Below are 56,715 nucleotides of genomic sequence, written 5' to 3' on the forward strand. Positions count from 1 at the left end.
ATACGCCCGATCGACCGCGCGCACGTCCGCGCGCGTTTCCTCGATGATCCAGTCGCGCACGTCCGCCGCGGCCGGCCGCAGCGGGCGGCTCTCCGGCCACACCAGACAGCAGCGCCGGTTGGTGACGATCAGTTCCTGTTCGGCCGGTTGAAGCGCGCCTTCCAGCAGCCAGTGCGACACCACGTTCAACCAGCCGAGCGCGACGCCCTGGCCGAGCAACGCGGCCTGCACGACGATCGCGTAGTCGTTGAAACTCAACATGCTCGCGGCGTGCCGTCCGTGTGCCGCGAACGCTTCAAAGCGCTCATGCCAGCCGCGCTCGCCGTCGTCCATGACGATCACCGTGTCGCCGTGCGCGCGCCCCGCCTCGGTGGCCGCGATCTCGTCATAGCGCCGGTTGCACACCGGCAGCAGCGTCTCCGGCATGACCAGCACGCTGTTCTCGCCGATTTCGTCCTCGCGCCGAAAGCGCATACCCAGATCCACGTCGACGAGCGGCCCGCCGATGCGCCCCGAGATCAACTGGAACCGTAAGTCGACATGGGGGAACGCCTGATTCAGCCGGTTCATGCGCGGCATCAGCCAGTGCGTGGTGAAGGCCGTGGACACCGACAGCGTGACCGACTCCACGCCGGTGGCGCGCGCCTCGATCTCGCGGATCGCGCCTTCAATGCCGTTGAAGCCCTCGGAGATCTTCCGATAAAGAATCTTGCCGTTCTCGGTCAACTCGATGCCGCCGCGCACGCGCTCGAACAGCCGCACGCCGAGATGGTCCTCCATGCGCGCGAGCATGCGGCTCACCGCAGGCTGGCTCACATATAACTCCTGCGCCGCGCGCGTGAAGTTGCCGCAGCGCGCGGCGGCTTCGAACACGAACAGCGCATTGGCGCTCGGCAGTTTTTTGCGGAGATTAGGCATGATCTGATGTTATGCCTTCTCCAACAATTTGGGAATTGCCGCCAAAAAAGGCGAAGCCTATATTTTCCCTAACGCAGGCTTCTACAGCGAGACATGACGCAATGGACGCACGAGCGAAAACAGGTGTTTCGATCCGATCGGCAGCGAAACGTTATGGCCAGGTGGTGGCCCTCGACGACGTTTCACTCGACATCGCCCCCGGCGAATTCGTCTCGCTGCTCGGCCCTTCAGGCTCGGGCAAGACCACCCTGCTCGGCATTCTCGGCGGCTTCGTGCAGCCGAGTTCGGGCGCGGTCTGGGTCGGCGAGCGCGACATTACATTTGCGCCGCCGCATAAACGCGACATCGGCATCGTGTTTCAGAACTACGCGCTGTTTCCGCATATGAGCGTCGGCGAGAACGTCGCGTTTCCATTGCGCGCGCGCCGTCAGCCGAAAGGCACGTGGGCGAAGAAAGTCGCCGACGCGCTGGCGATGGTCGAACTCTCCGGCTACGAAAGCCGCGGCATCGGTCAGCTTTCCGGCGGTCAGCGGCAGCGCGTGGCGCTCGCCCGCGCGATGGTGTTCGAGCCGCAACTGATCCTGATGGACGAGCCGCTCTCCGCGCTCGACAAGCAGCTGCGCGAAACCATGCAGATCGAACTGCGGCGGCTGCATCGCAAGCTCGGCGCAACGATCGTCTATGTGACGCATGACCAGCGCGAAGCGCTCACCATGAGCGACCGCGTCGCCGTGTTGAAAAACGGCCGGCTGGTGCAGATCGACACTCCTGAACGACTCTACGACCGCCCGTGCGATGCCTTCGTGGCGAGCTTCATCGGCGAGGCGACGCTGCTCGACGTGACGCGCGCCGGCGACGACGCCGTGCGTCTCGGCGATACCGTTCTGCGCACCGCGCATCCGCTGCCGCATGGCAACAAACTGCTGCTCGCGGTGCAGACCGAAAAACTCGTGATCGGCGGCGGCGGCGTGCAGAACGGCAACGTGAACCGTCTATCGTGCCGCGTCACCGAGGTGCTGTACCAGGGCGAGAGTCTGCGCGTGTTCGCCGCGCTCGCCGACGGCACCGCCATCAGCCTCAGACAACCCGGCGGCCACGACGCGCGCCGCCGCATTCCCGAGCCGGGCGCGCAGATGAGCGTGACGCTCGACCCGCAGGACACGATCGTCGTGCCCGCCTGATTTTTTCCGCCCACACATGGGGCACTCCCTCTCCGATTCACCGCACATTGCAAAAGGATGATTTCATGAAGCTCACCGATTTCAAGGTCCTGACGTTCGACGTCGTCGGCACACTCATCGACTTCGAGCGCGGCGTGCTCGCTTCAGTTCGGCGCATTGGCGGCCCGAAAGCGAAGGACCTGACCGACGACCAGATCTTCGAGCCGTACATGCGCGGGCGCGCGACTTATCCGGGCCGTTCGAGCCACGAAATGGCGAATGTCTATCTGTCGCTCGCGAAAGAACTCGGTCTGCCCGACGACGCACAATCGGCCGCCGCCTTCCAGCGCGACGTGCTCGAATGGCCGGCGTTCGCGGATTCGGTCGCGGCGCTCAAGCGTCTGCGCAAGCACTTCCGCCTGGTCGCGATGACCAACGCGGACCGCGTGGCACTCTCGGCTTACGCGCACACGCTCGGCGATCCGTTCGACGACACCGTCTGCTGCGATGAAACCGGCGTGGCCAAACCCGACCCGCAATTCTTCGCGTACAACCGCGGCCGTCAAGCGGCGTTCGGCTACAAATTCAGCGAGATCCTGCACACCGCGCAGAGCCAGTATCACGACATCGGCATCGCCACGAAACTCGGCTATGCGACCTGCTGGATCGAGCGCCGTCAGAACGTGAAGGGCTTCGGCGCCACGCCCGTGCCGGAAGCGGTGACCACGCCGACCTTCAAGTTTGCGACGCTGGGCGCGCTCGCGGACGCTGTCGAAGCCGAAGCACGCCTCGCCGCGTGAGCCGATGCTCGCGCCGATGACACCTCCCACGCCCGCGCCTGATTCGCTCTGGCGCGCGCTCCTGACGGCATCGCCCGGCGCCGCTGCGGCGGTCAGCACCGGCGTACCGCTCACGCGCGATCTCGACGTCGAGGTCGCCGTGATCGGTGCGGGCTACTCGGGGCTCGCCGCGGCGTATGCGCTGCAAAAGCGCGGCGTCGACTGCGTGGTGCTCGATGCGAATCCGGTGGGCTGGGGCGCCAGCGGGCGCAATGGCGGCGTGGTGTCGTCGAAGTTCCGCCTGTCGTTTCCCACCATCGACAAGCTGCACGGCCTCGATACCGCGAAGCGCATGCATCGTCTCGCGCATGACGGTGTGCGGGTCGTCGAGACGCTGGTCGATGAATTCCAGCTGGCGGGCGCCCGCTTCGAACACACGGGCAGCCTGCGCTGCGCGCACACGGACACCGCGCTCACCGCGATCCGCGCCGAGGCGGACTGGGTTCGCACGAATCTCGGCGATACCTCCATGACCGCGCAATCGCGTGCCGACATCGAACGCGAGACGGGTTCCAAGGGCTTTGTCGGCGGCGTGCTGAGCGCGGACGCCGGCACCATTCTGCCGCTCGAATACGTGCGCGGACTCGCGAGCGGCCTCACGCTGCGCGGCGTGCCGATCTACGAATCGACGCCGGTGCAGCAGATGCAACGCGCGCCCGGCGAACCGCGCGTGACGCTGCGCACGCCAGGCGGCACGGTGCGCGCGAAGCAGGTCATCGTCGCGACCAATGCGTATTCGGATCTCACCGAGGCCACCGCACCGTATCAGCGCGAACTCGTACCGTTTCGCAGCGCGATGATCGCCACCGAACGCCTTCCCGCCGACCTCGACGCGCGCCTGATGGTCGAGCGCCGCAGCTACACCGAAACGCGGCGCATGATGAAGTGGTTCCGCAAAGTGGACGGCCGCATGCTGTTCGGCGGACGCGACGCGTTCGGCAAGGAAGGGCAAACAACCGGCTTCGACACGCTGCAGCGTGCCATGGTCGCGCTCTTTCCCGATCTCGCAGACCTGCGCGTGGAATATCGCTGGTCGGGTTATGTGGGCATGACGTTCAATTCGCTGCCGCATGTGGGACGCAGCGACGACGCCACGACCTTTTGTCTGGGGTATAACGGAGCAGGCGTCGCGATGGCGAGCCTGCTCGGCCAGCATGCCGCCGCGCTCGCGCTCGGCGAAACGCCGGAGCTTTCGCTGCTCGGCGCGCCCGGTCTGCGGCCGGTGCCCTTCCATTCGCTGCGCGCGCCGGGTGTGAGACTCATCGCGGCGTGGTATCAGTTTCTCGACGCCGTAGGTGCATGATGACAACCGCCAAACGGATGCTCCAGGGAACCACCTTGATGCAGGCCACCGAGTCCGATCCCGCCGCGCGCTATCAGCGCCGCGAGGATCGCACGATGCTTCTCCTGATGACCCCGGCGCTCCTCGTGATCGTGGTGCTGCTGGTCGTGCCGCTCGCGTGGCTGTCGTGGCAGTCCATCTATCACGACGGCTTCACGCTCGAAAACTACCGGCGCATGTTGACCGGCGCTTACCTCGATACGTTTCTGCTGACGTTCAAGCTGAGCATTATCGTGACCGTCATCACGCTGCTGCTCGGCTATCCGGTGGCGTACTTCGCCGCCTCGTTGCCGCCGAAGCTGAGCGCGCTCGTGCTCGGCATGGTGATTCTGCCGTTCTGGACCAGCGTACTCGTGCGCACCTATGCGTGGCTCGTGCTGTTGCAGCGCACGGGGCTGGTGAACAAGGCGCTGATCGCCTCGGGACTCGTCGACCGGCCAGTGCAGCTCGCGTACAACCAGTTCGGCACGGTTATCGCGATGGTGCATATCCTGCTGCCGTTCATGGTGCTGCCGCTTTATTCGGCAATGCAGAAAATCCCGTCGAATCTTTCGCAAGCCGGCGCGAGCCTGGGTGGCTCGCCGCTGCACGTATTCCTGCGCGTGTTCTTGCCGCTCTCGCTGAGCGGCGTGTTCGCCGGCGTCACGCTCGTGTTCGTGCTGTGCCTCGGCTTCTACATCACGCCTGAACTGATGGGCGGCGGCAAGTCGATCATGGTGTCGATGGTGGTGAGCCGCAACGTCGAGATCTACAACAGTTGGGGCGCGGCGAGTGCCGTGAGCGTCGTGCTGCTGATCTGCGTGTTCGCGATTTTCTACGCCGCGAGCCGCGTGGTGCCACTCGAAAAGACCCTAGGCGCGAAATGATCAAACTCCCGTTCCGACGGATCGTCCTCGGCACGAGCGTCGTGCTGATTCTGCTGTTTCTGATGGTGCCGGTGCTGATCGTGGTGCCGCTGTCGTTCTCCGACACGCGCTTCATGACCTTCCCGCCGCCCGCCTACTCGCTGCGCTGGTATCACTCGTTCTTCGACAATCCCGCATGGATCGACGCGGCGCGCACCACGCTGAGTGCTTCGATCTGCGCCGCGCTGATCGCCACGCCGCTCGGCGTGGCCGCCGCCTACGCGATCCAGAACGGCACGCACTGGATCATGCGCTATCTGCGCACGCTGCTGATGCTGCCGTTGATGGTGCCGATCATCATCGTCGCGGTCGGCGTGTTCTTCGTGTACTCTCAGGCCGGCTACGTCAACACGCTCGGCGGCCTGATTCTCGCCGATACGATGCTCGGGCTGCCGTATGTGCTGATTTCGGTCGGCGCCGATCTGCGCACTTTCGACCGCACGCAAGAGATGGTCGCGCGCAGTCTCGGCATGAATCGCTTTCGCAGTTTCATGGCCGTGACGCTGCCGCAGATCAAGGCAAGCGTCATTTCCGGCGCGGTGTTCGTGTTCATTCAGGCGCTCGACGAAACGGTGGTCGCGCTGTTCGTGTCGGGCGGTTCGAACCAGACGCTCACGCGCCGCATGTTCGTGACGCTGCGCGACGAGATCGATCCGACCATCGCCGCGATCAGCACGATGCTGACCGCGCTGACGCTGTGCCTCGTAATGATCGTCGTGGTGAGCCGCCGCTCCAACGCGGCGCGCGCCTAACCTCTCTCTGAAGAAACGTGACTACATGGTCAACGCACTGAAGTTTTATATCGATGGCGCGTGGGTCGAGCCGTCCACCGGCGCACGCCGCGCCGTCGTCGATCCCTGCACCGAGCAAGCCATCGCCGAAGTGGCGATGGGCACGCCCGCTGACGTGGATCGCGCGGTAGCCGCCGCGAAGCGCGCGTTCGTGTCGTTCTCGCAGACCACGCCGGCCGAACGCCTCGCATTGATCCGCCGCATTCTCGAAGTATTTCTCGAACGTCAGGACGAAATGGGCGACACGATCTCGCGCGAACTCGGCGCACCGCGCGCGATGGCGCGTGCGTGGCAAGCGGGCATCGGGCGGCGGCATCTCGAAGAACTGATACGCACATGCGAAACGTTCACGTGGCAGCGCAGGAAGGGCACGACGCTCGTCAATCACGAGCCGGTCGGCGTGGTCGCGCTGATCACGCCATGGAACTGGCCGATCAATCAGATCGTCTGCAAGGCCGCGCCCGCGATCGCGGCCGGATGCACGATGGTGCTCAAGCCCAGCGAAGTCACGCCTCTCAATGCGTTGCTGTTCGCGGAGATACTCGACGCGGCAGGCGTGCCGCCGGGCGTGTTCAATCTCATCAACGGCGACGGGCCGACTGTCGGCGCGGCGCTCGCGGCGCATCCCGACGTCGATATGGTGTCGTTCACCGGTTCGACACGCGCGGGCGTCGAGATCGCGAAGCTCGCGGCGCCGACTGTGAAGCGCGTGCATCAGGAACTGGGCGGCAAGTCCGCGAACATTCTGCTGGACGACGTCGATTTCGAAGCGGCTGTGACGGCCGGCGTCAACTCGTGCTTCAACAACAGCGGCCAGTCGTGCAATGCGCCGACGCGCATGCTCGTGCCCGCGGCGCGCCATGACGAAGCAGTGGAGATCGCGCGGCGAGCGGCGCAGGCGCAACGCGTCGGCCCCGCCGATCACGAGCGCACGACCATGGGACCGGTGGTCAGCAGCGTGCAATTCGAGCGTGTGGAGCGGCTGATTGCGGCCGGCATCGACGAAGGCGCGCAAGTCGTGGCGGGTGGCCTCGGGCGTCCGCCGGGTCTGGAACGCGGCTATTACGTGCAACCGACGGTCTTCGCGGATGTGCGCCCTTCCATGACGATCGCGCGCGAAGAGATTTTCGGCCCGGTGCTTGCGATCATGCCGTATCGCGACGAAGAAGAAGCGATTGCGATCGCGAACGACAGTCCCTTCGGCCTCGCCGCCTATGTTCAATCCGCCGATCTTGAGCGCGCGCGGCGCGTGGCATTCAGGCTTCGTGCGGGCAGCGTGTATCTGAACTATCCGTCGTGGGATGCGGGCTCGCCGTTCGGCGGATACAAGCAGTCGGGCAATGGGCGTGAATACGCGGAATGGGGACTTGAGGCGTTTCTTGAAGTGAAGGGTATTGTTGGATTCGGCGACTGAGCACGCTGGGCGCCGATTGGACCGCTCATCGCTTGATACTTGACGGGCCGCCGCGCTGCAACGCGGCGGCCCGGCATTGCATTCACATACGCCCGCGCAACATGTCCGCAATCCGCTCCGCGATCATGATGGTCGGCACATTCGTGTTCGCGCACGGTATGGACGGCATCAGCGATGCGTCGCACACGTAGAGGCCGCTGACGCCATACACCGCGCCGCGCGCGTCGCAGACAGCGAGCGGATCGTCGGCCGCGCCCATGCGGCAGGTTCCAGATGGATGCCAGGTGCCGCCCACCGAGCGCGTCACGAAACGCGTCAACGCGTGATCGTCGGCGAGCAATTCGTTTAGCGTCGCGCCTTGCGTGACCACGCTGCGCACCAGCCACGCGCGCAACGGTCCGGCAATGTCCAGCAGCAGGCTCAGCATGCCGCGTTGCAATGCATTCCACGCGCCTGGCACGGCCACGCTCGCGACACGCGGCGAATAGCTCGAAGGCAGCAGCGTCGCGCGATGCTGCGCCATCATCGGATCAGCGAGCGTGCGGGCGCCGAAACGCAGCGCGAGCTTCAGCCGCTCGAGATCGCGCGCGTCGGCGAGCATGTTGAAGTCGACGATGGGTTCGTCTTTCGGATCAGCCGACGCGAGACTCACGCGGCCGCGCGAGTACGACTTGTTCACCCAGAAGAAGATCGTGCCGAGCCGGTGGCCGACCGAATGCCAACCCGAGCGCGAGAGGATCGCACCGTGCATGTCGCCGGGCACTGCCCCGCTCATCCCCGACGAGAAGCGCACGATCGCCTGCTCGTGATGCTCGTTCGGATATAACGCGCGGGAAGCGCGCGGCAGAAACGCCGACACGGCAATCGACGGATGCTCCATCAAATTGCCGCCGACACCGCCTCGATCCGCCACCACCTCGATACCGAGCGCGGCGAGTTCGGCCGCCGGGCCGATGCCGCTTCGCATCAGCAGCGCGGGGCTGTGAATCGCGCCCGAACAGATGATCACATGTTTGGCGCGCAACGTGTCGTTGCGGCCGTCCTGGCTGATCACGCGCGCGCCGATCACGAGCTTGCCGTCAAACAGCACGCGTTCGACGAGCGTGTGCGTGCGGATCGTGAGATTCGGTCGAGCGCGCACGGTGTCGTCGAGGTAGCAGACCGAGGTCGGGATGCGTTCGCCCGCAGCGCTCACAGCGATCGATCCAATGAACGTGCCGTCCTGCCACTCGCCGTTCTGGTCATCACGCCGCGGGTGGCCGCGTGCGTCGAGCGTGGCGAGCACCGCGCGCACGAATGGCGAGATACGCGCCCACCGTGCGCGCTGGATGCGAACCGGCCCGCTCTTGCCATGCAACGCGCCGTCGAAGTCGCAATCGGTTTCGAGCTTGCGGAAGTACGGCAGGCAGGCGCTCCAGTTCCAGCCGTGCGCGCCGAGCGCGTGCCATTCGTCGTAGTCGGCCGGCGCGCCGCGATTCGCCATCAGCGCATTGATCGCCGAACCGCCGCCGAGCAGGCGCGCCTGTTCGTAACGGCGCCGCGCGGCCGAGGCGCTCATGCATGCTTTCAGTCGCTTCCAGATGTTCGCCGTGTCGAGATAGGCGCGGCCAGGATAGCGGCTGCGCACTGCCTCGGGCATATCCGTTCGCGAGATATTGCGGCCGGCCTCGACGAGGCAGACGGTCTTGCCGGCATCTTCCGACAGGCGCGCGGCGAGCACGCAGCCGGCCGAGCCGCCGCCGAGAATCAGATAGTCGATCACGTTCGATGAATGCGCAGACGATGAGCCGTGCGGGACGCGCGGCAAGCGCTCAGCGTTGTGCGCGCAACTCGGCGCGTTGGCACTCAACGGCCTCGACTCGCGCGCGCAAGATAATGGCGCTTACTGCATGAACTTGAGCCAGCGCGCCTTCGCCTGGATGCCGGCGTCCGACGCCCACCATTCCTCCGACATCAATGCCTGCCTGGACGCATTCTCCGGCGAGCTCGGCAACTCGCTCGCACGCTTCGCGTCGATCTTGCCGGTCTTGAATGCCGCCGGATTGCCCGGACCGTAGTCGATATAAAGCGGCAAGTTGGCCTGCAATTCCGGCGAGACCGCTGCGTTGACGAACTTGATCGCCTCGGGCAGGTTCGGCGCGTTCTTCAGCACACAGAGTTGGGTGTTCTGCAGAATGCCGTCGTTGAAGGTGAAGTCGACATCGGGATTGTCCTTGCGCACCGCACTTGCACGGCCGTTCCAGATCATCGTCATATCCACTTCGCCGTCGTGCAGCAACTGCGCCGACTGGCCGCCCGAGGTCCACCACACGGTGACGTCCGGCTTGATCTGCTGCAGCTTTTTAAATGCCCGATCGACGTCGAGCGGATAGAGCTTGTCACGCGGCACACCGTCGGCGAGCAGCGCGGCTTCGAGCACGGTCTGCGGATCATTGCGCAATGCGCGCGTGCCGGGGAATGCCTTCACGTTCCAGAAATCGGCCCAGCTCTGCGGCACTTTTTTCAGCGACTTCTTGTTGTAGCCGATCACCGTCGAATAAAACTCGTACGCGACCGAGTACGGCGTACGGTATTTCTCCGGCATGGCCGCCCCATTCGGAATCTTCGAGAAGTCGAGCTTTTCCAGCAGACCTTCCTTGCCGCCGCGCAGGCAGTTGGAGGTCGGCGTGTCGACCACGTCCCAGATCGGCTTGCCGGTCGCGGCCTGGGCTTTGATCTGCGGCCACGCGTCCGGAATGCTGTCCTGGTTCACCGTGATGTTAAGCAGCTTCGCAGCCGGGTCGAGGATCGCCTTGGTCTGCGCTTCCTGATAGGTCCCGCCTTGCGAGACAAAGGTGATCTTGCCGGCGGCGGCAAACGCGGGCGTCAAACACGCGGGCGCGAGATTCGCGACGCCGAGGATCAGAACAGCGGCAAGCGGGCGCAACATGGGCTTCTTGATCACGACGGGGTCCTCGAAACGGTTGAGCGAACATATCGTCGATGTCATGCATCGTTGATGCCCAATATAGTGAGTCTATTTATTCGCGACAACGCCGGAATTGTTTGAGTGCCCATGACGTCACGTTATAACCCGGCAAAACCCCAATATGCCGTGAAAACGCCCGTTTGCGTGCGCGCGAGACACGCGCCGCATGCTGATGCCAGGTTATCGGCGCTCGAGACCAGACTCGAGGACTATGAATCATGGCGCTGATCAACAGACGGGCGTTTACGCTGCTCAAGGCGCGCGGCTCACTCGACAAGGCGCTGGAACTTCTCAACGAAACGCGCAGAGGCGGCGGGCGGCTGATAGTGACGGACCGACCGTCGAGCGGTGTCAGAACGGTGTCAATACGCACGGAGAAAACCGCATATATCGCATTGCAAAACGCCGCGCCAAATGTTTTTTGGCGGTCGATTATCATGATTCGATCACCTCACTCGAATGGTTCGGTGTTGGATATGACGAATACAGGCAAGGCGTTAGTAGTCGCGCTGGTTCTGGTGGACGTGGGCTTCATCGCTTACCAGCTTCTCCCTAAAAGCAATCGCTCCGAAGTGGCGCCGGACGCGGTGACGGCCAGTTCCGTCGCCACGGCGCCGGTTAGTCCGCGCGTGGACGGCACGCATGTGACCGCGGGCAACGTGGTTGCCACTTCGCCGTCCGCGAACAGCACGGGCGAGATCGCGGACGCGCCGTTGTCGCCCAAAACCGGGCCGGTCCTCAACGGCGCGCAGCCACAGGCATCGCGACATAAACCGCCGGGTCGCGCGCCTGCATCGGCAGAAGCGCGCGAGTCTGTCGCTGCGAAGGCGAACAGCGTGCAGCCGATTGCACGCGCGCGAAGCGATCTGACCCGGCATGGGTCGAATGCCGTCGCGGCGGCCATGACGGAACAACTTGTCAGGGAATCGTCCAAACCTGATCCGTCGCTGCCGATGCCACCGCCGACGCAGGCCGCACCGGCCAGCCAGGACCGCCGCGGGTCGAACCCCGTCGCCGCCGCGATGACGCAGGAACTGGTAAGACAATCCGCACGAATCGGTCCAGCTTCTCAGGCACCGGCTCCAGGCGGAACGCAATAATACTGCAGTCCGAACTAATTGAATGACCGCCTGCCTTCGATCGACAGGCAGCTTCCCAACTCACGGCAGCGTGGCTGTCGCGTGCATTTCGAACACCTCAACTCACTGCAATCGGCCCATTCGCCGACGGTTTGGGCGCGATGCCGCGTGCGCTTCGTCGCAGACTCGAAGCATGAAGTCGCCGGGCGAACGGCCTATACTGATTCGGACTCCCGCAGACCGTCCCTCCTCCACCTGCCTGTCTGGACCCAGCCATGCTGACAACCGACGACATCCGGTCAGTACCGCTCTTCGCCACCCTCTCCGGCGACGAACTCGACCATCTCGCGCACACGTCCGCGGACCTCCATCTGTCCGCCGGCGAGTTCGCGGTTCATGAAGGCGGCGAACGCGCACTGTACGTCGTGCTCACCGGCAAAATGGAAGTCATCAAGACGTTCGACGGAATCGAGCGCACGCTAGGCTGGCGTTTACCCGGCACGATCTTCGGCGAAGTGCCGCTTGCGCTAAGTTCGCCGTTTCCCGGCGCGTACCGCGCGGCGGAGCCGTCCCGCGTCATGCGTGTGGACGCTCAACGTTATTACGAACTGGCGGCCACATCGCCCGCTGTGGCGCTCAAGATGGGCGCGCTCGCGCGCGAACGCATCGGCGGCTTGCAGGGGCTTTCCGCTGAACCGCCCAAGGCGCGCGTCACCATGGTCGGCAGCCGCTGGGACGATGCCTGTACGGCGCTGCGGCATTTCCTCGCGCGCAACCAGATCAGCTACGACTGGATGACGCCGGACGCGCCCGAGCTGCCCAGGCGTTGGCCCGGAACCTGTCCGGCGGAAGAAGAGTGTCCGTCGCTGCGACTGGTCGACGGCACGGTGCTAAACCGGCCCGAGACCCGCGAGCTTGCCGGACTGCTCGGTCTGCAAACGCAGCCCCGTCTCGCCGAATACGACACGATGATCATCGGCGGCGGCCCGGCCGGTCTTGCCGCGGCGGTGTACGGCGCATCGGAAGGCTTGTGCACCATCGTGCTGGAACGCGAAGCGCCCGGCGGCCAGGCCGGCACCTCTTCGCGTATCGAGAACTATCTGGGCTTTCCTAACGGCGTCTCCGGGGACGAACTCGCGAGCCGCGCACTGCAGCAGGCAAGACGGCTCGGCGCTGAGATTCTGGTGACTCGGTCAGTCGACCGGATCGATGTGCAGGCGCGTAGCGTTCACCTCGACGGCGGCGACATCATCCGGACGCGCACCATCATTCTTGCGACGGGTGTCACGTGGCGGCGTTTGTCGATCGAAGGCTTCGACCGGTTTATCGGTAAGGGTATTTACTACGGCGCGTCACGCAGCGAAGCGAACGCGACGCACGGCCTCGACGTGTATCTGATCGGCGGCGGCAATTCGGCCGGCCAGGCCGCGCTGTACTTTGCGAATCATGCACGCATGGTGACGCTCGTACTGCGCGGCGATTCGCTCGAAAAGAGCATGTCGCGCTATCTGATCGAGCAGCTGCGCGGCAAGTCGAACGTGGCGGTGCGACTGCGGGCGGAAGTCGTGGGCGCGTACGGCGATACCCATCTGACGGCGATCGACGTGCGCGATGCGTCGCGCGAGGAAGCGCGCCGGCAAGATTGCGGGGCATTGTTCGTGTTCATTGGCGCGGACGCGGAGACCGGCTGGTTACCCGAAGAAATCGCCCGCGATGCGCGCGGCTACGTGCTCACCGGCGACGACGTCGTCAAGGCCGGACGCTGGTCTCATAACCGGGATCCCTATCTGCTCGAATCGAGCGTGCCCGGCGTGTTTGCCTGCGGCGACGTGCGCCTGAGCCCGGTCAAACGCGTTGCTTCCGCGGTCGGCGAGGGCAGCATGGCAATCGCGTTCGCCCACAAATATCTGCAGCAGGACGCCCGCTAGCGGCGGTCGTGCCGCGCGGCTATTCGGCCCGCGCGCGAAAGCGCGCCGGCCGCTGGACGGCGGCGCCGACAAGGCCTATTCTTCAGCGGAATACGTCGGTTTTCCGATCATCGCAGATTGACTAAAAAACAGGCTTCTGTTCGGCCGATTGGAACCTGCCCCGCCGGCGCACACTTGGCGTACCCATTGCGCAAGGAGCCCACGATGTCTACCCGCCACGATAAAGATGACGAGTTCGAAATCGTCTTGCCGGCTGTTTCGACGCCTGAATGGACCAGTCCGGTGCCGGGCGCCGACGCCGCAACAATGCGCGGGTTGCACCTCGCGTCGGAGAGCGTGCTGTGCCTCGCGACGCAGACCTACGACGCCGTTGCGCGCGGCGACGCGGCAGGCGCGGAGGCGACGCGCGCCTCGCTCGAACAGCAACTGCAACTGGCCACGCGCCTGATCGACGAGCTTCTGTTCGACGGCAGCGGCCCGCATACGACGCATTGACCGGCCCGCCGGCCGAACAGCACCCATCGCAGTCTCACCCTCTGAAAATTGACATGAGCGCTCTGACGGTAATTTTTTGCATCTGGGCCATGGTGGCCTTCTGCGCAATCCTCTTTATTCGCGGCGCCACCTCGCGCGTGGAGCGCCCAACCCAGGCACCGCAAAAGCGCCCGGCGCGCTTTTCGATCGCGGAGTGACTTAAAGCACTGATTCCGATTCGCACGTGAGAACACCTGCGAATCCTTCGAACGTTCTCATCGGAATAGTCGTACGGCAAAAGCGGCGCGGCAGCCCGTCATCACCACAGGTCGCAACGACCCGGCAGCCGCCGCAGCATGAATCCGAGCGGTGCAGTGCTGCGCGGCTGTCATCTGCGTTGCCTTTTATTCCATGGAGATCGTCTTCATTTAAGGCCGAGCCGTTTAGCGAGCCGGTTCAGATTCGCGCGGTCAAGACCAAGCTCGCGCGCGACCGCCGCCCAATTCTGATTGTGGCGCGCCAACGCGTCGACAACGGTGTTCCGCTCGAACTCGGTGACCGCGCTGCGAAAATCCTTCGATCCGTTCTCAGTTGTTTCGGCCTGGGTCTTCTGGACCCTGTCTTCTTCCGGCGCGGCGGCCAGCGCAAAGTCGGCGGCCGTCAACGTCAGAATCCGGCGACGCTCGCGATTCGCGGCCAGCGCCTTGAGCGCGCTTCGGCCGATCAGATGCTCCAGCTCACGCACGTTCCCCGGCCACGGATAACGCAGCAGCATGGCTTGCGCATCCGTCGCCAGACGCAGACTCAAAAGACCGAGCCGCGAGCGATTCTCTTCGAGAAAAAACCCCGCCAGCAGCAACACGTCGCGGCCGCGCTCGCGCAACGGCGGCACGCGTAACGGATAGACGCTGAGCCGATGATAGAAGTCCGCGCGGAACCGCCCGGCGCGAACCTCTTCAGCCAGATCGCGATTCGTCGCGGCGATCAACCGCACGTCGACCTTGTGCTCGTGGTCCGAGCCGATGCGCTGCAACTGGCCGTTCTGCAAAACCCGCAACAGCTTGGCTTGCACAAGTAGCGGCAGCTCACCCACTTCGTCGAGAAAAATTGTGCCGCCGTCGGCCAGTTCGAATTTGCCGCGCCGGTCCGACGATGCGCCGGAGAACGCGCCCCGCACGTGCCCGAACAGTTCGCTCTCGACGAGCGTATCCGGCAGCGCGGCGCAGTTCAGGCTGATCAGCGGCTTGTTCGCCCGCGCCGAGAGCGCGTGGATCGCGTTGGCCACGAGTTCCTTGCCGACGCCGGTCTCGCCGGTGATCAGCACAGTCAGATCGCTACCGGCGACCACCTCGATTTCCTTCATCAGATGCGTGTGCGCGTCGCTGCTGCCGACCATCTCGCGCCGGCTCTGGCTGCTCGCCTGCCGGTAGGCTTCAGCACGCGCCCGCTCTTCCTCGCTGCTGCGCGCAAGCGTGTCGATTCGTTCGACGACGCTCACGGTAGCGGCGGCCAAGCCCAGAAACGCCCGCAGCGACGCCATGTCGATGCTGTCGAAGCGCGCCGGGTCGAGCGCGTCGAGCGTGAGCAAACCCCACGGCCTGCCGCGCACGAACAGCGGACAGCCGAGGCAGTCATGCACTTCGAGATGCCCGGCCACGCCTTGCACGAGGCCGTCATAGGGATCCGGCAGATCGGAGTCGGCGGCGAAGCGGGTCGGCTCCGGCCGTGACAACAGTTGCTCGAAGCGCGGGTGGTCGCTTACACGAAAGCGGCGTCCGAGCGTATCGCTGCTCAATCCGTCGATGGCGAGCGGCACCAGCGTGTCGCCCTCCAGACGCAATAGAGCGGCCGCGTCGCCGGGAAACAGCGCGCGCAGGCTGCTCAGCAGACGGCGGTAGCGTTCGCGGTCGGACAGCTCACGCGAAAGATCGAGGATCAGCGGTGTCAAGACGTCCAGCAGTGCTCCCGCAGTCAGATTGACTCCATGAGGAGTCTTTTCGACTAAGGTCGAATTGACCATCATTAAACTCAGATCGTTGATTTGATTATATTTTATACCTGGCACGGAACATGGATACATCAGCACATCAGTCGAAGCACGACTGGATACCCACCAACTACCAGGACTTCCCATGCTTTCCGCCGAACACCGCGCCATCGTCAAAGCCACCGTTCCTCTTCTCGAAAGCGGGGGCGAGGCGCTGACCACATACTTCTACGACATGCTGATCAGCGAACATCCCGAAGTGCGTCCCATGTTCAATCTCGCCAATCAGGCGAGCGGCGCGCAGCAGCGCGCGCTGGCCAGCGGCGTGCTGATGTACGCACGTCACATCGATCAACTCGAACAACTGGGCGGGCTGGTCTCGCAGATCATCAACAAGCACGTCGCGCTGAATATCCTGCCGGAGCATTATCCGATCGTTGGACAGTGCCTGCTCAGATCTATCCGCGAAGTGCTCGGCGCGGAGATCGCCACTGATGCGGTCATCGAAGCATGGGCCGCCGCTTATCAGCAACTCGCCGGTCTGCTGAGCGGCCTCGAAGAGAAAATGTACGCCGAGCGCGAAGCGGCGCCGGGCGGCTGGCGCGGCACGCGGCTCTTTCGCGTCGCCCGTAAAGTGCGGGAAAGCGGCGAGATCACGTCGTTCTATCTGCGCCCCGACGACAACGGCAAGTTGCTCGCGTTCCAGCCAGGGCAATATATCGGCCTGCGGCTCGTGATCGACGGCGAGGAAGTGCGGCGTAATTATTCGCTCTCGGCCATCTCAAACGGCGAGGAATACCGGATCAGCGTGAAGCGCGAACCGAATGGCAAGGTGTCGAACCATCTGCACACGCGCGTCAATGAAAACGATACCGTGGAACTGTTCGCGCCGGCTGGGGATTTCAAGCTCGAAGACAGCGACAAGCCGCTGGTGCTGATCAGCGGCGGCGTGGGCATCACGCCCACGCTCGCAATGCTGCAAGCCGCGCTGAAAACCGATCGCCCTGTGCACTTCATTCACTCGGCGCGTCACGGCGGCGTGCATGCGTTCCGCGACGTGATCGACCAGTTGGCCGCGCGCCATCCGAAGTTGCAGCGTTTTTATTGCTATGAGCAGCGCCGCGCGGAAGATGCCGACGCGCACGGCATCGGCTATCTGGACGAAAAGCATCTGGACGCGTGGCTGCCCAAGACGCGTGACGTCGACGTCTATTTCCTCGGACCGATCGCGTTCATGAAGGCCATCAAGAAGCATTTGAAGGCGATCGGCGTGCCGGAGTCGCAAAGCCGGTATGAGTTCTTTGGTCCGGCTTCCGCTCTCGAATAAAACGCGGGTTGCGGTCGACATGCAAATAGCCGGAGCCGGCTATTCGCATGCAACGGCCGGGCGCGTTGAAGTCACGCCTTTAGCAAAGCGTTGCGCTCGTCACCCAGGACATGCTCTTGAAGCGCGCGATCATGGCGTCCACCAACTCGCGTTGCGCTTGAGCCAGCGCAATCGTGACCTCTTCAAAACCGCTGCCCGGAAGCGTCGTGACAGCGACTGTCTCGACGTTGCGGGAGAATGGAAATAGCACCTGCCAGATTGCGGCAATGCGCATACCATGAAGTGCCGCGCGCACCACGAGTCGATGACGGCCCTGCGTGTGCGATGTCAGTACCTGCAATCCGCTCTCAGAAGATTCACTGGTCATGTCGTGTCCTTTTATATTGACTGATCCGCATTGTTCGCGGCTTTTCGATGTTTGCCGATTCTCCCACCTTATTAAGGCATCTTGATGATTCCGCTCAAGCGCCTGAGCAAGGCGTCGGCATGCTCGCGCTCGACCCTCGATATTTCGCGCTGATTCAGTATTGTCTCGATACGTTGACGCCAATAATTCGGTTCATTGATGACCGACGTGCCGGCCATCGAATCACCTTTTGAAAGCAATCTCTCTAGCGTTGTGACTATCGTTTCAATATGCGAAAGATCGTTCCTATAAGAAGCGTGACTTCCCATTACATTCCCGGCTTACTTTATCAAGCGCCTTCGGACCGCCCTTCGAACGGGTTGGCAAGCAACGCGATACCCGTTTCGTTTCCGAATCGGCCGATCCGTCTGCTTGGAGGAAAGCGAAACAACAGCCCCCGGCGCATTTGCGCCAGGCTGCGTGAGCATTGCTGTTGACTGACTGGCTTTATTTGGCCCGCGCCTGAGCAGGCACCGTCAACTGACTGGCTTGCGCCATGGCAATGGCTTGCGCAGTGGCTTTGCGCATCGCGTCGTAGGCAGCGCCCGCGCTGGAAACCGCCGACTTGAACGCGGTGACCGCGAGTTCGGAACCTGCGGGCGCATTGCGCGCGAAGTCGTCGAACGCCGTCTGCATTTTCGTGTTGGATTGTGCGAACCGGTCTTCGACAATCTTCAGAAACTCGGCTTGTGCGTCATTCGCGATTTCAAACATGTGACTGCTATAAGACAGTACTTTCTCAGCGACGGGCTTGGCGTTGCTGGCCTGATGAACAAACAGCTCGACCGGCGTCTTACCCGACATCGCCATCTGCCATGCCTGCTCGCTCTCCGCAAGCGTGGCCCTGGCTGCCTGCAGGTTCAACTTAGCCAGCTCTTCAAAATACTGGAATGTTTGCTGCGCCAACGAAAAGGCGACGGCAACATTGGCACTTTGCAGGGAGATGAATTGATCTGGCGTCGAAAAATACACTCTGGACTCCTTCGTTAAGACGTTCACATTGCTCAGACAAGAGATATGCGAAACCAGCGGGATGCAAGCAGATTGTTGACCCTCGAATTGCCCCAAGCCGCTCGAATCGTTTTGCGATGCAGCATTAGATGAAACATTCTAACTTTGTTAAATCTGCACCTGGCGTACTCTTTTGTAAGTAATTACCCTTGTCTGACGGCGCGGTTTTGGCTGAGGAATCGCGCGGCTGCGATGGCTGAAAGATCAGTGGAATAAGCGCCACCTCGGCGCATGCGCCGACGGGTGGGAAGCAACGTGGAGAACACTGTCGATAAGCGGCTTGGTCGCGCTATGAAGTGCGTGGGCAGATGTGCGGTAGACGATCAAATACATGCGCATGTGACCGTCTATCGGATTGGAGAAAAGAATAAATGTGATGCGGATTTACAACCATCTATCCGCAGCGCCGCGCAATTCAATGCGGCGGCAATACCAGTGGGCCGCAATTGGTATCAGCAATAAAACGTCGCGAGTATTTTGGCCGTGTGCACTGGATCAGGCGCTCATGAACGCCAATTCCCTCTTCCTGCGAATCAACACGGATCTGGTGCCGGACACTCAGCGCGCTGAGGGCGCTGTCGGATTACCTCGAACAGCATCCTGAATCGATCGTATGAGGTAAATCCGCGGACCGCTGACGTGCTTCGAGGCATGCCCGTCGGCCGGGGTTGGCCCTGTGCGATGATGCCTCACGTCGAACCGCCCCCCCGGAGGTCATGATGAGCGGCAAATGGTTTTCGAAGTTCGCAAGCTTCCTTTCCACGATGACCGGCAGGCCGGTCATCTTTGTCCTGGCCGTCGCCATGGTGATCGTCTGGGCCCTCACCGGCCCGCTCTTTCACTACAGCGATACGTGGCAACTCGTGATCAACACGTCGACCACGATCGTTACGTTCCTGATGGTCTTCCTGATCCAGAACACCCAGAACCGCGACACCGCCGCGATGCAGATCAAGCTCGACGAGTTGATCCGCGCATTGGGAGGGGCTCACAACGCCCTGCTCGATCTTGAAGAGCTTGAGGAAAAGGACTTGACGCGCTTTCGACGACACTACGAAAAGCTGGCTGAAGAAGCGCGCGCTGTGTTGCGCGCCGGCGGCAGCGACACCGATTCGCCGTTCGTCGACAATCGCGATGATCGTGACGAAGACCGGCGAAGCGGTAAAGGTCGCGACGGCAAACCTGGAGCGGCGGAGCAACGCGACTAGCCAATGCATTGGTTGCGTGCGCACGCTTTGCAATAGCCGTCAGCGCGCGCAATGCTAGAAACGTGCGACGTCGATCACGGCATCGGCAAATGCTTTCGGCGCTTCCTGCGGCAGATTATGTCCTACGCCGCCGCCGATGTTCCGATGCGCGTACTTGCCGGTGAACTTCTTCGCATACGCCGCCGGGTCCGGATGCGGCGCGCCGTTCGCGTCGCCTTCCATCGTGATGGTCGGCACGGCGATCGTCGGCGCCGCGGCCAGGCGCTTCTCCAGATCGTCGTATTGCGGCTCGCCCTTCACCAGTCCCAGACGCCAGCGATAGTTGTGAATCACCACCGCGACATGATCAGGGTTGCTGAACGATTGTGCCGAGCGCTCGTACGTTGCATCGTCGAAATTCCATTTCGGCGATGCCGTATGCCAGATCAGCTTGTTGAAGTCGTGGCGATTCGCGTCGTAACCCGCCGCGCCGCGCTCCGTCGCGAAGTAGAACTGATACCACCAGGCCAGTTCCGCTTTCGGCGGCAACGGCGTGCGGTTCGCCTCCTGGCTGCCGATCAGATAACCGCTCACGGAGACCATCGCCTTGCATCGTTCCGGCCACAGCGCGGCGATGATATTCACCGTGCGCGCGCCCCAGTCGAAGCCGCCGAAAATCGCCTTGTCGATCTTCAACGCATCCATCAGCGCGATGATGTCGACCGCCACCACCGCCTGCTGGCCGTTGCGCGGCGTATCCGCGGACAGGAACCGCGTCGTGCCATAGCCGCGCAGATACGGCACGATGACGCGATAGCCGGCCGCTGCCAGTAACGGCGTGACTTCGGCAAAGGCATGGATATCGTAGGGCCAGCCGTGCAGCAGGATCACAACCGGACCGTTCTGCGGGCCCGCCTCGGCGTATCCCATGCTGAGCGTGCCCGCGTCGATCTGCTTGACGGTGTCGAACGAGGCGGCGCTCGCTCCCGCCTTCGTGCTATTGGACTGTGCGTTGGCAAGCCCGCTTAGTCCCAGTTCCATCAGGCTGAGGCCCGCAACCGCCGTCCCAAGCAGACGACGCCGCCGGGTGTTGATCTGGTCAGACATGGCTAATTCTCCTTATGTGCGACAGCGCTGAATTGAACAGTGCGCCCGCGCGACGCACCGAATGGTTGAAGCAAAACATCGCGAGGCGTGGCCGGCAGAAACGCCCGTCCTCGAAGCCGAATTTAAGTTACGGCTTGGCGTAGATCGCACCGAGACCGATCACTTCAGAGTCCGGCGCACGCGAACCCGACGCCGAACTGCCAACCGTCGCCGAGCCGTATGACGATGCCGTCGGCCCGTTTTGCGCACTCACGCGAGCTTCGGCAGCCAGGATATTTCTGGGGTACTGCGTCTCGTCGCTCGCGGGGTTGTAACCGGCCTTCTCCAGCTGCACGAGTTCCGCGCGAACCTGCGCCCGAGTGAGCGGCTGATTCGATTGTGCGAACGACAAAGCCGGCAGAGCAACGGCAGCGGCGACGATAAGCGATTGAATGACTTTCATGACTTTCACCTCGAGAAAATGTCTTCCACGCAAACGCCCGTTTGCGTTCTGGTTAGCAAGGCCAGTTCGGCTGGCTTGGAAGCATTAGACCCCGTGGACGTATCTGGCTTATGTCGGCAATGCCCGTTGATGAAACGTTATGTACCTTGCTACGGTGCGGATACATTGCGATACAAAGAACGGGGCGACGTTAAGGCTTCAGCCCGCCTCTAAGTCCTCGCCCATGATGAGCAGAAAGGGTGTTGCCTGGGCGGAAATGCTCAGTTTCCTGTAGAGATTGCGCCGGTGAACCTTGGCCGGGGCGGGTGATGCACTCAGCTGTTTCGCCATGTTTCTGGTCGAGTGACCGGTGAGAATCATTAGCGCGACTCCGGTCTCGCGATCGGTCAGCCATGCATTGGATCGCCTGCGCAATGCTTTGTGTCTCCGCGATCAACTGAGGTTTTCTGTTGGGCCAAAAGACCACCGCCACCGGGTCGCCGCTGATGAAACGCGACATCCCATACCTCAAGCGCCATGTCAGTGCGGACGCAATTCAAAGCGGGGCGGTAACTTACAATGCTGCGGATGAGCCAATCTTCTACAGCATCGAAGCGAAACCTGCTGACTTCCTATTTCTCGAGTGGCGATGCCATTCGCAGTCGAAGCGTCAGTGACATCGTGCTGTCAGGCACGCTCGACGTGCCACCGCTCCCCGCTCGTGTGCTTGCGGACTGGGACAGGGAGACGTCGTCGCGCATGGTCCTCGAACCCGGTGACGTCGAGGTCATGCCGCTGGCGCGAACGCAAGTGCGCTGGCCGGACTACACGCGCTGCGTGCGAGCAGCGTCCGAATGGACGGCTGCGCTAGGCCTCCCCGGCGTGCTTGCCGTCAGCGACATTGCGCTCATGGCCTGCCGTGGCGCGAGATATCACTATGACGGCGCGCAATATGGCGGTGCGGCCTTCTGCAATCTTTTTCTCAGCGAAGACAAGGGGCTGGATGTGCATTTCCCCGGTACGGGTCATCGCATTCCCCTGACTCGCGGCACGGCCTTGATATTCGATACCGGCCAGCCACATGGGGTAATCCGGCGCGGCAGCAGCGGATTCAATGCTGCCGACTTCGCTGCGGATCAGGATTGCACGCAAATATTCCTGACGTGGGAGCTTCCCATCGAAGACGTGCATGTGGCGCAGACGCTTAAAGTTGCCTTCGACATTGCCTCTCCAACCTCTTTGCACGCGGATAAAGAGCAAGTGTGCGTGAATGGCGAACCCGCCATGGTGTGCCCGGAAACCGGTCGTTGGTGTCGGGTTGAATGATCGTTGAGGTTTAAGCGGGCTGTCGCGGTTGAGCCTTGCCTCCTGGAGGCAACCGCCTCAAGATTGCCCTCCAGGCGTTCGCGGCGTTGGTGGTGACCGCACTGGCGTTACCTGCAAGCCGCGGCCTGAGGCGACTCGGCCGCAACCGCACATGCATGGCCTGACGACGCCTTAAGCCATCGCGTTCGCTATACGGCAATACCTTGCGTGACCGGTGCGGCGCAAACCGCTTCGCAATCTTGCGCTTCGGGCGCGATCGTCGTGATTGGCGTGACTAGCTTCGCCAGCGGCAGGCGCACCACGAATTCCGAGCCGCGGCCCAGTCCTCCGGAAAACGCTTCGACGGTGCCGCCATGGCTCGCGACGATATCGCGCACCACCGCCAATCCGAGCCCATGCCCCCTGGTTCCCAAGGCGCGGCCCGCAAGCCCGCGCGCGTAGGGCTTGAAGATGCTCGCAAGCTCGCCCGGCGCGATGCCGGCCCCTTCGTCGCTCACGCTGATATAGCAGTAACGCCCGGCTCGTGACGCTGTCACCTTGATCGCATCCGCAGCCGCCGAATATTTGAGCGCGTTGATCAGCAGATTGACGAACACCTGAGTCAGCTCGCCGAAGTCGCCTTGCACCCGCAACGGTGCGTCGCCTGCCGTCACCTGAATCGGCGCGTGATCTGGCGCGCCCGCTTCGGCTACCAGCACACAATGCGCGAGCAGATCGCCGACATCGACCGGCGCGCGATTCACCACCGCTCTCTCACGCGACGCACATGCCAACGCGCCCAGCGCCGGATCAACGGAACCGGCGGAACCGGCATCGTCCGCCGCCATCAATTGCTGGGCCAGTTGACCGAGCACGCTGGCCTGCCGTGAGAGTAGAAGCGCGTATCGCGTCAACTGTTCGTCATGGCCGTACTGGGTGTTCAACAAACGCGCGAGCAGGCCGAGCGGGGTGATGGCATTGCGGATTTCGTGGCCTATCGTTGCGCCGATCGCAGCCTGTTCCGATTCATCGCTACGCCCGGCAAGGGTGACGACGTGCTCCGCACGTTGCACGCTCTGCCCGCCAGCCTGCGCACGCGCATGCCCGCAAGTCTCGACGCGCGGCCGCTCGATCTTCGCATCGTGCAGACGCTCGATGTCCCGCGCCTGCGCAGTGCGAAGCTTCTGCACGCAGTACGTGCACAAGCCGATGATCGGCAGCGCAGCAAGCCTCTCCTTCAGCGAGGCTTCATAGTCGAGCAGCGCAACCCAGTCGGTGCTTTCGTTGCAGACGGCGTCGCCGGCCACTCGCAATCCTTCGAAACCTCGCCCCAGCGCGTCATTGATCGCCTTCGACCATAAGCCCACGGTGGCGCCGCCGTTGAAGCCCGTTTTAGGCGAGGCGTAAATCTGCGCGCCGTCGAGAATCTGCAATTGGCCTGCATCGATATATTCCGCGAGTGCGGGCGCGGTTCGCGTGAGCATATAGCGGGCTTTGTCGGGTCCCAACAGCGCGGGCGCGATCCACACGGCCGCTTCGCGATTGGCGAGTCCGGCATGCAGGAAGTCCGCGGTGACGCTGAGCAATTCGCTCCGCGATTCGTAGAAGTGACACAGATGGGAGCCCCAAGTGAGGGCGCCAAGCGCTGGAAAACCGCTTTTACGAGGTCCGGTGGTCATCGTTTCCCTGAGAGTGCGTGGGTCAAGAACCACAGTCGCGCCAGGCTTTAACGATGTCCCGCGCGCTCGAATATGAATGTCACGGCCCCGCTCGCGTCGATCCGCCGATCCTGTTGAAGGACAGGAAGCGGTTCCGCCGCGTTGGTGCTCGATATTTGGGATTCAGCAGAATTTGAAAGTACGCGAGGGCCAGCTTTGACAGAATAGATATTTTCCCTATGCATGTTTTTGGGCGGCAATGAGCGTCTGGTCACATGGGCGTCAATCACGTGTGGTATTCGATCTGGAAAGGGGCAATGCGCTCACGGCGGCCAGGTGCTCGCCACGAGCAGATCCTCGGCATTGTTCGGCGGGCGCAGACCGTCGGTCCTGCCGGAGAAGTAGCGCTGCGTCAGATCGGCCGCCGGGACGTGTATCGCTTCGCCAAAGCCGGCTTCATGGGCCAGCGCCAGCATCTCCGGCGGAGTGAAGAAGCTGATAAAAGGTGTCCCGCTTGCTCGCGCGCCCTTCTCCGCCATCTCGAGCCCCGGACGCACCTCAGGGTCCGCCAGATGCAGCGGGAGCAGGAAGGTCATGGCAAGCGTCGATCCCGGCGCGAGCGCCGCGACCTCGCGCAGCGTGGCCATGTTCGCTTCCAGAGTGAGATACATACTGACGCCCGTGGAGACCACGATCGCCGGCTTGCTGTCATCGAAGCCCGCAGCCGTCAACTCATCCCGCCAGTTCCGGCCCGCTTCGAAATCGACCGGCACGAAGCGCAGCCAGTCCGGCACGCCGTAGCCGAGTTCGATCAGGCGCTGGCGCTTCCATGCCTGAGGACCTGGCGGGGTCGATCTCGAACACCTTGAGGCGGCACGCGATCTCCGGCCTGCGCTGCGCGAAACTGTCGAGCCCCGCGCCGAGGATCACGTACTGACTCAGCCCGCGCCCGGCCTGTTCCACGACCAGGTCTTCGATGAAGCGCGCTCGAGCCACGATCGAAGCGCGAAACGGACGCGTGAACTGCGGGTCCATGTCTCCGCGTCCGCGCCAGTCGTCGCCTGGAGCCAGCAACTTGAGGCCGACTGTGTCTTCCAGCACATGCGGCGGCGGGTCCGCCTCGACGTGCAGCGCGCGCCACAAGGCGACACGCGCAGCGGTGCTGTCGGGCGCCGCATTTCGCGTCTCGTTCATGAGTCTCGATCCGGTTGTTTGGTTCCGGGCTCCGATTCGCCATCGCACACCAGCAGCTGTCGCAATCCTGCCGCGCGCAACAGGCTATGATTGCCACGTGAATAGACGAGCCGATGACGGGGGACAGCGTGTCACAGACAAGCTCTGATCGCAAGACGACCTTCAGCACACGCCTCTTATGGTTCGTTGGACTGTGGTTGCTCGGCGTTGCCGGCGCAGTGCTGCTCGCGCTGCCGTTCCGGCTTCTGATCGCCGCGGCCATGCATTATCAGCATTGATTCGTTGTTTCCACCTCAATGCCGGTCGAGCATTTTTGGCAACTGGCCAAGCTGTCGAAATAGCGATAGCCAATCTTCGAGGTGCCAGGTTTTCTCGATCAGATTTCCACGCATCTGATGGAAAGAATGAATCGCGAATTTCACATGCTTCGAACTCGCGTCGATGCCGAGCAGCTTGCCCGTTTGCGTGCCGCTGATCTCCGCGCGAACCCCTATCCGGTTGCCATGCACCAGCAAATCGAGAATTTCGACTTTCAAGTCCGGCAGCGCGGTCGCTATGTCATGGAACACCTGAACCATTTGACCGGGTCCGGGGGCGACGCCGCGAGGCTCCGGAATGTACTGCCAGTCAGGGGTGACAACCTTCGCCAATAACTCGACGCTTTTCTGCTCGAACGCTCGATAGAACCCTTCAACCGCTTCTCGCGCCACCGCTTCATCGGTACCTGAGGTCATGATCTGCTGCTCCTGAGGGTGCAAGTCGCCATGGTAGACCGAATCATTCCGGGTGGCTTCACGGCATTCAACGTCGGGCCGCCCTCCGTTTGCATGCGAATGAATGCGGCCGTTTTTTTGCCAATCCGCCGCGCCATAGCGCGTCCCGAAACCGGCACCCAGTACCCACAAATTATCTGCCCGGTATAACATCTGTGAGCGTGATGGACGTCAACCATGTCACGCATGTTGCGCCCTTCCTGCGACAAGCCAAAGCGGCATGCATGCGTGCGGCGTCGCGGTGACCGCAATAGCTAACCTGCTTCAGTCATCCAAACGAAACTCGCGCCCGCCTCCGGCATGAAACGCGCAGGCGGAACGACGTGGGTTCTACTGCTGTAGGAACCCGTAACGGTCTAACAACAATCAAGCCGATGCCCAACGAAATCCCGCAACCGCAAGCAATTTGTAATGACGTCTCCCGCAGCGCGATCTTCATTGTCGCGACCGTCGCGAACGACCGTGACCAGGAGGCCAAGGTGCGCGAATGGTGCGGCGACATTGCCGCCCTCGTGCGCGCGGTCGGCAAGCGTGTGCCGGCCGGCAATCTGTCGTGCGTCTGCTCGTTCGGCTCCGACGCATGGGACAGGCTGTTCGGCGCGCCGCGGCCCGCCCTCCTGCATCCGTTCCGCGACATCGGCGAGGGCGAGCGTCGAGCGTTAGGGACACCGGGCGATTTCCTGCTGCACATCCGCGCCGATCATATGGATCTCTGTTTCGAACTCGCCACGCAGTTGCTGGGCGCGCTCGGCGACGCGGTCACCGTGGTCGATGAAGTTCACGGATTTCGCTACTTCGATATGCGCGACATGGTGGGTTTCGTCGACGGCACCGAGAACCCGACAGGCCGCGCCGCCGACGAATACACGCTGATCACCGAAGACCCCGGCTTCGAGGGCGGCAGCTATGTCCTCGTGCAAAAGTACCTGCACGACATGGACGGATGGAATGCGCTTTCGGTCGAGACTCAGGAGCGCATTATCGGCCGCAAGAAATTGTCCGACGTCGAACTGGACGCGGCGGTCAAACCGTCGTCATCGCACAGCTCGCTGACCACGATCACCGAGAACGGCAAGGAAGTGAAGATCTTGCGCGACAACATGCCATTCGGCCGCCTGGGCGCGGCCGAATTCGGCACCTACTTTATCGGCTACGCACGATCGCCCGCGCCGATCGAGCAGATGCTGGAGAACATGTTCATCGGGCGGCCGCCGGGCAACTACGACCGGCTGCTCGACTATAGCCGCGCCGTCACGGGTGGCCTGTTCTTCGTGCCGTCGGCCACCTTGCTCGAAGAACTCGCGGACCGCGATCCGCCGAGCGTCACGGCCGCCATCGAAACACAACCCGAACCCTCTTCGCCCGCCGAGCCGCGCCACGACGGCTCGCTGAATATTGGCTCTCTCAAGGGAATCTCCCAACATGAATAACCTGCATCGCGAGCTCGCCCCCATTTCCAGTGCCGCCTGGTCGCAGATTGAAAACGAAGTGGCGCGCACCTTCAAACGCAGCGTAGCGGGCCGTCGCGTGGTCGACGTCAAGGGTCCGGGTGGAACCGAACTGTCCGGTGTCGGCACGGGGCATCAGACCGCGATTGCCGCGCCTCAACAAGGCGTCGTGGCCAAGCTCGCGGAGGTCAAGCGCGTGGTCGAGTTCACCGTGCCGTTCGAGTTGCAGCGCGAGGCGATCGATAGCGTGCTGCGCGGCGCGAACGACGCCGACTGGCAGCCCGCGAAAGACGCAGCGAAAGAACTCGCCTATGCGGAAGATCGCGCGATCTTCGACGGATACGAGGCAGCGGGAATCGGCGGGATTCGCGAAGGCTCGTCGAACGCGCCGCTCGCGCTGTCCGCCGACATCGGCGATTATCCGCACGCGATCGGCAATGCACTGGAGGCGTTGCGGCTCGCCGGCGTGGACGGGCCTTATTCCGTGCTGCTCGGCGCCGACGCCTACACGGCGCTCAGCGAGGCACGCGACCAGGGCTATCCGGTGATCGAGCACATCAAGCGGATCGTGAACGGCGACATCGTCTGGGCGCCCGCGCTGAGCGGCGGAAGCGTGCTCTCCACGCGAGGCGGCGACTTCGAGTTGCACCTCGGTGAAGACCTGTCGATCGGCTATCTCAGCCACACTGAATCGGTCGTGCGCCTCTATCTGCGCGAAACGCTGACATTCCTAATGTTGACGAGCGAAGCCTCCGTGTCGCTGACGCTCGCTGAATAAGCGCGGGTTCTTGCGGGCTCAGGCACGCAAGGGCCGTTTCATCCGCGACCGGCGGCGCCGGTGTCAGTGGTAGCCGGCGTCCCCTTCCCGCACCTTGCCGCGGAACACGCGGTACTGCATGGCGTTGTAGACGAGGATGACCGGCAGCACGATCACCGTGCCGACCAGCGTGAAGAGCTGGCTCGAATGACTCGACGAGGCTTCCCAGATCGTTAGCGAAGGCGGCACGATGTTCGGCCAGATGCTGATCAGCAAGCCGCTGTATCCGAGAAAGCACAGCGCAAGCGTGAGCAGGAACGGCATCGCTTCATGCTGCAGACGAAGCGATCGAAAAATGCCCCACACGCAGGCCAGAACAAGAATCGGCACCGGCATGAACCAGCCGAGATAGCCGCTCCCGAACCAGCGATGCTCGACCGCCGGCAATCCGATCACGGTCCACAGACTTACCACGAAGATGATCCCCAGCAGTACGGCCAGCAACGGCCGCATCACCTCGCGCATCTTGCGCTGCAGTTCGCCTTCGGTCTTGAGGATTAGCCAGCCGCAGCCGAGCGTCGCATAGGTGAAGAGCACGCCGATGCCGCAGAACAGGCTGAACGGCGACAGCCAGTCGAACGGGTCGCCGGCGAAACGGTCATCGACGATCTTGATGCCTTGCAGCAGCGACCCCAGCACGATGCCCTGGCAAAGGCCCGCGAGAGCCGAGCCGGCAATGAAGGCGAGATCCCACGCATGCTGGGTCCGCGTGGCCTTCGCGCGCAATTCAAAGGCCGCGCCGCGAAAGATCAGCCCCACGACCATCAGGATCAGCGGCAGATAGTTTGCCGGCAGCAGCGTCGAATAGACGACCGGGAACGCCCCGTATAGCCCCGCACCGCCGAGCACGAGGAACGTTTCGTTGCCGTCCCAGACCGGCGCGATGGTGTTGAGCATGACTTGCCGATCGCCTTTCTCCTCGAAAAACGGAAACAGCAGGCCGATGCCGAGATCGAAGCCGTCCAGCATCACATAGATGAAAACGCCGAGGCCGATGATCGCAGCCCACACGACCGGAAGATCGATTTGCATGACCTCACTCCCGTTCCAGTGCGTCCAGCGGACGATTGCGCAACACCGGATGTTTAACGGACCGGCGGGCGTCGACCTCTTCTTCCGGTCCGCGCTTCATCATCTTGAGCATGTAGTAGACCCCCATACCGAATACCAGGAAGTACACCAGCACGAAGATCAGCAATGACACGCCCGCTTGCTGGGCACTGATCGGCGAGAGTGAGTCTTCGGTTCGCAGAACACCATAGACCGTCCAGGGTTGGCGGCCGACCTCCGTCGTTACCCACCCAGCCAACAGCGCGACGATCCCCGACGGCCCCATGCACAGCACGAAAACCTGATACCAGCGCGTCTCGTAGAGGCGGCCTCGCACCCTGAGCAGCAACCCGAGCAAGGCGGCCAACAGCATCAGCATGCCGAGGCCCGCCATGATCCGGAAGGTCCAGAAGATGATTGGCGAATACGGGCGGTCTCTGGCGGGAAACGTCTTGAGCCCGCGGATTTCTCCATCCCAGCTATGGGTCAGAATGAGGCTGCCCAGATGCGGGATTTGCACCGCATAGCGCGTCACTTCCGCATTCATGTCGGGAAAACCGACCAGATTGAGCGCCGTGCCGCCTTTCTCGGTTTCCCACAGGCCTTCAATTGCGGCGATTTTGGCCGGCTGATATTGGCGCGTATTGAGGCCATGCGCATCGCCGACAAAAATCTGCACCGGCGTGAGCAAAAGCAGAATCCACAACGCCATCGAAAAGCTGCGTTTGACGGGTCCGTCGCGCCGGCCATGCAACAGGTGCCACGCCCCGCACGCAGCGACGATAAACCCCGCCACAATGAACGCGGCGATGGTCATATGCGCGAGCCGGTACGGGAACGACGGATTGAAAATCACCTTCAGCCAGTCGACCGGTACGATCCGGCCGTTCATCATGGCGAATCCTTGCGGCGTTTGCATAAAGCTATTCGACGCGAGAATCCAGAAAGTGGACATCAACGTGCCGAGCGCCACCATCAGCGTGGCGAAGAAGTGCGCGCGCGGACTCACACGCTGCCAGCCAAACAGCATGACACCGAGAAAGCCCGCCTCGAGAAAGAACGCCGTCAACACTTCATATGTCAGGAGCGGTCCTGTGATGTTGCCGGCAATGGTGGAAAAGCCACTCCAGTTGGTGCCGAACTCGTAGGCCATCACCACGCCCGAGACCACGCCCATGCCGAAGCCGACCGCGAAGATCTTCGACCAGAACAGAAACATGTCCTTGTAGACCGCGTCGCCGGTCAGCAACCAGCGCCCTTCCAGTACGGCGAGGAAGCTGGCCATGCCTATGCTGATGGCGGGGAAAATGATGTGAAATGAAACCGTGAATGCGAACTGAAGCCTGGCGAGGTGGAAGGCGTCGAAGATTTCCATGATTGAACGGCGGCTCCAGGTTGTACCGGCACTTGCGCAAAGATGAACGCCTCGCGAAGCTGAGAGACATCACTCAGCCGGCGAACCGCGCGCCTCCCGTCTCTTTCCTGGTAGAAGAGTTCGGGAGGCATCATCAGGTCCGCTTCCGGATAATACGCGCCACACCGCCGACACGCTCGCTGCGTGTCCTTGCCTGTTGCCCACGCCACGCCGTCAGGACCTGGCGCCCTCCGTGGACTCCCTGCTGCCGACTTCGTCGGACGACTTCTTCTTTGTCCGGCTATTAGCGCGTTTCGCCTTGGGCGGCGTCGCCTCGCCGCGAACGAACTTCACTTCGCCGCTGTCCTTGTCATAGCTGACCTCGACATTGTCGCCCGATTTCAGTTTGCCGCCGAGAATCTCCTTGGCAAGCCGCGTTTCCAGTTCCTGGCGAATCTGGCGCTTCAGTTCGCGGGCGCCGAACTCCGGCCGGTAGCCGGCCTCGGCCAGATGGTCGACAATCGACTCGTCGATCTTGAGTGTGATGTCCTGGGCCGCCGCGGTGCGCGTGACCCGCTCGAGCTGGATCCGCACGATCGAGCGGATATTCTCGCGAGAAAGTCCGTGAAAGACGATCACCTCGTCGATGCGGTTCAGGAACTCCGGACGGAAGTGGCCCTTGAGCACATCCATCAACTCCTCGCGAAGCTTCTTCTCCGGCAACTGATCCGCCTCGGGCTTCTCGAGGTTATCCATGATGATGTGCGCGCCGAGATTGCTGGTCGCGATGATGATCGTGTTGCTGAAGTCCACCACGCGACCCTTGCCGTCGGTCAGACGGCCGTCGTCGAACACCTGGAGCAATACATTGCTCACGTCCGCGTGTGCCTTCTCGATCTCGTCGAGCAGAATCACGCTATACGGCCGCCGCCGGACCCGCTCCGTCAGCTGGCCACCCTCGTCATAGCCGACATACCCCGGCGGCGCGCCGATCAGGCGTGCCACCGCGTGACGCTCCATATACTCGGACATGTCGATACGAATGACCGACTGTTCATCGCCGAACACCGTTTCGGCCAGCGCCTTCGCGAGTTCGGTCTTGCCGACGCCGGTCGGTCCGAGGAAGAGGAAAGTCGCGATAGGCCGGTTCGCCTGGCCAAGTCCGGCACGCGACAGACGCACGGCGTCGCTCACGGCAAGCACCGCGTCGTCCTGGCCGACCACGCGCTCACGCAGTTTGTTTTCCATGTCCAGCAGCTTCTGGCGCTCTTCCTGTGTCAGTTCCGTGACCGGAATGCCGGTTTGACGCGACACCACTTCGGCGATGGCCGCCACGGTGACTTCAAGCGTTTCCGAACCGGTCTTGCGCTGCCATGCCTCCATCTGCTCATCGAGTGTCGTCTGCTTTTCGCCGATACGTTCCTCGAACTTCTTCGCCTCGTCATAGCGCTTGCGCGAGGACGCGTAATCCTGCTCGCGCCTGAGTTGAGACATCTCGGCTTCGAGTTCCTGGATGTCCGCCGGACGCGAAGTCGCGCCGATCCGTACGCGCGCCGCGGCCTGGTCGATCAGGTCGATGGCTTTGTCGGGCAGAAAGCGCGACGTGATGTAACGGTCCGACATTTCAGCGGCCGCGACAAACGCATCGTCCGCGAAGGTCACCTGATGATGCGCCTCGAGCTTGTCGCGCAGACCGCGCAGGATGACGATGGTCTGCTCGACGGTCGGCTCGGGCACCAGCACCGGCTGAAAGCGCCTCTCCAGCGCGGCGTCTTTTTCAATGTACTTCTGGTATTCGTTGAGCGTCGTCGCGCCGATCAGACTGAGTTCGCCGCGAGCCAGCGCCGGTTTGAGCACGTTCGCGATGTCGAGACCGCCCTCGCCGCCGCCCTGGCCGGCGCCCACGATCATGTGCAACTCGTCGATGAACAGAACCAGTTCGTCTTTCTTTGCCGTCACTTCGTCGATCAGCGTTTTTGCGCGTTCCTCGAACTCGCCGCGATACTTCGCACCCGCCACCATCGAATTGATATTGACCTCGACGAGCCGCTTGCCGCGCAGATTTTCGGGGACCTCGTCGTTGACGATGCGCTGCGCCAGACCTTCGACAATGGCGGTCTTGCCAACGCCGGGCTCGCCGATCAACACCGGATTGTTCTTCCTGCGCCGCGCGAGCACCTCGATCGTGCTTTCGATTTCCTGCGCGCGGCCCAGCACCGGGTCGAGCTTGCCCTGGCGCGCGAGCGCCGTGAGGTCACGCCCGAACTTGTCGAGTGTGGGCGTGCCGGTCGGTGCATCGACGCGGCCGTCCTCGGCGCCTTTGCCGACCACCTTCACCACTTTCTGCCGCAGCCCTTCCGGCGTCACACCATACTTCTTCAGCAGCGTGCCCGCGATACTGTCCGGCACCGCCGCAAGCCCGATCAGCAGATGTTCCGGGCCGACATACGAATGACCCAGATCACGCGATGCCTGGAACCCGTACTGGAACACTTTCTTCAGGCGCGGCGAGATGGTCATTTTCTCGATCGACGCATCGGGATTCGCGGTGCCCTTCTGCGCGTGCTGATCGATATAAGCCTTGATGTCCTGCGGCGAGAGCTTGAGTTCCTTCAGCAGCGCAGTGCCGACATCGTTGTCCGCCAGTACATACAGCAGATGTTCGGTGTCAAGCTCGCTTCGCTGGAGTTCGTGCGCTTTCTCTGCAGCACGCTGCAACAACTCGAGCGTCTGTTCGCTGAAGGCGTCGGTTGCGTCGACCGATTCGCGCGGCACCTCAGCGGAGAGACTCTCGTTATCGTCGTCTTCCTCGTGCGCGCCGCCCATCCCGCCGAAGAAGCGTGACAGACCACCGCCTCCCAATAGCGAGTCGAACGGGTTCGCCATGCTCTGGTGCCGCATTAATTGCCGGTAGTCGTAATCGCAAATCGATAAAGTTTTCCGCTCGCCGTTCTGCACAACGGTCACACGGGCGACGGCGGGACGAGCGTTACAGATTTCGCAAAGGGCGGGCATCGTAAAATCACCTTTCTGAGGTAAGGCATCCGATGTTGTTAAAAGTTTTAGGACGCGTTCAAGTGAGGGGAGAACGCTCGGAACCTGTCGCCGGCCTTTCGTTATGGTTGTGCTCGAGGCCGATGTTTCGCTGTTCAGCGTTCAAAATGGGCGTCGCTTTCGAATAGATAGCGATGCACGAGCGGCTTGGGTCAACCGGCATGCGCTCGCGCTCTCTCACTACGCGTCTGGTCGCCGCATGATTGGCATAACGAACCTAAATAAACCGCCCTTGAATTCTATGAGTGGATTGTGAGTAAGGGGACATTGGTTTTTCCGATGGGGCGCATGGGCCGACATGCCGACGCTATCGTGCGGCGAGGCGACGCGCTCTAATGCGCGTGGTCGTCACTACTTGCGGGCCTCGCGGCGGCTCTGCTCCGCCACGGTGAGAATCGCTTCTGGCATGACTTCGAGCCGCTCTTTCGGGATCGGCTGGCCACTTTCGTCGGAGAGGCCGTAAGTGCCGTCGTCGATTTTCTGCAGCGCACGCCCAATATCCGCAATGCGCTGGTCGTTCACGTCGTGCAGCGACTGATTGATTTCATTCTGCGCCATTCCCTGCGCCGCGTCCTCATACTCCTCGGCCTCGTCGCCGTGCTCCTCCCGAGCCGTTCGATCGTCTGCGATCGTCTCCGCTTCGCCGCCCAGCAATTCCCGGCGCAGCGCCTCCAGGCGCTTGCGCTGCTGCGCGATGAACTCGTCACTCAAGCCGCTCTGTTGGTTCGACATGGTGTTCTCCCTCTGTATGATTGGCCCGCTGAACGTTGGGACAGCGCCGTCAACTGAGATCGACGTTGTCCGCGTAATGGTCGACGGTAACCTTGCATTCGTCGATCACGACCTGAAGAAAAGCAGGATCGTTTCTTTCCACCCATCTTTCCACGTGCAGGAAACGCTGCGTGCCGAGGTCGGCGATGCGCTCGGCGTCCGAGGTTGTGACATCGACCGTAACGATCCCCCGATTTGTTTGCAGAGGCGAGATCGTCGCGGAGAACTGAAACCGTCTATATGAAAATTCTTGTGCCATAGCGACTCCTTGGCAGAAATGAGTTAAACGTACGGTTTCTTCATACGAGTGCGAGGTTTCGTGCGCGCCAGCTTGCGACCACCATGGTCATGCTACCGGGATTACGGCATGATGGCGCTAGCAGCGACACGCAGGCTAAGGAGAAAGCGATGCCAGCATCCACTGTTTTCTATGGCGAGTTCGAGATGGTCGTGCGCCCAGAGACCAATAAGTTCGGCGCCTGGATCGCGAGCGTGAGCCTGAAAAATAGCGCGGGTAAGGTGGTCGATATTCGCCCGATGACCGTTCAGCCCGAATGGCTGACCAAAGAAGAAGCGATCAGAGACGCGGTCGAATGGGGCCGCCGGTTCATCGATCGTGAGTTCGAGACGCCGCAACCGCACTCCTGGGTCAGCGCCCGGTCTCGCGCGGAAGACTGGTTCCGCGATGCCGAAGAAAAATCGCACGGGCCGGACATCAGTTCCTGAACGCGACAAACCTGAACGCTGCAAAGCCGGCCTTGCAACACGCTTGCAGGCTCAGTGAAATCTTTGCGCAGCCGCTCTCTACTTACGCAGACGCGCCTCGATTTCCTGTTTGCTGAGCGACAACAGATCTTCGCTGATCTGCTCGAATATCATTCGACGCGCTTCCTCGCTCAGATTCGAACGCACCATGCCGAGGAATTTCGCCTCCATGGCGAGCCGCAGCCGATTGTAGAGTTGACGGAGCCGCCCTTCTTCCAGATAAGCGGCAACCCGCTTTGCAAATTTCTCGCGGTCTTTCTCAGTCAGCGCCGTGCCGGTGTATTCCTCGTTCACGAGAACTTCGACCTCCTGCAAGTCGAGCTTAAGCCCAGGCGTCTGGAAAACGCGCGCGCGACCTCCGTCAGCCACGACAAGCCAGGTAACTTCGACCATCATGCACCTCTGAGCAGAATTTCTAGCGCATACGCGGCGCCCGCTCGCCGACAGTGCCGGCGACACTCACTCAAGATAGCAGTTCGGACCGGCTACGCCCAAGGTCAATTCGTCGATTCGTCGCATCGGCGTGAAGTTCGCCGCTCGCCCGGCTTGCGGACATTGATGTCCGATAAGTCATGAATGTCAGCATATTGATGGCTGCGGACGCGGTCCTCGGCGTCGGCCCGACGCCAAACCGCGAAGTTCGGTACGATAAGGCCGCCTGTCGCACGAGCACATCCTGCTATGAACGAAATGACAATGGATTGGGGCGGTGTCCGCGTGTTTCTCGCGATCGCCCGTTGCGGCACACTCGGCGCCGCCGCGCGCCAACTGGGACAAACCCAGCCCACCATGGGGCGCCGGCTGCGTGCGCTCGAAAGCGCGGTCGGCCAGGCGCTGTTCCAGCGCACCGCCGACGGCTTCGTACTGACCGACGAAGGCACCGCGGTGTTGAGTTTCGCGGAGCGAATGGAGGAAGAAGCGCTCGCGTTCACACGTTCGCTCGCGGGGACCACGCAGCAGTTGACGGGGTCGCTGCGCGTGTCGTCCTCGGACTGGTTCGGTATTCATGTGCTCACCCCTGTGTTCGCCGCGTTTCTCTCGCGGCATCCGCAGCTCTCCATCGAGTTAATCACCGATTCGCGACGCTACAGTCTTTCGCGCCGTGAAGCGGATCTCGTGTTTCGCATCACGCCGTTCGACGAACCCGACGTGATCCAGCGAAAGGTCATGGATCTTAACTACGCGCTGTACGGGCACGCCGATCTGGTGGCGCCGCAGGCCGGCGATGGCGCGGGCCAATCGCTCATTACGATGGACAGCGCCTTCGAGGCGTTGCCCGACGTGACGTGGATTCGCCGCATGCTGCCGAATGCGCGAGTCGCGTACGCCAGCAACAATCGCGGCGTCCAGGCGCGCATGTGTGCCGAGGGCGGCGGCTTCGCGGTGCTGCCGTGCGCGCTTGGCGACAACACGCCAGGACTGCGGCGCATCGACCTCGGCGAAACGCCGCCGGGCCGCCAAGTGTGGCTCGGCTACCATCGCGACCTTCGACGGCTGGGGCGGTTGCGGGCGCTGATCGACGTTGTCGTCGACAAACTCGCCAACGCATAATTGACATCTGGCCGCCGCTGAAATCACTCACGGTTGCCGACCCGCGCGGCCGGCGTCACTCGATATCGACGACGATCTTGCCCCGCGCGCTGCGATCGGTGATTGCGTTGTACCCTTGTTCCGCCGAGCGAAGACCGAAGCGGTGCGGATCGAGTCGCGGCGTCAATTCACCCGCTTCGGCAAGGCGCGTCGCCTCGCGCAGCATGTCGCCGTGACGCGCCCGATTCTCGCCGCTCAGCAGCGCATGCAGGGTGAACACGCCCGAATACGTCGCCTCGCGAAACGACAGCGGCGCGAGTGCATGCGTACCCCAGCCAAGCGCGCTGACCACATGGCCGAAATGCTTGACCGCCGCGAACGATGCATCGAGCGTCGCGCCGCCCACCGTGTCGGCGACCACCTCGAATCCCGCCCCGCCCGTATGCTGCGCGACATATTGCTCGACGTTCTGCGCGGCGTAATCGATTGGCGTGGCGCCGAGGCGCATAAGCTCGTCGTGATCGCGTGCGCTCGCCGTCGCGAACACGCTTGCTCCTAGCGCCCGCGCGAGTTGCACCGAAACATGGCCCACGCCACCCGCGCCTCCTTGCACGAGCACCGTCTGCCCGGCCTGAAGCTTCGCGCGATCCACGAGCCCCATGTAGGCGGTGATGAACGCAAGCGGCAAAGAGGCGGCTTCGCGCATCGACAGGTTGGAGGGCTTCAGCGCGAGTAGATCCGCGTCGACCGCGGCATATTGCGCGAGCGAACCCTGAATGCCGCCGACACCGCCTGTCATGCCGTAGACCTCGTCGCCCGCTTTGAAACGCGTTGCGCCCGCACCCACCGCCTCGACCACGCCAGCCATGTCGATGCCGAGCACCAGTGGCAGCGGATGTTTTGCATGAGCGGCGCCGCCTGCGCGGATTTTCGTGTCGAGCGGATTGAGACCGGCCGCCGCGATACGCACCCGCACTTGGCCGGGCAACGGTTCAGGGCGAGCCACGGTGGTGAGTTCCAGCGGTCCGTTGTACTGAGAGAGGACGAGGGCTTGCATTGTCATGGTCAACGCTCCTTGCAAATACCGGTGAAAGGAAAAGCAGATGGAGCGAATAGTGACCCATGCAAACGGGCCTGAACACTTAAAAATGTGCACGCTTGCCATGCATTAATGCATGATGCAACGCCTGTAGGCGGCGGTTCTTCATTCAGAGTCTCCCGCATAAGATGACTGACTTTCCAATCCGCCTCGATCGGTACTCCCAGCGAGACTACCGAAAATGTCAGGACGAGCGCCGTCGACGGCGTTGCGCGCCCCGCCCGTGAAGCGGGGCAGGCCCAACATGTCAATTTCGTAATGAACCGGTGGGGATCGCGTCAGGTGCGCAAGCGCAATATGGTTTCCAGACGCTCAGAGAAGAAAGACCTGCGCAATACCAGTAGCGTCGAATGAGCTGCTGCTATTCAGCAAATTTCCCTCGATCAACCCTCGTATTTATTTCGGAGTCTGAATCATGAAGAAAGCTATCGTTTGCATTGCCCTCGCTGCCGCCGCCCTGTCCGCTCCGGTGCTCAGCTTCGCGCAATCCAACGGGCCGGTGACACGCGCCGAGGTCCGCAGCGATCTCGTGCAGTTGGAGCGAGCCGGCTATAGCCCGGCGCGTTCCGACGACGCCAGCTATCCGGCCGACATCCAGGCCGCCGAAGCAAAAGTCGCGACGCAATCCACGCATCAGCAAACGCAGACCTACGGCGGTGTGCCGGCGAACGGCACGTCGTCCGGCGGACCGGCGCATACGGCGATGCAATCGACCTGTATCGGTCCGGCCAGCTTCTGCACCCCGTACTTCGGCAAATAAGCGATATACCGCGCCGGTCTCGTGCTTGCCGCCAGACGCACGGGACCGAGTTTGATGACGCGCAGCTTTTTCTGCGCGAGGCAGAAGCCGCGGCGGCCGCACACGACTCAATCCTGCAAGCCGCGCACGTTCCGGTAAGAACAGCGGCTCGAATCGACAAAGCGCACGCGAAACTCGACCGGCTGGTCTTTGAACGTGAAGGCCGTGCGTTCGATGCGCAGCACCGGCGCGCCGACTTCGATATTCAGCGCGCGCGCCACTTCTTCGTCGGCGGCCGCCCCGCCCAGATCTTCCACCACGCGCACGACTGAGATTCCAAAATGCTCCTGGTAAAAGCCGTAAATGGAACCGCGCCGTGCCTTGAACATCTCGGCTTCGAGCGTCGGAAACACGTCGAGCGGAAACCACAAACGATCGAGCATGACAGGCACGTCATCATGCAGCCGAAGATTGTCGGCGGTGGCAAGCCGTGCGCCGCGCGCGAGCTTGAGCGTCGCGGCGAGTTCCGCGCTCGCGCGCTCCTTGCCGAAACGCAGCAGGCGCGCGGTGACTTTCAGTAATTCGCCGTCTGTATCGACGAAGCTGAAGTAGTGGTCGAACGCATGTTCGTCGGCGAACTTCGCGACGATCGTGCCGCGCCCTGCCCGGCGAATCAGCAGACGCTCGGCCACCAGTTCTTCGACCGCGCGGCGGATCGTGCCGATGCCGACGCCGAATTCCTCGGCTAGTTGCGGCTCCGTCGGAATCTTGTCGCCGGCTGTCCATTGGCCGGTACGAAGGCGCTCGAGAATACCGGCGCGGACGATTTCATAGAGCGGTTGCTCTCCCGGAGTACGAAGTCCTGGCATTCAGGTCAGTGTCAGAGTGAAGAAAAAAGGAATCGGAAAACGCCGCCCGATCCGCGATGAGAGGGCCGCGAAACGCACGCGTTTCATGCGCCGCTTCCGGTCCAATTCGCGGCCCGATTCGCGGCCCGCATGGCGAATTCCGGAAGGATACAGGATCGACACCCAAATGCATCACGACCGCTGGGCGCCGCGCCTAACAACCGCGAGGATCGAAGACAATCGGCGTTGACCCGAACCCGCCTCTTAATTCGAATCATTCGAATGATTCGATTGACGAAGGCATGATGTCGCCCTAGACTGATCTCCATCGCGCAACCACGCGCGCTTACATCAAAGGAGATGAGCCATGCCGAATTTCATCAAGCACATTGCATTCAAGGTTGAAGATGTCGAGAAGGAACGCGCGTTCTATGAGAACGTGTTTGGCTACAAGCACGTGAATACGGTGCGTCGCAAGGGCAAGAACGGCGACCACATTTCGCATCACCTGACCGACGGCTATATGGACCTGACGTTGATTCACTATGAGCAATCGGATTCGGACGAAGCCGATTTCGCCGGGCCGGCGCCATGCATTCACCACATCGGCATGGAAGTGGATGACCTCGAGGCGTTTATCGCGCAGATCAAGGAAAATGGCGGTGAAATCCTGACGGCGCCGGGTCATCTGCCGGTCAAGTTCCGTTCGCCGAACGGGCCGGTGGCCGAAGTCGTGCCCATGGATCGCTGGGAAAAGAAGACGCTCGCCGCCGGCGTACACGGCGAAGTACTCGAGTAACTACGTTCAGGTTCGCGTTTCAGCTCGCATTACACCAATTAAATGGCGAGCGGTTCGACGTACGGCGACGTGGAGCGATCCCCGCGGCGCCGCGACACCAAACGCAACGGCACGTGCCGTTGCGTGGTCGCAAGGAGGAGACACGATGGAATCGATCCGCCGCCGCAAGCGCTTTTCCGCGACGACAGGCGTACTGATTGTCCTGTGCATCATGTCGTTCCTGATGTATGTGGACCGCACCAACATTTCCACTGCGGCTCTCGCGATCCGTCGCGATCTGCATCTGAGCAACTCGCAGCTTGGCATCGTGTTTTCCGCTTTTGCGCTGACCTACGCGCTCGCGATGATTCCAGGCGGCTTTATCAGCGATCGTCTCGGCGCCCGCAAGATGCTCGCCGTGTGCGGCGTGCTGTGGGGTCTCGGCACGCTCCTGACCGGCCTCGCCGGCGGGCTGGGTACGCTGCTGCTCGCGCGCTTCGTCGTGGGATTGGGCGAAAGCCCGATCGTACCGGCATCGGCCCGCGCGTTGACCGCGTGGATGGAACCCGAGCGGCGCGGCTTTTCGCAAGGCATCACGCATGCCTGCGCCAGGCTGGGCAACGCATCGACGCCGATTCTCGTCGCCAGTCTGATCAGCGCATTTTCGTGGCACATCGCGTTCATCGTGCTCGGCGCGGCGAGTCTCGCGTGGGTCGTGCTGTGGGTCTGGTACTACCGCGACAATCCCGCTGATCATCCGGGCATCACACCCCAGGACATCGCGCGCCTGCCCGCCAAACTCGGCACGGCACGCGTGCCGATGCGCTGGCCGCCGCTCTTGCGGGCGCTCTGGCCGGCTACTCTAGTGAGCTTCTGTCACGGCTGGATTCTGTGGTTCTTTCTCAACTGGATGCCGTCGTTTTTTGCGCAGGCGTATCACCTGAATATCCGGCATTCAGCCATTTTCAGTTCGGGGATTTTCCTGAGCGGCGTAGTCGGCACCACGCTCGGCGGCTCGCTCAGCGATCTGATGCTGAAGAAGACCGGCAACATTCGCCGCTCGCGTCAAACGCTGATTACAGTGGGGTTTCTCGCACCCATCGTGTTCTTCGTGCCGATGTTCCTGCACACGTCGTCGACGCTTGCCGCGCTCTCGCTGGCCGCCGCGCTGTTCCTCTCCGAACTGGTGACCGCGCCGCTGTGGGCCGTCGCAATGGATCTCGCACCCAACCACGCGGCGACCTCGAGCAGCATCATGAACGCGGGGCTTGGCATTGCGGCATCGGTGTCGCCGCCGCTCGTCGGATGGCTGGTCGATACGACGCATTCATGGCAACCGGTGTTCGCGCTGTCGATGTTCTTTCTCGCGCTCGGGCCAATCGCCGCGCACTGGATTCGCCCCGACCGTCCCTATCTCGGCGAGCCCGAAGCGAAAGCGAAGGAGGCCGGCGGTTTTGCGGCGCGGATGGATGCTTACTGAACGCGGCGCCTCGCCAACGCATGTCGGTTGGCGACGAGTTGGCCGCGTCGAACCTCACGCAGTGTGCGCACGAAATCGTAGGCTAGGACTTCGCAGCGTTGCCGTTGTCATCCCCGATAACGCCGAACTCGACGGGTGTCTTCACGTAGAACAGATGCACGCCATCGGCGCGCAGCCGGTCGAATAACCGGTCGGCTTCGTCGCTCGTCACCGCCATCACGACGGACAAAGGCTGGTCCGCCAGCTCGAAGAAATGTGCAGAGTGAATGCGGCGATGGTGGCCGATTCCTTCGCAGCCTGGTATCACGGTCGCGCCGCGCAGGCCAAGTTCGCCCGCAAGGTGGACGAGCCAGTCAGCCAGCGGCTTGCCGCGATGGCGGCGATCCTGTTGAGTAAAGAAAGTGACCTGATAGCCGTTCATGTCGGTGTCTCCTGTCCGCGCTGGATCGCTGTCGATTATTCTTGTCAGTAGAGAGGCGCGGCAATACCTGCGTCGCCGGTTCGACGCAGTCGTCGGCATCATCAGCCGAGCCATGGAATAAGTGTAGATGCCGGGCAGAACGAGTGCCAGCTAAGGCTGCCGGGATGCCCCGTATTCCTGCTGCCAGCAGCGCAGGCCGAACAGCGGCACGAGCCCATAAGCGTGGTCCAGCATGTCCGACTGCAGGTTTTCGTCACGGCCGCAGCGATTCCCGACGCCCGCAGCTTACGTACTCTCTTCTCCAACACCGCCGCAGCCACATTCGCAACGTGTGACGCTGGAAGAACCGCGGCTCCGATTGCGCGAGCGGTTCCTGAACGGCAAACTGCATCGTACAACTCGCGGATTCGCAATTGCACTGATTGAACCCTGCCCTGCCCCGGGTCGAGTTTTATCCCTGCTCGATCTCAAGGAGCCGCGCGTCAAGCCGCCGCGCTAGCGCCGCGCCGCCTTCGCGCATCACCACGTCGTGATTCCATTGGAAAACCGGTCGCAGCAACGGCGCCAACGCATTCATCCACGCGCGTTTCGTATGCACGCACCAGTCATAGCGGACCACGGTCAGGTTGCGCCCGTCGGTCGAAAAGCTCCACCGGCCTGCGCCTTCGACATCGCCACTGGCCTCCCCCTCCAACGCGACCAACGGGTCGACGCGCGTCACCCGCATATCGAACACGAGGCGGTAGGGCAACCAGCCTTTCCACGTATAGCGTTGAACGACGCCCACGCCTTGATCCGAACCCGCCTGCAGCTGGTCCACGCGCTCGACGTTATGCCACCATTCGGGCCAGCGCGCCGAGTCCTGGATTGCCGCCCACACTTCCTGCACTGGCGCATCGATGCGCCAGGTGGTGGAAAAGCGGTATTCGACCGTGCGCAAGCTGCCTCCATTCTTAATATCGTTCCAGAGATTTTGGCAGATGCTCGTTGTACTTGCCATCACCGGCGAAACTACGCCGCGCGACAAAACGTAGAACAGCCAGAAGCAGCCGACGGCCGCTGACGCGCTCGGTGTCAGGATTAACTCTCGCCCGTCGTCCGATAGGACTTATGCTAAGATAAAAGTTCGCACACGAACTAAATTACAGCAAAAAAGCGCCGTCCGCCGGAGCGCAACAGGTGAGGTTGAAACATGGATCATCGGCTCGTGTATCTGCTCAATGTGGGCCAAAAGCGCCTGCATCGGTGGTCGCAAACTCGGACAGCCGCAGGTGGAGTCACTGCGGCGCAGGCGGGGCTGCTTTTCTTTCTCGGGAAAAACGACGGAGCACTCACGAGCGAGGCGGCTGCGGCGCTCGATCTCAAGGCACCGGGAATGAGCGGGTTGGTCGACAGAGCGGAGCGGGCCGGTCTCCTGGAACGCCATTCGGACGAACTCGATGGGCGCGCGTCGCGACTTTGGCTAACGGCGGCAGGACGCACCGCACTCAAGCGGTCGAAGTCGGGCCTCGCTGAACTGAATGTCAGGCTGACGGAAGGATTTACGGAGGCCGAGATCGACGTGGTTGCGCGCTGGCTGACGAGTTTGCAGGACAAGTTTCCCGATGTCGACGAGGAAACGGCGTAAGGCGACACCTGAGGACGGCGGCAGCAGCATACCGCCGTGTTGCCCGGCAGTGTTCGCCGCTTCCATCAGCGTGCAATCCTCGTGAAGTCCGGCCGGCGTTTCTGAGCAAGCGCCAGAAATGCTTCTTTCCCCTCCGCGCTGGCAAGCCGCTCCAACAATGTGACGCTTTCCCGATCCATCTGGGCTGTCAGCCGCTCTGCGCCCCGCATGAGCCGTTTCGTTGCTGCCAGTGATCCGTAGGCACGCAGGGCACATTTGAGCGCACCAACTTGTTCGCATGCGAAATATATAATATTCGCATGCGAAGTAAACGTGTTTGTCATCGACAAGGCGGATCAGCAAGAACGCCGTTGCAGAATGCAACTGCGACCCGCTTTCGCAAAACATCGGAAATTCGACCGCGAAGCCGTCCGCTTCCAGTACGCCGCATCCCACGCGTTCTGCAAGCTTTAAAAAATGCCCAATGCTGGTCGCGAATCCCAATAATTGGTCTTCAACAACCCTGAACCGTCGAGCAGTATGGAGCGAACGCTTCCCATTATTCTCATCCGTCTTCTTTCAGGCATCAACTCGGTAGTAATACTATTAAATCGGTGTATCGTGCACAAAAAAAGCCGCGCGTCGCACGCCGGTCATTCGTATTCAGACCAGTTAAGGGTATACATCGATTAGTAGCCAAAAGTGCGTGATATAGCATTTTCGTGGGGTAGTCATGCGTACGCGCGTGCACGTGGGCTTTCCGAAAGGAGCGATGCCCAGCTCCGGTGCCTGTCTTGCCGGAGTTTTTTCTGCTTGCGCCGTTACAACCAGTGAAACGTTCTACAACTGAGAGACGGGAGACTGAGATGGCGCAATCGAAGGAAGACAAGGACGAAGTACAGGGGACGCGTCGTGGTTTGCTGCAGGGCGCAGGACTGACCGCGGCACTGGCGCTAATGGGTGGAATGGGCGGAATGATCTCGTCGGCCCAGGCGGCGGAAGGCGGTTCGTTTCCAGCACACAAACGTTGGAAGATCGTATTCGTCAACCATGTCACGACGAATCCCTTCTTCGTGCCCACGCAATATGGCATTCAGGACGCGACCGCCTTGCTCGGCATGGACTATCAATGGACCGGCTCGGCCAATGCCGACATCGGCGAAATGGTGAATGCGGTCAACGCGGCGATTGCCGCGAAAGCCGACGCGATCGCAGTACCGATCGTCGACCCCAAGGCGTTCGACAAACCCATCCAGGCCGCGCTCGACGCCGGCATTCCCGTGTTCGCCTATAACGCCGACGCGCCTTCGGGTTCCACCAATCCGCGCCTTGCGTACATCGGCCAGGATCTTTATCTGTCCGGCTACCAGATGGGCGAGCGGATCGTGAGCCTCATCGACAGCGGCCTCGTCGCGCTCTTTATCGCCACCCCCGGCCAACTCAACATTCAGCCCCGGCTCGATGGCGCGGCGGCTGCAATCAAGAAATCGGGCAAGAAGATCGACGTGCAGACCATCGCTACCGGCGCGACCGTCAACGAAGAACTCTCGAAGATCAAATCCTTCTTTCTCGGCCACCAGGATCTCAAAGGCATGTTCGCGGTGGACGCGGGCAGCACCCAGGGCGTCGCCGAAGTCATGAAGGAATCCAACCTGCCGTCCAAGGGCGTGCACGGCGGCGGCTTCGATCTGCTGCCGCGCACGGTCGATCTGATTCACGACGGCTTCCTCGACTTCACCATCGACCAGCAGCCGTACGTGCAAGGTTTCTATACCGTCGTCGAGGCATTTACTTTCCTCGCCTCCGGCGGCCTCGTCGGGCCGGCCAACGTCAACACGGGCCTGAAGTTCGTCACCAAGGGCACGGTCGATCCGTACCTGAACACATCGACGCGCTATGAAGGCAAGAGCACGAAACCCCAGATCGTGCCACGCACGGGTGCGATCAAAGGGTGACGTCTTCCGTGACGGACGCCCAGCAAGCCGCCAAACGTCCGAGGCGCTGGTCCGGCGCGCTCGGGCGTTCCAGCGAGATCCGCATCTTCGCGGTGGCGCTCATCCTCTGCATCTACTTCGAGACAGTCAATCATGACTTTCTGCTGACCGGCGCGAGTCTGCAGAATCTCTCGCAATTCATCGCGCCAGTGGCGATCATTGCCTTTGGCGAAATCATGCTGATGATCGGCGGGGAGATCGATCTCTCTGCCGGGATGGTCTTCGCGTTTGCGCCTTTCATCATGCATTTCGCCATCGAGGCGGGCTTGCCGCCGTGGCTCGGGATGCTCACCGGCCTGGTGGCCGCGGCCATCGTCGGGCTGATCAATGGCGCGGTGACGGTGTATCTGCGCATCCCATCGTTCGTGACGACGCTCGGCACCTTGTTCTTCGTGAATGGCCTCACGCTGACCATCTCCCGAGGCACGCCGGTTTCGCCACCGGAAAATTCAGCGTTCGCGGCATTCATGGGCGAATGGGGCTACAGCGAAATCATCTGGACGCTCGCCATTGCGGCCTTCATGCACGTGCTGCTGCGCCACACCCGCTGGGGTTTGCACACGATCGCGTCGGGCGCGAATCCGCTGGGCGCGAGCGAGGCGGGGATCCAGGTCAGACGCCTGAAGCTCGGCAACTTCATTCTTGCGGCGCTGCTCGCCGGACTGACCGGTATCCTGGAGGGATTCCGCATCACGTCGATCGATCCGCAAGCAGGCGGCAACCAGATCATGTTTCTCGCCGTCGCCGCTGCCGTGATCGGCGGCACACCCCTGGCCGGCGGGTCGGGCACGATCATCGGCGGACTGATCGGCGCGGCGGTGCTCGGCATTCTCAACGACGGCTTCACGCTGATCGGCATCAACGCCTTCACCTTCAACATGATTCTCGGCGCGGCGATTCTCGGCGCCATGATCTTCAACATCCACGTGGTTCGTCTCGCGCGCAAGGGGGAGTTGTAATGTCCGAAGTGCTGGAGGCGCTGCGCGGCGAAGACATCGTCAAACGTTTCGGCGCGGTCACCGCGCTCGATGGCGTTTCGCTCACGCTGAAACAGGGCGAGATTCTTGGCGTGCTCGGCGACAACGGCGCGGGCAAGTCGACACTGATCAAGATTCTGACAGGCTTTCATCAGCAGACGAGCGGCAAGCTTTTTGTCGGCGGCGAGGAAACGCTGCTGCGCTCGGTCGATCACGCCCGTTCACTCGGCATTGAATGTGTGTATCAGGATCTGGCGCTCGCCAATTCTCTGAGCATCTATCACAACATGTTCCTGAATCGGGAGATCATCCGCCGAGGGCCATTTCGGCTGTTGGACAATCGCGCCATGCGCGAGCGCGCCGCGGAGTGTCTTGAAGAAATCGGCGTGCACGTGCCCTCGGTCGATCTGCCGGTCGAGCAGCTTTCGGGCGGCCAGCGGCAAGCTATCGCGGTCGCACGCGCAGTCAATTCGAACGCAAAGATTCTGTTGCTCGACGAACCGCTGGCCGCGATGGGCGCCCGCGAGGCGGGACTCATCATCGACCTGATCCTTCGGCTCAAGGCGAAAGGCGGCCTGTCTATCGTCATGATCATGCACAACTACGCGCAGACGCTCGACATCGCGGACCGTGTGATGCTCATGCAACGCGGACGGGTGACTTATCAGCGCGAGGCAGCCAGCACGTCGGTGGAAGAACTGATGGATATCGTGCGGCGCGAATATCGGGCGATGCGGTCGGCGACGCATTAATACCCGAACCGGCGACCCGCCGGCTTTGCTCCTGGAGCTTATCGAATAGCCGCGCCCCGCTCGCAAGCGCCGAAGCCGAATACGCTGCGAGTCGAGCCGCTTAACGGACAGTCAAGTGCGGTCAAGTCCAGCCAACGCCGGAGACATGCCATGAGCCCGACAATGGATCGACAGTGGACGCGGTGGGCCGCAATCGCGAGCGCCGCTCTGCTGGTGTCGTGCGGCGATTCGCTCAGTTCGAGTCCGACAGTTCCCGATTCGATCATGCAGGTGATGCAAAAACCGGTCTACAAGAACGCGACCTGGTCGATGCAGGTGGTCGATCTCGACTCGGGCCACGTGATCTACGACCTGAATTCGAGCGCCCAGATGTTGATCGGCTCAGTGCGCAAGCTCTTTTCGGTCGGCTCAGCACTGAATCAACTGGGCGCGCGGCACCAGTTCGTCACGCCGGTCTACCGGCAGGGCACGCTCGATGCGGGCGGCACCCTCACCGGCAATCTGATCCTGCTGGCAAGCGGCGACCTGACGATGGGCGGCCGAGCCAACCCGGACGGCACGATCGCCATCACGAACTTCGATCACAACGAGGCCGACTCGCTGGGCAACGCCATACTCGCCACGCCCGATCCGCTTGCCGGCTTCAATTCCCTCGCGGCGCAAGTGGCGGCGGCGGGCATCAAAACGATCAATGGCGATGTCGTGATCGACGACCGGCTTTTCGAGCCCTTCGACTTTCGCGGCGAATTCGACGTGCGGCCGATCTTCGTCAATGACGATGTGGTCGACGTCACCCTGAACCAGAGCGCCGAAGGCTCGGCCGTTCCGTTCGACTGGCGGCCCAAAACAGCCGCGTTCAGCGTGCAATCCACGCTAGCGACGGGCAGCGCGGCCTCGCAACTGGACATTGAACTCGCACCGGAACTGCCGTTGTGCATCGGCTCACCAGGTTGTATCGGCAACATAACCGGCAACGTGCCGGCGGGTTTCACACCGCCACTGACGAACGCCTACCCGCTGATCCGCACGTTCCGCGTGACCCAGCCTTCCAATTACGCTCGCACCGTGTTCATCGAAGCGCTGGCGCGCGCGGGTGTCACGGTTTCGGCGACGCCCGTCGCCGCCAATCCGGTTCAGTTGCTGCCCGCGCGAGGCTCGTATTCGAGCGCGACGCAGGTTGCGCAACTCATTTCGCAACCGTATGAGCAATACGTCAGATACGTCATGAAGGTCAGCTATAACATCGGTGCCGACACCAGCCTCATGCTGTTCGGTCTCGCACGCGACGGTTCGACGACGCTGACCGGCGCGCTAGCGGCGGAACAGGTCCAACTCTCGAACACGTTCAAGATACCGTCGAGCGAGTACCACTTCATCGACGGCAGTGGCGGCGGCGACTCGACGGCGAGCGGCACGGCGGTCATCGCCATGCTCAGAGGCATGAGCACGACGCAGGTCTTTTCGCCCTTTTTCGACGCGTTGCCGGTGCTGGGCGTGGACGGATCGCTGGCCACCATCACCGCCTTCGAATCCGATGCGACGCTTGCAGGGGCGAAAGGCCAGGTGCACGCGAAGACCGGCACTTACGTCACGGAGAACCCAAACACGCCATCGCTGCCGTTCCTGAGAGGACAATCCCTCGCCGGCTATATCGATGCGAAAAGCGGCCACCGGATCGCGTTCGTACTGACGGTGAACAACGTTCCTATTTCGGGCATCAGCGACGTGCTCGCAGTGTTTCAGGACGAAGGCACGATATCGGCGATGCTCTGGAAACTGCAGTAGTGCGGGCGCGTCCGCTCTTTGCGTCGATATAGCCGGTCATCGACAGACGCAGACCGGGCCGGTTAAGGATTTCCTGACCCGAAGTTCAGCATCGGCCCCGCTCATTTTCTTGATCTCCTGACAGCACTGCGAAAACTGGCCGCATACGATGAACGCACGCCGATCGTCCTTCGTCCGAGTGCTGCCATGGTTCCGTATCTGTCTGAAAGAGAAAATTCGATCGAGCACGTCAATGCGATGTGCTTGCGCCTCTTCGACCGGTGGTGCGAAACCAGAAGCGTCGTGCCGCTGACGTATCTGCTAAAGGGCTGGCCGATGATGAACGGCGACCCCGACACCCTCCGGCGTCTCGGAACCGCGTTGCGTGAGCTCAGACGGCAACATCTGCACGATTCCAACGACGCCGCCTTTCAGGAAGTCTGCGAGCTATCGGATTGTGTCGACGATCTGCTGATCCTTTCCTCCCTGCCAACGTCGGTGACGAGCGGCTGGTAGCGCGAACGGCGACAGCCGGGCCCGCGCAATGCAATAAGTAGGGGAGGACAGCGTGCATTTCAACGAAATCAGTGACGAAGAGTGGCTACTGCTCGCGCCCGTCCTGGCCGATCCCCCGCTTATACACCGGCAGCGCGGCCGGCCACGCGCAGCGGTTCGCGCGGTGGCGAATGCCGTGCTGTGGGTACTCACAACCGGCGATCCCTGGTCCACGTTGCCAAGCCACTATCCGTCGGTGCCGACGTGCCGGCACCGCTTCGAGGCGTGGCGTTCGAGCGGCGCCCTTGCGCAGATGTACCGAATCCTTTCGAGCAGCGGCCGCAAGTTTCGGTGCGGTCCGCAACTGACACTGGAACGCCGCAACGCCGTGACGCGCGGCATCGACCGCCAGACTCGAGACGAAGGTTTTCGGCGGGTGTTCTGGAGAGACCAGGCGTCGTGGCAGACATCGCGCGAGACATGGCAGTCGTCCCAAACGGCGGATATTTTCAAGGATCTCGCGCGCGATCTCCCGCACCCCGCCAACTCCGAGCATGCCATACCCGAGCGCGTCGAACCCCGCGCGCCGGTGACACACCTCCCTGCCATTCATCGAGTCGCGTCGCCATGGATGGGCCTCGCGTCGAAAGGCCGAACCGAATCCGACCCGCGCGGTTACATCATCTACATTGCCGCCGATCGGCTGGCGAACGCCCGTTTCCGCGGATGGACCGAGATCGTGCGCGACGATCGGCGAGTTGCGCGCTCAGGGCTGATCGGGCCGAGCTTCAAGAATTGCGAGACAGCACAGCAATACGCGCTCGAATGGGCCTGGCGGTGGATCGACGAGGAAAGCGGTGAAGACGGCAACGCCGCCGAACTGGACAGCGACGTCCGGCAGCAAAAAACGCGCGCGGGATAAGCGACGCATCGACGCGACGCATCGACGCGGCGGATGCCCCGGCGCGTCCGCTGCGTCAATGCACCACGCCGAAGATCGCGTTAACGCCCTCCGCGGGTGTCAGGCCCACGTCGAAGTAACCTTCCAGCCTCAAAGCGGTCGCGTCGTCGAGTATGAAAGGCGGCCGGATGAAGCCGGTCGCGAATGCGTGGTCGTACCAGTCGCTCAGCCACGCGCGCAATTTGGTTTCGTGGCCCGACAGCGTCCCCAGGTTGTCTGCGTTCATCGATAAACTCCTTTGTGCGGCCTTGTTCACGTCAACTGGCGAGCGGTTCGAAGCTCATTCTGCACAGATCCTTTGCCGGCGGAAATACGTGCCAGGTACCATCGTCGTGCCGGAAGAAGAACAGCAGGATCGGACCGTCCGGACGCCTGATTTCGACGCATACCCGGCAAGTCCGACCGTCCGGCGAACCATGCAGCGTAAGCACACGAACTGGTAGCGTACCCGCCGTTGCCAATAATTTCTCGCGCAGTCCGCGTAGTGAGCTTTTTGTCGCATCCACATCTGCCCCCGCACTTCAGGTTCCCATTTGACAATCGTGGGACAACGGCGAGGATTCTTCAGTCAGCAGCGCCGGATTGTTGATTCGGGAAATGCTGCTTCGCGCCTCAGGATATCCCTAAAGGCTCTGTCACTCCGTCACCAGACCGTGCCTGATCGCATACCGGATCAGCTCGGCGTTGTTGTTGAGGCCGAGCTTTTGCATGAGACGCATCTTGTGGGTGCTGATGGTCTTGGCGCTGAGCGAACACGATTCGGCAATCTCGTTGATGCTTTGACCGGCCGCCAGCATCCGTAATACCTGAAATTCACGGTCGGACAACACCTCGTGCGGCGGCGCATCGCCGGAATGCGTTTCGAACACCATGGCGTCGACCAGTTTCGGGTCGATGAATCGCCCGCCTCCGGCCAGTTTACGGATCGCCGCGAGCAGCACGTCCGGATCGCTGTCTTTCGTCACATAACCGGTCGCGCCGGCGCGCAGCGCGCGCGACACGACCTGCGCCTCGTTATGGATACTGAGCACGAGGATCGGCAAGGGCGGCTGCTCGAGGCGTACGCGGCGGATCAGATCGACTCCGCTGATGCCGGGCATCGTCATGTCCAGCAGCACGAGATCGAAGCGCCTCGCGCGCAGCCGGTCGAGTACTTCCGAACCTTGCGCGGCTTCGGCGGCGACGACGATATCCGAGGTCGTCGCGATAATCTGTTTCAGTCCGCCACGCACCACGGCGTGGTCGTCAGCAATCAGGACGTCGATCATTTTCTGCCCCGCCTGTATGCGGAATGTGAATGGAAATGGCGGTGCCCATGCCCGGCGCACTGTCGATGGTCATCGCGCCGCCGATCAGACGCGCGCGCTCCTGCATGCCGAGCAGTCCGTAGGAATACCCGGTCCGCGCCATGTCGGGATCGAAACCGCAGCCGTCGTCGCTTACGTGAAGTTTGAGCGCCGACGCCGTGCTGGTCAGCGTCACGTCGGCCCGCGTTGCATGCGCGTGGCGCCCGACGTTGGTCAGCGACGCCTGAACGATTCGAAATACCGCTGTGGCGCACGTCTCCGGCAGCACCGGTTCGCCTCCGTTGATATGCAATTGGCAAGAAATCCCATGGCGCCGAATGAAGTCCTCCACGAGCCACTCCAATGCAGACACGACCCCGAAGTTCAGCGCCACCGGCCGCAGATGGTTCGCGACATTGCGGACCATCCAGATGGTCCTTTCGACGAGTTCGCGCATGTCCTCGGCTTTGCGCATCGCGTCCGGATCCTGGCCGAGGCGCATTTTCAGCAGCGAGACGTCCATCTTCAACGCGGTCAGCAACTGGCCGAGTTCATCGTGAATCTCCATGGCGATGCGCTTGCGCTCTTCCTCGCGAATCGCCTCCATATACGCGGACAACTCGCGCAACTGGTTACGCGATTCGAACAGCTCCTGTTCGATACGTTTGCGCGACGTAATGTCGCTGAGGCCCACGTAGATCGCCGGAGCATCGCCGAAGGTCGCGACGCGCGCGGTCGCCATGGCCCAGAACGGGGAGCCGTCCACGCGCCGCATGTGGACTTCGCTGTTGTTGAAACTGCCCTCCGTGCGCAGATGCGAGACGAGCCGGTCACGATCGACGGGGTCCATATAGAAGTCGACGATATTGGTCAGCGTGCGCATGCCGGTATCGAGACCGAACAGTTCTCGCAGCGGTTCATTCACGTACAGGATGATGCCTTCGGGCATCGACGTGATGCACAGCGGGATCGGGCTGGTTTCGACAATCGTGCGAAAACGCGCTTCGCTCGCCTGTAATTTCGCTTCCGCCCGAAGGCGCTCTTCAACCTGGGCGGACAGCCGCGCGTTCGACTCCGCGAGTTGCCGCGTGCGCTGCTCGACCTGCTGTTCCAGCGCATCGCGCGCGCTCGACAGTTCCGTCTCGGCCTGCTGACGCACCGCTATCTCGTTCAGAAGCAGGCGGTTCTGCGCGACGAGCTGCCGGTGCATCACGCGCAAGGCGAGATGAGTTTCGATGCGCGCCATCATTTCATTGACGCGCACAGGCTTGGCCACGTAATCGACGCCGCCGGCCGAGAAACCCTCGACCATGTCTTCCGCGCCGGTCAACGAGGTCATGAAAATCACCGCGATGTCGCGCGTGCGCGGATCCGCCTTGAGCCGCCGGCAGGTCTCGAAACCGTCGATGCCGGGCATCTTCACGTCGAGCAGGATCAGGTCGGGTTGAGAAAACAGCGCGCGTTCGAGCGCCTCTTCGCCGTCCAGCGCGACGAGTACCCGAAAGCCGCGGTCCGTCAGGCTCTCCACGACCACGCCGAAATTCGCCGGCGTGTCGTCCGCGATCAGAATGGTCGGCCGTTCGCCGGCCTCCGTGTTGAGCTCGTTCATGGCCTGGGCTCGACATTCAGATGCCGCTCGACCAGATTAAGGATGGCTTTCGACTGGTAGTCGCGAGCGAGCGCGCAGAGTTGCGCCGTGAACGAGCGATAACGTGAATCGCCCGCCGCCACACTCTCGGCCCAGACGATAATTTCATGCATATCGCCAAGGCGGGCAAGGTGATGCAGTTCTTCCATCTGTTGCTGGGGCACGGCCGCAAGACTGAGTTCGGGCGTCGCTGCGCGAGCGGACGACGGCAGCGACGCATGGCTCCACGTCAGTCCGAGCAAAGTGGCAATTTGTGCCAGTAGCGCTTCGAGGTCGACCGGTTTGGGCAGGAAGGCGTTGACGCCCGCTTCAATGCTCATCACCCGGTTGACCCCGGATGGGCTGGCGGACATGGCAACGATGGGGACATTGGCGAACTCCTGCGATTGGCGCAGGTTGCGTGTGAGGTCGAAGCCGTTCATCTCGGGCATCACGATGTCCGTGAGAACCAGCGCGGGTTGTTCGCGCTGCGCCACCTCCAGCGCCTCGCGGCCGTTTTCCGCCTCGACGGTATCGAAGCCGAGACGGCCCAGCAGATCCACGATGATCGCGCGGTTGATCTCGACGTCGTCGACCACCAGCACCTTCCTGCGCGGCCCTTCATAGCCCGTCGCGCTGAACGAGAGCGGCGCCGGCTCCGCCGTCTTGCGCAACACGGGTGCCACGTTCGCTGCCGGCAGTTCGAAGCGGAAGGTACTGCCCTGCCCGATCTGGCTCTCCACCTCGATCTCGCCACCCATCGCTCGCACGAATTCGCGGCTGATGGCAAGGCCAAGTCCCGCCCCGCCGGCTCGCCGCTCGGCCGCGCCCAACTGCTCGAACGGCTCGAAAATCGTATTCAACTGATCGTGACCAATGCCGATCCCCGTGTCGCGCACTTCGAAACGAACACGGTTCGGCTCGGACCGCGAGATATGCAGGCTGACGCACCCCGAATCGGTGAACTTCACGGCGTTGGCAAGCAGGTTGAGCATGACCTGCCGCAGGCGCCGCTCATCGGCACGGACACCGGCGGGCGCTTCTGCGCTGATGTCGCAAATGAAGTCGAGGCGCTTCTGCTCCGCTTTCACGCCGATGATGTCGCGAATGACATCGACAAACCCCGCCAGCGGCACGTCGCCGATTTCGACACGCAGCTTGCCGGCTTCGATCCTCGCGAAATCGAGCGTGTCTTCAATCAACGTCAGCAGATGTTCGCCACTATGGCGAATGCACGCAGCGCGTTCGCGCTGCCGCTCGCTCAATGTGTCATCGCGTTCGAGGATCTGGGCGTAGCCGAGAATGCCGTTCAGCGGCGTCCTCAACTCATGGCTCATATTCGCGAGGAATTCGCCTTTGGCCCGGTTGGCCGCCTCCGCCAGATTGCGTGCTTCGCGTTCAGCCGCCGTGTCCTGCTCGTCGCGATACGCGCAATACAACCGCGCGCCCATCGCATTGAATGCAGCCGCCACGCGATCCAGTTCGTCCGGCTCGCGCCGTTTGCGCCGCTGGAGACTGAACGGTCGTGGCGGTTCACGGAAATCGTAGTTCTCCACCATGCGCGCGATGGCCGCGACATGCCGCATCACGAGACGGGACAGAATGTAGACGATAAACAGCGAGACGAGAAAAGTGTTGGCGGCCTGAGTGACCAGGATCATCACCGCGGTACGCGTCAGTTCATGGTAAAGGTCGAGCAGCGTGGCCTCGACGTAGAGCTTGCCGATCTCGCGCTGCTTGCCTTGCACGCTGTAGTAGAGCGGGAATTCGCGGGCGATGACCGGACCGGCCGAGCGATGGCCCGCGCTCAGATAAGCAGATTGCCCCTCTTTGCCCGCCTCACGAATTTCCACGGCACGAATGTCCGGGAGACGCAGAATGCCGTTCAACTCCAATTGCAGCTGCGAACCATCCAGACGCCAGAGCGCTTCCGCGAGACTGTCGCGATTGCTGCGATCAATGTCCGCAAGGCGATTTTCAATCTGCTCCACGCCCCGGTAGTAGTCGCTGTAAAGCTGCAAGCCGGTCAACAATACGGTGACGACGCAACTGACCAGCAGCACAGTCACGAGAAGCCGCGAGACGAGGCTACTCCTGAAGCTGCCGATCAAACTCCACCATGCGTCGAACAGGTTGTGCTTCATACATCCCCGCGAGTGCTACGGTTCTTGTTTCGTCTATTCTGCACTCGTTGCGCGCTGCGCGGCCCAGATCTGTTGGCCGCCGCATCGGCAGGGCGGCGATTTGAGGTTCGCCTGCCCCAGCCAGCCAGTTACTCTCATTTGCCGGTCTGCGCCGGTGGTGTTTCCGGGAGAAACGCGTTCCGATCGAGCTGACGTGAATCTACATGACGTACATGTTCGATTCGACAGGCGACATATCGTTGATCGCCGGCGGCAAGCAGATTCGCGGATACAGCAGAATTTCATCGATGCATGACGTCAGTTCGCCGAGGATCGGCCGCACGCGGCCGCCAAGGGCGTCGGGATTCGACATCCTGAGTTCGCGCAATCCGTCCGACAATTTTTTCACGGACGCGTGCCCCCAGTCCGGCAGCGGCCAGCAGTGCAACAGATAGCTGAGCGGTATCACGCTTCTGCTTTCACACCAGATGTCGAACAGGCGCTCGCAGCCGGCGTTGAGGAATTCAACCGCGACTTCGCGGCTTTCCGAATGACCGTTCATAACGGATCCACTGAGATAGACGATTTCGATAGACCATCGTAGGGAGGCCGAAAGTGTCACACAGTCAGGAAGCGCGGAAAAATGCACTTCCGATTCGCTGAATATGCCGTCAGGAAATCCTGAATGGCCGTGCACGAGCGTTCGCGCGCCTGGGGCCTTGCGTCGACCTGTTTCAGATCGCATCGCGCTGGCTGACAAAGGGATTACACGATTTGTCAGC

The 56,715-nt window shown here is 62.1% G+C and carries 54 protein-coding genes and 1 pseudogene (2 of these 55 only partly in view); 28 read left to right on the top strand and 27 right to left on the bottom strand.

Annotated features, from left to right (window positions below; translation table 11 throughout):
• Nucleotides 1–918, bottom strand: the 5' portion of a protein-coding gene (locus tag B0G80_RS33570; protein ID WP_106283205.1) for a LysR substrate-binding domain-containing protein. The gene continues 54 nt to the left of window position 1, outside the view; only the first 918 of its 972 coding nucleotides appear in the window; its start codon is at nt 916–918; the stop codon falls past the left edge of the window.
• A gap of 101 nt (nt 919–1,019) precedes the next feature.
• Here B0G80_RS33570 and B0G80_RS33580 point away from each other — a divergent pair, with 101 nt between their 5' ends.
• From B0G80_RS33580 to B0G80_RS33605, 6 genes are all read left to right on the top strand, one after another.
• Entirely contained in the window at nt 1,020–2,099 is a 1,080-nt protein-coding gene (locus tag B0G80_RS33580; protein WP_116122122.1) for an ABC transporter ATP-binding protein, read from the top strand.
• Nucleotides 2,100–2,164: 65 nt separating this feature from the next.
• On the top strand, nt 2,165–2,878 hold the full coding sequence (locus tag B0G80_RS33585) for an HAD-IA family hydrolase (RefSeq protein ID WP_116122123.1): 714 nt from the start codon (nt 2,165–2,167) through the stop codon (nt 2,876–2,878).
• 4 nt (nt 2,879–2,882) lie between these two features.
• On the top strand, nt 2,883–4,220 hold the full coding sequence (locus tag B0G80_RS33590; protein WP_116123817.1) for an FAD-binding oxidoreductase: 1,338 nt from the start codon (nt 2,883–2,885) through the stop codon (nt 4,218–4,220).
• Nucleotides 4,217–5,125: an ABC transporter permease gene (locus B0G80_RS33595; protein ID WP_116122124.1), complete on the top strand. Its 909-nt coding sequence runs from the start codon at nt 4,217–4,219 to the stop codon at nt 5,123–5,125. The genes B0G80_RS33590 and B0G80_RS33595 overlap by 4 nt, the downstream gene beginning before the upstream one ends.
• Nucleotides 5,122–5,916 (top strand): ABC transporter permease, encoded by a 795-nt coding sequence (locus B0G80_RS33600; RefSeq protein WP_116122125.1) that lies wholly within the window; start codon nt 5,122–5,124, stop codon nt 5,914–5,916. Before B0G80_RS33595 ends, B0G80_RS33600 begins: the two co-directional genes overlap by 4 nt.
• Nucleotides 5,917–5,941: 25 nt before the next feature.
• Nucleotides 5,942–7,369 carry an aldehyde dehydrogenase family protein gene (locus B0G80_RS33605; RefSeq protein ID WP_116122126.1) on the top strand — a complete coding sequence of 476 codons (1,428 nt, stop codon included), beginning with the start codon at nt 5,942–5,944 and terminating at the stop codon, nt 7,367–7,369.
• Between the two features lie 82 nt (nt 7,370–7,451).
• On the opposite strand, the gene B0G80_RS33610 is transcribed toward B0G80_RS33605, so the two are convergent.
• Both B0G80_RS33610 and B0G80_RS33615 read right to left on the bottom strand, forming a co-directional pair.
• Nucleotides 7,452–9,131 (bottom strand): GMC family oxidoreductase, encoded by a 1,680-nt coding sequence (locus B0G80_RS33610; protein ID WP_116123818.1) that lies wholly within the window; start codon nt 9,129–9,131, stop codon nt 7,452–7,454.
• 120 nt (nt 9,132–9,251) lie between these two features.
• Entirely contained in the window at nt 9,252–10,298 is a 1,047-nt protein-coding gene (locus tag B0G80_RS33615; protein ID WP_116123819.1) for an ABC transporter substrate-binding protein, read from the bottom strand.
• Nucleotides 10,299–10,813: 515 nt separating this feature from the next.
• On the opposite strand from B0G80_RS33615, the gene B0G80_RS33620 reads away from it, so the two are divergent.
• The 4 genes from B0G80_RS33620 (at nt 10,814) to B0G80_RS46165 (ending at nt 14,036) form a co-directional block, all read left to right on the top strand.
• Nucleotides 10,814–11,437 (top strand): hypothetical protein, encoded by a 624-nt coding sequence (locus B0G80_RS33620; protein ID WP_258879108.1) that lies wholly within the window; start codon nt 10,814–10,816, stop codon nt 11,435–11,437.
• Nucleotides 11,438–11,691: 254 nt separating this feature from the next.
• On the top strand, nt 11,692–13,344 hold the full coding sequence (locus B0G80_RS33625) for a cyclic nucleotide-binding domain-containing thioredoxin-disulfide reductase (RefSeq protein WP_116122127.1): 1,653 nt from the start codon (nt 11,692–11,694) through the stop codon (nt 13,342–13,344).
• Nucleotides 13,345–13,548: 204 nt separating this feature from the next.
• A complete protein-coding gene (locus B0G80_RS33630; RefSeq protein ID WP_116122128.1) occupies nt 13,549–13,839 on the top strand; it encodes a hypothetical protein in 291 nt (96 codons plus the stop codon).
• Nucleotides 13,840–13,892: 53 nt separating this feature from the next.
• Nucleotides 13,893–14,036: a hypothetical protein gene (locus B0G80_RS46165; RefSeq protein ID WP_166679001.1), complete on the top strand. Its 144-nt coding sequence runs from the start codon at nt 13,893–13,895 to the stop codon at nt 14,034–14,036.
• Between the two features lie 206 nt (nt 14,037–14,242).
• Here B0G80_RS46165 and norR read toward each other — a convergent pair whose 3' ends face one another.
• Nucleotides 14,243–15,838, bottom strand: coding sequence for a nitric oxide reductase transcriptional regulator NorR (gene norR, locus B0G80_RS33635; protein ID WP_116123821.1), 1,596 nt, complete (start codon nt 15,836–15,838; stop codon nt 14,243–14,245).
• A 112-nt stretch (nt 15,839–15,950) separates the two neighbouring features.
• Here norR and hmpA point away from each other — a divergent pair, with 112 nt between their 5' ends.
• Nucleotides 15,951–17,132, top strand: coding sequence for an NO-inducible flavohemoprotein (gene hmpA, locus B0G80_RS33640; RefSeq protein ID WP_116122129.1), 1,182 nt, complete (start codon nt 15,951–15,953; stop codon nt 17,130–17,132).
• Between the two features lie 79 nt (nt 17,133–17,211).
• On the opposite strand, the gene B0G80_RS33645 is transcribed toward hmpA, so the two are convergent.
• Both B0G80_RS33645 and B0G80_RS33650 read right to left on the bottom strand, forming a co-directional pair.
• Nucleotides 17,212–17,499, bottom strand: a complete 288-nt coding sequence (locus tag B0G80_RS33645; protein ID WP_106283194.1) for a hypothetical protein — start codon at nt 17,497–17,499, stop codon at nt 17,212–17,214.
• A 486-nt stretch (nt 17,500–17,985) separates the two neighbouring features.
• A complete protein-coding gene (locus B0G80_RS33650) occupies nt 17,986–18,510 on the bottom strand; it encodes a phasin family protein (RefSeq protein WP_116122130.1) in 525 nt (174 codons plus the stop codon).
• Between the two features lie 755 nt (nt 18,511–19,265).
• On the opposite strand from B0G80_RS33650, the gene B0G80_RS33655 reads away from it, so the two are divergent.
• Nucleotides 19,266–19,757, top strand: a complete 492-nt coding sequence (locus B0G80_RS33655; RefSeq protein ID WP_116122131.1) for a low affinity iron permease family protein — start codon at nt 19,266–19,268, stop codon at nt 19,755–19,757.
• A 54-nt stretch (nt 19,758–19,811) separates the two neighbouring features.
• Here the strand turns inward: B0G80_RS33655 and B0G80_RS33660 are convergent, their stop codons facing one another.
• The 3 genes from B0G80_RS33660 to B0G80_RS33670 form a co-directional block, all read right to left on the bottom strand.
• On the bottom strand, nt 19,812–20,843 hold the full coding sequence (locus tag B0G80_RS33660) for an alpha/beta fold hydrolase (protein ID WP_116122132.1): 1,032 nt from the start codon (nt 20,841–20,843) through the stop codon (nt 19,812–19,814).
• A 127-nt stretch (nt 20,844–20,970) separates the two neighbouring features.
• On the bottom strand, nt 20,971–21,285 hold the full coding sequence (locus tag B0G80_RS33665; protein ID WP_106283190.1) for a DUF4148 domain-containing protein: 315 nt from the start codon (nt 21,283–21,285) through the stop codon (nt 20,971–20,973).
• Nucleotides 21,286–21,483: 198 nt separating this feature from the next.
• A complete protein-coding gene (locus B0G80_RS33670) occupies nt 21,484–21,699 on the bottom strand; it encodes a LuxR C-terminal-related transcriptional regulator (RefSeq protein WP_258879109.1) in 216 nt (71 codons plus the stop codon).
• A gap of 144 nt (nt 21,700–21,843) precedes the next feature.
• Between B0G80_RS33670 and B0G80_RS33675 the strand changes: the two genes are divergently transcribed.
• A complete protein-coding gene (locus tag B0G80_RS33675) occupies nt 21,844–22,590 on the top strand; it encodes a hypothetical protein (protein ID WP_116122134.1) in 747 nt (248 codons plus the stop codon).
• A gap of 188 nt (nt 22,591–22,778) precedes the next feature.
• Here B0G80_RS33675 and B0G80_RS33680 read toward each other — a convergent pair whose 3' ends face one another.
• Nucleotides 22,779–24,248, bottom strand: a complete 1,470-nt coding sequence (locus B0G80_RS33680; RefSeq protein WP_116122135.1) for an MEDS domain-containing protein — start codon at nt 24,246–24,248, stop codon at nt 22,779–22,781.
• Between the two features lie 302 nt (nt 24,249–24,550).
• A pseudogene (locus tag B0G80_RS33685) lies at nt 24,551–25,421 on the bottom strand (class I SAM-dependent methyltransferase).
• Nucleotides 25,422–25,549: 128 nt separating this feature from the next.
• Between B0G80_RS33685 and B0G80_RS46170 the strand changes: the two are divergent.
• The gene (locus tag B0G80_RS46170; protein WP_181920229.1) at nt 25,550–25,699 is read left to right on the top strand and encodes a hypothetical protein; all 150 of its coding nucleotides are present in this window, start codon (nt 25,550–25,552) and stop codon (nt 25,697–25,699) included.
• 15 nt (nt 25,700–25,714) lie between these two features.
• On the opposite strand, the gene B0G80_RS33690 is transcribed toward B0G80_RS46170, so the two are convergent.
• On the bottom strand, nt 25,715–26,155 hold the full coding sequence (locus tag B0G80_RS33690; protein WP_116122136.1) for an ester cyclase: 441 nt from the start codon (nt 26,153–26,155) through the stop codon (nt 25,715–25,717).
• Nucleotides 26,156–26,568: 413 nt separating this feature from the next.
• Between B0G80_RS33690 and B0G80_RS33695 the strand changes: the two genes are divergently transcribed.
• Complete coding sequence (locus B0G80_RS33695; protein WP_116122137.1) at nt 26,569–27,624, top strand: Dyp-type peroxidase; 1,056 nt, start codon at nt 26,569–26,571, stop codon at nt 27,622–27,624.
• Nucleotides 27,617–28,420, top strand: a complete 804-nt coding sequence (locus B0G80_RS33700; RefSeq protein ID WP_116122138.1) for a family 1 encapsulin nanocompartment shell protein — start codon at nt 27,617–27,619, stop codon at nt 28,418–28,420. The genes B0G80_RS33695 and B0G80_RS33700 overlap by 8 nt, the downstream gene beginning before the upstream one ends.
• 63 nt (nt 28,421–28,483) lie before the next feature.
• Here the strand turns inward: B0G80_RS33700 and cydB are convergent, their stop codons facing one another.
• The 5 genes from cydB to B0G80_RS33725 form a co-directional block, all read right to left on the bottom strand.
• Nucleotides 28,484–29,491 (bottom strand): cytochrome d ubiquinol oxidase subunit II, encoded by a 1,008-nt coding sequence (cydB, locus tag B0G80_RS33705; protein WP_116122139.1) that lies wholly within the window; start codon nt 29,489–29,491, stop codon nt 28,484–28,486.
• A gap of 4 nt (nt 29,492–29,495) precedes the next feature.
• A complete protein-coding gene (locus B0G80_RS33710; protein ID WP_116122140.1) occupies nt 29,496–30,884 on the bottom strand; it encodes a cytochrome ubiquinol oxidase subunit I in 1,389 nt (462 codons plus the stop codon).
• 213 nt (nt 30,885–31,097) lie between these two features.
• The gene (locus B0G80_RS33715; RefSeq protein WP_116122141.1) at nt 31,098–33,878 is read right to left on the bottom strand and encodes an ATP-dependent Clp protease ATP-binding subunit; all 2,781 of its coding nucleotides are present in this window, start codon (nt 33,876–33,878) and stop codon (nt 31,098–31,100) included.
• 390 nt (nt 33,879–34,268) lie between these two features.
• Nucleotides 34,269–34,649, bottom strand: coding sequence for a TraR/DksA C4-type zinc finger protein (locus tag B0G80_RS33720; protein WP_116122142.1), 381 nt, complete (start codon nt 34,647–34,649; stop codon nt 34,269–34,271).
• A 49-nt stretch (nt 34,650–34,698) separates the two neighbouring features.
• Nucleotides 34,699–34,947: a hypothetical protein gene (locus B0G80_RS33725; protein WP_116122143.1), complete on the bottom strand. Its 249-nt coding sequence runs from the start codon at nt 34,945–34,947 to the stop codon at nt 34,699–34,701.
• An 83-nt stretch (nt 34,948–35,030) separates the two neighbouring features.
• On the opposite strand from B0G80_RS33725, the gene B0G80_RS33730 reads away from it, so the two are divergent.
• On the top strand, nt 35,031–35,414 hold the full coding sequence (locus B0G80_RS33730) for a DUF6566 family protein (RefSeq protein ID WP_258879110.1): 384 nt from the start codon (nt 35,031–35,033) through the stop codon (nt 35,412–35,414).
• Nucleotides 35,415–35,492: 78 nt separating this feature from the next.
• Here B0G80_RS33730 and B0G80_RS33735 read toward each other — a convergent pair whose 3' ends face one another.
• Nucleotides 35,493–35,849: a host attachment protein gene (locus tag B0G80_RS33735; protein WP_258879111.1), complete on the bottom strand. Its 357-nt coding sequence runs from the start codon at nt 35,847–35,849 to the stop codon at nt 35,493–35,495.
• Between the two features lie 285 nt (nt 35,850–36,134).
• Between B0G80_RS33735 and B0G80_RS33740 the strand changes: the two genes are divergently transcribed.
• Entirely contained in the window at nt 36,135–37,004 is an 870-nt protein-coding gene (locus B0G80_RS33740) for a LysR family transcriptional regulator (RefSeq protein ID WP_116122145.1), read from the top strand.
• A gap of 55 nt (nt 37,005–37,059) precedes the next feature.
• On the opposite strand, the gene B0G80_RS33745 is transcribed toward B0G80_RS33740, so the two are convergent.
• Nucleotides 37,060–38,046, bottom strand: a complete 987-nt coding sequence (locus tag B0G80_RS33745) for a zinc-dependent alcohol dehydrogenase family protein (RefSeq protein WP_116122146.1) — start codon at nt 38,044–38,046, stop codon at nt 37,060–37,062.
• A 451-nt stretch (nt 38,047–38,497) separates the two neighbouring features.
• Here B0G80_RS33745 and B0G80_RS33750 point away from each other — a divergent pair, with 451 nt between their 5' ends.
• Nucleotides 38,498–38,842, top strand: a complete 345-nt coding sequence (locus B0G80_RS33750; protein WP_116122147.1) for a DUF4148 domain-containing protein — start codon at nt 38,498–38,500, stop codon at nt 38,840–38,842.
• Nucleotides 38,843–38,949: 107 nt separating this feature from the next.
• Here the strand turns inward: B0G80_RS33750 and B0G80_RS33755 are convergent, their stop codons facing one another.
• On the bottom strand, nt 38,950–39,690 hold the full coding sequence (locus B0G80_RS33755; protein WP_116122148.1) for a GntR family transcriptional regulator: 741 nt from the start codon (nt 39,688–39,690) through the stop codon (nt 38,950–38,952).
• A gap of 346 nt (nt 39,691–40,036) precedes the next feature.
• Between B0G80_RS33755 and B0G80_RS33760 the strand changes: the two genes are divergently transcribed.
• On the top strand, nt 40,037–40,468 hold the full coding sequence (locus B0G80_RS33760; protein ID WP_116122149.1) for a VOC family protein: 432 nt from the start codon (nt 40,037–40,039) through the stop codon (nt 40,466–40,468).
• Nucleotides 40,469–40,613: 145 nt separating this feature from the next.
• Nucleotides 40,614–41,927: an MFS transporter gene (locus B0G80_RS33765; RefSeq protein WP_116122150.1), complete on the top strand. Its 1,314-nt coding sequence runs from the start codon at nt 40,614–40,616 to the stop codon at nt 41,925–41,927.
• Between the two features lie 82 nt (nt 41,928–42,009).
• Here the strand turns inward: B0G80_RS33765 and B0G80_RS33770 are convergent, their stop codons facing one another.
• The gene (locus B0G80_RS33770) at nt 42,010–42,348 is read right to left on the bottom strand and encodes a DUF190 domain-containing protein (RefSeq protein ID WP_116122151.1); all 339 of its coding nucleotides are present in this window, start codon (nt 42,346–42,348) and stop codon (nt 42,010–42,012) included.
• 451 nt (nt 42,349–42,799) lie between these two features.
• The gene (locus tag B0G80_RS33775; protein ID WP_116122152.1) at nt 42,800–43,288 is read right to left on the bottom strand and encodes an SRPBCC family protein; all 489 of its coding nucleotides are present in this window, start codon (nt 43,286–43,288) and stop codon (nt 42,800–42,802) included.
• A 252-nt stretch (nt 43,289–43,540) separates the two neighbouring features.
• On the opposite strand from B0G80_RS33775, the gene B0G80_RS33780 reads away from it, so the two are divergent.
• The 7 genes from B0G80_RS33780 to B0G80_RS33815 all read left to right on the top strand — a co-directional run bounded on the left by B0G80_RS33780 (nt 43,541) and on the right by B0G80_RS33815 (nt 50,858).
• Nucleotides 43,541–43,975, top strand: a complete 435-nt coding sequence (locus tag B0G80_RS33780) for a MarR family winged helix-turn-helix transcriptional regulator (RefSeq protein WP_116122153.1) — start codon at nt 43,541–43,543, stop codon at nt 43,973–43,975.
• Between the two features lie 845 nt (nt 43,976–44,820).
• Nucleotides 44,821–45,909 (top strand): sugar ABC transporter substrate-binding protein, encoded by a 1,089-nt coding sequence (locus B0G80_RS33790; protein WP_116122154.1) that lies wholly within the window; start codon nt 44,821–44,823, stop codon nt 45,907–45,909.
• 8 nt (nt 45,910–45,917) lie between these two features.
• Nucleotides 45,918–46,907 (top strand): ABC transporter permease, encoded by a 990-nt coding sequence (locus tag B0G80_RS33795; protein WP_241974875.1) that lies wholly within the window; start codon nt 45,918–45,920, stop codon nt 46,905–46,907.
• Nucleotides 46,907–47,677 carry an ATP-binding cassette domain-containing protein gene (locus B0G80_RS33800; RefSeq protein ID WP_106283167.1) on the top strand — a complete coding sequence of 257 codons (771 nt, stop codon included), beginning with the start codon at nt 46,907–46,909 and terminating at the stop codon, nt 47,675–47,677. The genes B0G80_RS33795 and B0G80_RS33800 overlap by 1 nt, the downstream gene beginning before the upstream one ends.
• 150 nt (nt 47,678–47,827) lie before the next feature.
• The gene (locus B0G80_RS33805; RefSeq protein ID WP_116122155.1) at nt 47,828–49,462 is read left to right on the top strand and encodes a D-alanyl-D-alanine carboxypeptidase/D-alanyl-D-alanine-endopeptidase; all 1,635 of its coding nucleotides are present in this window, start codon (nt 47,828–47,830) and stop codon (nt 49,460–49,462) included.
• A 186-nt stretch (nt 49,463–49,648) separates the two neighbouring features.
• Complete coding sequence (locus B0G80_RS33810) at nt 49,649–49,957, top strand: hypothetical protein (protein ID WP_116122156.1); 309 nt, start codon at nt 49,649–49,651, stop codon at nt 49,955–49,957.
• 52 nt (nt 49,958–50,009) lie between these two features.
• On the top strand, nt 50,010–50,858 hold the full coding sequence (locus B0G80_RS33815) for a transposase (protein ID WP_258879112.1): 849 nt from the start codon (nt 50,010–50,012) through the stop codon (nt 50,856–50,858).
• 55 nt (nt 50,859–50,913) lie between these two features.
• Here the strand turns inward: B0G80_RS33815 and B0G80_RS33820 are convergent, their stop codons facing one another.
• The 5 genes from B0G80_RS33820 to B0G80_RS47400 all read right to left on the bottom strand — a co-directional run.
• A complete protein-coding gene (locus B0G80_RS33820; protein WP_116122157.1) occupies nt 50,914–51,123 on the bottom strand; it encodes a hypothetical protein in 210 nt (69 codons plus the stop codon).
• A gap of 409 nt (nt 51,124–51,532) precedes the next feature.
• The gene (locus tag B0G80_RS33830) at nt 51,533–52,165 is read right to left on the bottom strand and encodes a response regulator transcription factor (RefSeq protein WP_116122159.1); all 633 of its coding nucleotides are present in this window, start codon (nt 52,163–52,165) and stop codon (nt 51,533–51,535) included.
• Nucleotides 52,143–53,792: a response regulator gene (locus tag B0G80_RS33835; RefSeq protein ID WP_116122160.1), complete on the bottom strand. Its 1,650-nt coding sequence runs from the start codon at nt 53,790–53,792 to the stop codon at nt 52,143–52,145. The genes B0G80_RS33830 and B0G80_RS33835 overlap by 23 nt, the downstream gene beginning before the upstream one ends.
• Entirely contained in the window at nt 53,789–55,954 is a 2,166-nt protein-coding gene (locus B0G80_RS33840) for an ATP-binding protein (protein ID WP_116122161.1), read from the bottom strand. Before B0G80_RS33840 ends, B0G80_RS33835 begins: the two co-directional genes overlap by 4 nt.
• A 199-nt stretch (nt 55,955–56,153) precedes the next feature.
• Nucleotides 56,154–56,715, bottom strand: the 3' portion of a protein-coding gene (locus B0G80_RS47400) for a hypothetical protein (protein ID WP_258879113.1). Its footprint extends 107 nt past the window's final position; 562 of the gene's 669 nt are visible here — the last part of the coding sequence; its start codon lies off the right edge, out of view — the gene reads right to left on this strand; it ends in the stop codon at nt 56,154–56,156.

The organism is Paraburkholderia sp. BL6669N2, from assembly GCF_003387275.1.
Taxonomy (GTDB): domain Bacteria; phylum Pseudomonadota; class Gammaproteobacteria; order Burkholderiales; family Burkholderiaceae; genus Paraburkholderia.

Excerpts from the sequence above, each read along its gene's own strand:
- B0G80_RS33580 (WP_116122122.1), top strand. The coding sequence starts at position 1,020 with ATGGACGCACGAGCGAAAACAGGTGTTTCGATCCGATCGGCAGCGAAA.
- B0G80_RS33585 (WP_116122123.1), top strand. The coding sequence starts at position 2,165 with ATGAAGCTCACCGATTTCAAGGTCCTGACGTTCGACGTCGTCGGCACA.
- B0G80_RS33590 (WP_116123817.1), top strand. The coding sequence starts at position 2,883 with ATGCTCGCGCCGATGACACCTCCCACGCCCGCGCCTGATTCGCTCTGG.
- B0G80_RS33595 (WP_116122124.1), top strand. The coding sequence starts at position 4,217 with ATGATGACAACCGCCAAACGGATGCTCCAGGGAACCACCTTGATGCAG.
- B0G80_RS33600 (WP_116122125.1), top strand. The coding sequence starts at position 5,122 with ATGATCAAACTCCCGTTCCGACGGATCGTCCTCGGCACGAGCGTCGTG.
- B0G80_RS33605 (WP_116122126.1), top strand. The coding sequence starts at position 5,942 with ATGGTCAACGCACTGAAGTTTTATATCGATGGCGCGTGGGTCGAGCCG.
- B0G80_RS33615 (WP_116123819.1), bottom strand. The coding sequence starts at position 10,298 with ATGTTGCGCCCGCTTGCCGCTGTTCTGATCCTCGGCGTCGCGAATCTC.
- B0G80_RS33620 (WP_258879108.1), top strand. The coding sequence starts at position 10,814 with ATGACGAATACAGGCAAGGCGTTAGTAGTCGCGCTGGTTCTGGTGGAC.
- B0G80_RS33625 (WP_116122127.1), top strand. The coding sequence starts at position 11,692 with ATGCTGACAACCGACGACATCCGGTCAGTACCGCTCTTCGCCACCCTC.
- B0G80_RS33630 (WP_116122128.1), top strand. The coding sequence starts at position 13,549 with ATGTCTACCCGCCACGATAAAGATGACGAGTTCGAAATCGTCTTGCCG.
- B0G80_RS46165 (WP_166679001.1), top strand. The coding sequence starts at position 13,893 with ATGAGCGCTCTGACGGTAATTTTTTGCATCTGGGCCATGGTGGCCTTC.
- norR (WP_116123821.1), bottom strand. The coding sequence starts at position 15,838 with ATGGTCAATTCGACCTTAGTCGAAAAGACTCCTCATGGAGTCAATCTG.
- hmpA (WP_116122129.1), top strand. The coding sequence starts at position 15,951 with ATGCTTTCCGCCGAACACCGCGCCATCGTCAAAGCCACCGTTCCTCTT.
- B0G80_RS33645 (WP_106283194.1), bottom strand. The coding sequence starts at position 17,499 with ATGACCAGTGAATCTTCTGAGAGCGGATTGCAGGTACTGACATCGCAC.
- B0G80_RS33655 (WP_116122131.1), top strand. The coding sequence starts at position 19,266 with ATGATGAGCGGCAAATGGTTTTCGAAGTTCGCAAGCTTCCTTTCCACG.
- B0G80_RS33660 (WP_116122132.1), bottom strand. The coding sequence starts at position 20,843 with ATGTCTGACCAGATCAACACCCGGCGGCGTCGTCTGCTTGGGACGGCG.
- B0G80_RS33665 (WP_106283190.1), bottom strand. The coding sequence starts at position 21,285 with ATGAAAGTCATTCAATCGCTTATCGTCGCCGCTGCCGTTGCTCTGCCG.
- B0G80_RS33675 (WP_116122134.1), top strand. The coding sequence starts at position 21,844 with ATGCTGCGGATGAGCCAATCTTCTACAGCATCGAAGCGAAACCTGCTG.
- B0G80_RS33680 (WP_116122135.1), bottom strand. The coding sequence starts at position 24,248 with ATGACCACCGGACCTCGTAAAAGCGGTTTTCCAGCGCTTGGCGCCCTC.
- B0G80_RS33690 (WP_116122136.1), bottom strand. The coding sequence starts at position 26,155 with ATGACCTCAGGTACCGATGAAGCGGTGGCGCGAGAAGCGGTTGAAGGG.
- B0G80_RS33695 (WP_116122137.1), top strand. The coding sequence starts at position 26,569 with ATGCCCAACGAAATCCCGCAACCGCAAGCAATTTGTAATGACGTCTCC.
- B0G80_RS33700 (WP_116122138.1), top strand. The coding sequence starts at position 27,617 with ATGAATAACCTGCATCGCGAGCTCGCCCCCATTTCCAGTGCCGCCTGG.
- cydB (WP_116122139.1), bottom strand. The coding sequence starts at position 29,491 with ATGCAAATCGATCTTCCGGTCGTGTGGGCTGCGATCATCGGCCTCGGC.
- B0G80_RS33710 (WP_116122140.1), bottom strand. The coding sequence starts at position 30,884 with ATGGAAATCTTCGACGCCTTCCACCTCGCCAGGCTTCAGTTCGCATTC.
- B0G80_RS33715 (WP_116122141.1), bottom strand. The coding sequence starts at position 33,878 with ATGCCCGCCCTTTGCGAAATCTGTAACGCTCGTCCCGCCGTCGCCCGT.
- B0G80_RS33720 (WP_116122142.1), bottom strand. The coding sequence starts at position 34,649 with ATGTCGAACCAACAGAGCGGCTTGAGTGACGAGTTCATCGCGCAGCAG.
- B0G80_RS33725 (WP_116122143.1), bottom strand. The coding sequence starts at position 34,947 with ATGGCACAAGAATTTTCATATAGACGGTTTCAGTTCTCCGCGACGATC.
- B0G80_RS33730 (WP_258879110.1), top strand. The coding sequence starts at position 35,031 with ATGGTCATGCTACCGGGATTACGGCATGATGGCGCTAGCAGCGACACG.
- B0G80_RS33735 (WP_258879111.1), bottom strand. The coding sequence starts at position 35,849 with ATGATGGTCGAAGTTACCTGGCTTGTCGTGGCTGACGGAGGTCGCGCG.
- B0G80_RS33740 (WP_116122145.1), top strand. The coding sequence starts at position 36,135 with ATGAACGAAATGACAATGGATTGGGGCGGTGTCCGCGTGTTTCTCGCG.
- B0G80_RS33745 (WP_116122146.1), bottom strand. The coding sequence starts at position 38,046 with ATGACAATGCAAGCCCTCGTCCTCTCTCAGTACAACGGACCGCTGGAA.
- B0G80_RS33750 (WP_116122147.1), top strand. The coding sequence starts at position 38,498 with ATGAAGAAAGCTATCGTTTGCATTGCCCTCGCTGCCGCCGCCCTGTCC.
- B0G80_RS33755 (WP_116122148.1), bottom strand. The coding sequence starts at position 39,690 with ATGCCAGGACTTCGTACTCCGGGAGAGCAACCGCTCTATGAAATCGTC.
- B0G80_RS33760 (WP_116122149.1), top strand. The coding sequence starts at position 40,037 with ATGCCGAATTTCATCAAGCACATTGCATTCAAGGTTGAAGATGTCGAG.
- B0G80_RS33765 (WP_116122150.1), top strand. The coding sequence starts at position 40,614 with ATGGAATCGATCCGCCGCCGCAAGCGCTTTTCCGCGACGACAGGCGTA.
- B0G80_RS33770 (WP_116122151.1), bottom strand. The coding sequence starts at position 42,348 with ATGAACGGCTATCAGGTCACTTTCTTTACTCAACAGGATCGCCGCCAT.
- B0G80_RS33780 (WP_116122153.1), top strand. The coding sequence starts at position 43,541 with ATGGATCATCGGCTCGTGTATCTGCTCAATGTGGGCCAAAAGCGCCTG.
- B0G80_RS33790 (WP_116122154.1), top strand. The coding sequence starts at position 44,821 with ATGGCGCAATCGAAGGAAGACAAGGACGAAGTACAGGGGACGCGTCGT.
- B0G80_RS33800 (WP_106283167.1), top strand. The coding sequence starts at position 46,907 with ATGTCCGAAGTGCTGGAGGCGCTGCGCGGCGAAGACATCGTCAAACGT.
- B0G80_RS33805 (WP_116122155.1), top strand. The coding sequence starts at position 47,828 with ATGAGCCCGACAATGGATCGACAGTGGACGCGGTGGGCCGCAATCGCG.
- B0G80_RS33810 (WP_116122156.1), top strand. The coding sequence starts at position 49,649 with ATGGTTCCGTATCTGTCTGAAAGAGAAAATTCGATCGAGCACGTCAAT.
- B0G80_RS33820 (WP_116122157.1), bottom strand. The coding sequence starts at position 51,123 with ATGAACGCAGACAACCTGGGGACGCTGTCGGGCCACGAAACCAAATTG.
- B0G80_RS33830 (WP_116122159.1), bottom strand. The coding sequence starts at position 52,165 with ATGATCGACGTCCTGATTGCTGACGACCACGCCGTGGTGCGTGGCGGA.
- B0G80_RS33835 (WP_116122160.1), bottom strand. The coding sequence starts at position 53,792 with ATGAACGAGCTCAACACGGAGGCCGGCGAACGGCCGACCATTCTGATC.
- B0G80_RS33840 (WP_116122161.1), bottom strand. The coding sequence starts at position 55,954 with ATGAAGCACAACCTGTTCGACGCATGGTGGAGTTTGATCGGCAGCTTC.